The following is a 55,580-nucleotide window of genomic DNA, read 5'->3' on the forward strand; positions in this document are numbered from 1 at the left end:
CTCGGTCGGCTCTGTGCTCAGCGTTCCCTATGAACGCAGCGGGTCCGCACTCGATCTGCTTGGCGGTCTTGCCGATCGCGGCTTCGATATCTGGACGCTCTCGCCGCGTGGCGAGGTCGATATCCGCGATATCCCGGCTTCGCCGCGCATGGCGCTGGTGGCCGGAACCGAGGGGGAGGGGTTGCCGGAGGCGATCCTCTCGCGCTTCCGCAGCGCCCGGATCCCGCAGTCCGAAGGGCTGGATAGCCTGAATGTCGCGACGGCAACCGGGATCGCCCTGTTTTCCATGGCGTCGGCGGCGCGGCGGATCTGAGCCTATTTCTGTTCGGATAGAATGGTTGCCGTGCGGGCCGCGAGGTTCAACCGCTCGGCCTGTAAGCTGCCGGCACTTTCGGGTAAGAGCTTGCGAACCGGCGATGTCTCGCCCTCGTTGAGCGCTGTCAGCGCCACGACCTTGGCAGCGATCGAGGCGATTTCCTCACGCAGCGCACTGTCCTTGCCGGTGGCGGTCCTGGCTTTCAGGACGCGATCCGAGAGATCGCTGCTGCGGGCGCGCGCATCCTCGGCGAGCTGCGCTGCGGCGACTGCCGGATCCATGCCTTCGTCTTCCTCCGTTGCCGGTGCCGTATCGGGAAGCGCGTTCAGCAGCGAACCGGATATGCCAGCCTCGCGGATGACGCGGCCTGCCTTGCGCAGCTCGGAATTGGTGCCTTTCAGCTGCTCCTTGAGCTTGGCGAGCTCCTGCTGGCGGCGGGTGAGCAGCGTGTCCTTGTCGGCCGCAGCAGCAGTTTCGCGCGCCACCTTGTCTTCCAGGCGGATCACCATGTGTTCCTGCTGGGTCAGCTTCTGCTCGGCATCCTTGGCGCGCTTCTGCAGGAGGTTGACGTCCTGACGCAGCGTGTCGCGCTCGTCGCGCAGTGCATTGGCGCGGAACTTGACGCTTTCGATCTCGGTTTCGCGTGCCGCCATGTCGATCTTCAGATTGTCTGTCTGCTCGGCAAGCTTGTTCAGCCGGATGCGCAGTGCATCCAGTTCGCCTTCCTTCTGGGCGCTCGATTGCTCGGCGATATGCAGGCTGGTCTTCAGCTGGCTGATATAGTTCTCGTCCTTGCGCAGATGCGAGCGCAGCTCGGCGGCTTCGACGTTGAGATCGCTGATCTGGCCCTGGAGGGTGCTGATCTCGGCGGCCAAACGGCCGCCGTCGAGCGCCAAAGAGTCATGCCGCAATTGCAGGGAGAGGGATTTTTCACGCTCGCGGGTAAGATCCTGCGTCGTGCGCGCATTATCGGCAGCGTAGAGGGCGCGGACCATATCCTTCTGCGCCCGCACTTCCTGGGGGCTGAGCGGCATCGTCGCCCGCATCCGGTTTTCCGTGTACCAGACGACGCGCCGGTGGATGGCAGGGGACACCAGGAAAACCAGGAAGGCCGCAGTCAGGAAACCCAGCCCGAACAGAAGAGCATATTCGATCACGGCGCTGTCAATGCTTCCAGAAAGTGATTTGCGTCGCAGCAATGATTACGCACGCAATGCGCGCGGGGCAAGTGGCGGATGGGTGACGGCGGGGAAGAATCCCGCCGTCCATTCCATATCAGAAGGGGTTCCAGGTCGGGCCGGGGGTGATCTTGAGATAGCCGACATTGACGCCGAGACGGGCGCCGACGCCGGTGCGGATCGGCACGACGAGAACGTTATTGTTCTTGAGCAGCGTCATGCCGAAGCCGGCAATGACATAGGCCTGGCCGCTGACACCGCCGAAGCGGGCATAGATGCTGTCGATAGACGGCAGGTCATAGACCAGCATCATGACGCGCGAGCCCTGGCCGCCGTAGTCGATGCCGAGCGACGGACCCTGCCAGTAGAGCGGATGCTCGCCTGCGTTCTTGGTGTTCAGCTGTCCTTCGCCATAGGTGAGGCCGGCGATGAAGGCGCCGGAGCCTTCCTGTCCGAGAATGTAGCCGTTCGGCAGGCCGTATTTCTGGAAGGCGGCTTCGATCACCTTGGCAAGGCCACCGCTGGTGGAGCCGAAGAAGGAGTGTCCGGCGTCGACGATTTCCTGGACCGTGTACTGGCTGCTATTGGCCTGCTGGGCCGCAGCCTGTTGCGAAGAGAGCATAAATGCAGAGATGGTCAGCGCGACAAGCAGCCGGCAGAAGCCCATAAATCTTCCTGGGGATTGAAGGTGCATGGTGTCATCCGTTCATCATGGTCGGTTCAATGAGCCGTTTCCGGCAATTGATACATTTTGCTCCGATCGCCTTAACAATCGGTTTACCAAATATGGTGTCATTATGGCGCCGAGTACGGGCGCAAACTTCGTGCAATTTTGATCAGGCAAGATATGGCGGAATGAATTGACCGCCATTAGGAGACGATGATGTCCAAGAACCCCAATCTGACTTTGACCGGCCCGGATCTTGCCGCGCTGCTCTGCAGCCGCGTCTGCCATGACGTCATCTCGCCTGTCGGCGCAATCAACAACGGTCTGGAGCTGCTCGACGAGGGCGGTGCCGATGCCGACGCCATGGATCTGATCCGCACCAGTGCGCTGAATGCCTCTGTGCGTCTCAAGTTCGCTCGTCTCGCTTTCGGTGCTTCAGGCTCCGTCGGCGCCTCGATCGATACCGGCGAGGCAGAACGCGCCGCCAAGGATTTCGCGGCGGCTGAAAAGAAGACCGAGATCACCTGGATCGGTCCGCGCGCCATCGTCGCCAAGAACCGCGTCAAGCTGCTGCTCAATCTGCTGCTGGTCGCCTATTCCTCGATCCCGCGCGGCGGCTCGCTGGAAGTGACGCTCGAAAATCCGGAATTCGACGCGAAATTCAAGATCGTCGCCAAGGGCAAGCTGATGCGCCTGCCGCCGAAATTCGTCGAGATTGCCTCGGGCAACATCGAAGAAGCGGTCGATGCCCATTCGATCCAGCCCTATTACACCGTTCTTCTGGCCGACGAATGCGGCATGGAACTCGGCCACAGCGCAACCGGCGAAGAGATTATTTTTACAGCCGAAACCGTTGCGGCCTAAGCTTATGGTTGCATGACTGCGCATTGTCTCTTTCCGGGTAACACTTCCTTAGCCTAATCGACCTATCCTTTCGGGCTGAGGAAGCGCCACCGGGACAGAAGTGGGGCGAAGGAGCAGTGATGCAGCGTTTCATGATCACCGACAGTTCGGACGTCGTTCGCAAGGTCGGCAAGCGTATCCTTTCCGAGCTCGATTTCCTGGTAGGCGAGGCGGCAAATGCCGCCGAAGCCCTGTCTGCCTGCCAGATAGAACTTCCCGACTACCTGATCGTCGATTCCGGCATGGAAGGTGCGCTTGAGCTGATCACCACCATCCGCGCCATGGATGGTGGCAAAGAGGTCAAGATCTATTACTGCGTCATCGAAGCCGACCTGAAGAAGCTGATGGCCGGCAAGCGGGCAGGGGCAACTGACTTCCTGCTGAAGCCGTTCGACCGCAAGATCCTGACCGCCGTTTTCGGCAACCGCGCGATCGCCGCGTAGAGATCCCATCCATTTGAAGTTCCAGATGCAATGCCCGGGGCCCGTCCCGGGCATTTTCGCGCGTCTAATAAGCTAGCACTCTCCGGCACTTGGCCGGAATGATGCGGGGCGACAGGCGATCGGGAGAACAGCAGGCCGCAAACGAAAAAATCCCGCCTTGAAGGCGGGATTTTGAATTTGGCAAAAGGGGAAATGCGGTATCAGGCGCTTTCGGCGTATTCGGCACCATCCGGCTCGCGCAGCACGTAGCCACGGCCCCAGACGGTTTCGATGTAGTTGGCGCCGCCGGCAGCATTGGCGAGCTTCTTGCGCAGCTTGCAGATGAAGACGTCGATGATCTTCAGTTCCGGCTCGTCCATGCCACCATAAAGGTGGTTCAGGAACATTTCCTTGGTGAGCGTCGTGCCCTTGCGGAGCGAAAGCAGCTCCAGCATCTGGTATTCCTTGCCCGTCAGGTGAACGCGCTGGCCGCCGACTTCGACGGTCTTGGCGTCGAGATTGACGATCAGTTCGCCCGTCATGATGACCGACTGGGCATGGCCCTTCGAACGGCGGACGATGGCGTGGATGCGGGCGACGAGCTCGTCCTTGTGGAACGGCTTGGTCATGTAGTCGTCGGCGCCGAAGCCGAGACCGCGGACCTTGTCTTCGATGCCCGCCATACCCGAGAGGATGAGGATCGGTGTCTTGACCTTGGACAGGCGGAGAGTGCGCAGCACTTCATATCCGGACATGTCGGGAAGGTTCAAATCGAGAAGGATGATGTCGTAATCATACAGTTTGCCGAGGTCGACGCCTTCTTCACCGAGATCGGTGGTGTAGACGTTAAAACTTTCGGACTTGAGCATCAGTTCGATGCTCTGCGCGGTCGCGCTGTCGTCTTCAATCAGTAGTACCCGCATTATTATCCCCTTTACCGCCGCCGAAAGGTGGTCTGGCCCCCTACGCGATACCGAAATATGTCACTGCGTGATTTGGAAGCTGCCACGAAATGGTTAACAAATTCTATTCCACTCTGGCAAGAGGTAACGAATTTATTAAATATTTTGTCCATTCCGCTGTTTTCCAACGAGAATTCGCAAGACCGATTCCTTAACTTTTACATTAAGAACGGCCGCTAAGCGATTCATTCGACTCAGCAATGAAAAGGTTTCGGAAATCGCGTAGTGATGTTTACCGAGCCTTAAATCATCGGACCTATCATTAACGATGCCCGTAAACGAAAGGTTACCAGCGGTAGGTTTTTGTTAATACCGACGGAAATTTTTTGGGCAGACCGTCTCAAAGCGGTGCGCAAGGGGCAGTTTTAGTAAAGCCGGGATCTCGCATCACTGGAGTAATGCGTATGAAGTCGCGTGAGAGCCTAGTTCGCCTGAAGGAATTTCAGGTGAACGAAAAACGACGTCAGCTGCAGCAATTGCAGATGATGATGTCTGAATTCGAACGGATGACGAAGGATCTGGAGAGCCAGATCGTCGTCGAAGAGAAGAAGTCCGGCATTTCCGACCCGAATCATTTCGCCTACCCGACCTTCGCCAAGGCCGCACGTCAGCGTGCCGACAATCTTCAGGTCTCCATCAAGGAGTTGAAGATGCAGGAAGAGGCTCTGGAACAGGCGCTCGAGGAGATGCAGGCAGAATATGCCCGTGCAGCCGCCCTCGAGGAGCGCGACGGCGCGATTCGCGCCCGGGCGTAACGGTCTGGCGATGGACGCCGCCTGGCGTCCTGGGGAATCGCCGAAGAAAAAGCCACGTATGACGGGCAAGGTCCGTCATACGTGGCTTTTCGTGTTTTTTGTTTCTCAGTTCACCACGTCGCGCCATTCGTCGTGGCGCTGCGACTGTGCCTTGAAGAACGGGCAAAGCGCAAAGATCTTCCAGCCGCCCTTGCGGGCTTCCTCGACGGCGTGCAGCGCTAGCGCCTGACCGGCGCCTTTGCCGCGCAATGCGTCGGGGACGCCGGTGTGATCGATGATGATGAGCTTCGGCGAGGTGCGGGAATAGGTCATCTCGGCCTCATGCCCCTCGACATCAACGACATAACGGCCGCCCGAGGCATTTTCTTCGTTGCGGATATCCATTCTATTGTCCTCCGAAAGAGATGCGTTGCCCGAACGTGGCATGGCGGGCAGGGGCCTACAAGCCGGAGCGGGGGCGACGCAGTGTTCAACGGAGAAGGCTTGATGGTGAAATTGGCGCTGCTGAAGCCCGTGCTGCTGGTCGCGGCGCCTTTCTTTCTGGCGCTCGGGCTGGTCCTGCCGCTGATCCGCTTCGAGAAGCTCTATTTTTTCGATGAGACGCCGTCGCTGATCGGGATCGTGGGATCGCTCTGGAGCGGCGGCGACATGCTGCTTGCGGCGATCGTGGCCCTGGTCTCGATCGTTCTGCCGGTTTGCAAGATGATCGGCCTGGCGGTGGAGGCAACAGCGGCCGGTGGCGGAACCGGCAGCTGGTTTTATCGTCACGCCGTTCCTTACCTGTCCAAGTGGTCAATGATGGACGTGCTTCTGGTGGCGATCGTCATTGCTGCGGCGAAGACCACAGGGCTGGCGGATGCTTTTACGCAGCCGGGCCTCTGGTGTTATGCGGCCTCAACAATAATTTCGGGCCTTCTGCATTCCTTGAAGGGGAATGCGTCCGGCCCGAAATGAACTTGGTGCCAAAAGGCGATTAGTGACGGTACTGCTGGATACGCGTCGTGCGCAGGCCGGCCAGGCCGTGACTGCTGATCGACGACTGCCAGGACAGGAACTCTTCTACGGTAAGCGTGTAACGCTCACACGCTTCTTCCAAGCTCAACAGGCCACCGCGCACAGCCGCGACAACCTCAGCCTTGCGGCGGATAACCCAGCGCCTTGTATTCGGCGGCGGTAGATCCGCAATCGTAAGCGGGCTGCCATCGGGGCCGATGACATATTTTACTCGGGGTCGTATCATTTCGGTCATTGGGACTCTCTACACAACTCAAGACCACAAACGTCACTCTAGCCCGTCACATTTAAAAATTGCCTAAACCGGTCGTAAGAATTTGATAACAACTTTAAGTGCCGGAGCTACCCACCTCCGGCCGAACTTCCCTTACGTAAATTTGAGCCCGGTGCATGGCTCCCATGCGTAATAAATAATATCTATATTTCGCGGGAAGATTTATAAGCGCTGCAACATTACGAATGAGCGCTAGACCTCGTCTCCGTTCTTCTCGCAGCATTCAGTCATAGAATCACGCCGAAAGCTTCCGTCGACTGCGACGCGGAGCCTCGCTGTGCTCTTGCTGTTGTCCGGCGCCTTCAACGGCCTGCTGGAGCGGGGACGGACCGCAGGTCGCGATTGAGGAAAAAATCGATGACGAGACGGGAACGCGCAGTGCGTAACTGCGTAGACGATAACGCTTTTTCGCTTTCCACCACCACGCGCCAGGGCGATCTGAAGATCGAGTTCAAGCGCAGTCTTGAGCGCATGACCAAGGACGCGGGCTTCGATTTTTTCCTGCTTGCCTCGTTTCCGCGCGGCGATGCGACGGGCTTCGTTGAAAACCGGGTCGCAAGCAACTGGCCGCAGACCCTCGTCAATCTATACGAGGGCGCGGACATGTTTTACTGCAGCGAACTCGTCAATGCTCTGAAGCAGACGATCGTGCCAGTATATTGCAATGCGGGAACCTTTGGCGGCGCTGCCGCCAATCTAGAAAACCGCCGGTTGAACGCCGCCTTCCAGATGCATGGATTGCAGGCAACTTTCGGCTTTTCGCTACATGACGCTGATCTAAAACAATACATTTTTGCATTTTCCGGTTCGCGGCCCGCGCTGCAGCAGGAAGAGCAGATGGCACTTTTTTTCTCGGCGATGCAGGCGCTCGACCGCTTCAGCAGCGCCAATCGCGATGAAGTGGGCCCGGCGGAAAGCCTGACGCGGCGCGAAATCGAATGTCTGCGCTGGTCTGCGGCCGGCAAGAGCAGCGACGAGATCGCCATCATTCTCGATCTCTCCTCGCATACCGTCGTCGGCTACCTGAAGAGCGCCATGCGCAAGCTCGATTCGGTCAACCGCATGCAGGCCGTTGCCCGGGCGCTGCGTTACCGGTTGCTCTGACCTTCAGAGCAGGATGGCGCTGATCTCCGTCTTTCCGGCGCCGAATTCATATTGCGCCGTTCCTGTATGCACGATCGACAGCCAGTCTCCGGCGGTCAGCTGAGCGAGGCCGAACGCCGTCTGGCGTGCTGCCGCGGTGGTGGTGACACCGGCAACGGTTGCAAGTGCGGTGCTGCCGTTCGCTTCCAGCCGTGCGCCATAGGCCGATGAGGTCAGCGTGCTGACGGAGAGAAACAGCAGGTAGAGGCCGGAAGCCGGGACGATCAATCTGTTGCCGGTGCCGGATGGCACCGCGGCGCCCAAGGCGAACCCACCCTGCTGCGCATGGATGGCATTGAAGCCGGTGCGGGTGTTACTGGCTGGGGTCGAGGTCCCCGCAGCAAGAGAAGCGCGTACGACCGGGCGCGCCGGTGTCCTGACGATGCCGCCGGCGGCAATCGCCAGGGCCGTCTCCCATGCCGCGCCATCGCCGCTCACCTTGATCGAGAACTCGTCATCGCCTGCGAGCCCCATTTCTGCACGACCCGACCAGTTGGACTGGAAGAGAAGCGACGCCGTGTCGCCGGCCGACGCCTTGTTGACCTTTACCTGATGACCATGGCCTTCGTGATTGAAAAGGCTGGCAGGGGAGGAGATGGCGAGGCGGTTTTGCAGATCGGCTGTCGCGTTCAATCCGAGAAGCGGCAGGCTGGAGGGCGGTGGGGCAATATCGCTCCAGGTGCCATCGACCAAAATCCGGAATTTTCCGGTGGCGGCAAAATACGCCCGCCAGCCCTCGCGCGGCGCGATATAGAGCCAGGCGCCGTCCTGGCGGAAAACCAGCCTTCCCTGTTTCCCGGCCCAGATCCCTGCCGCGTCTGTTGCGATCAGATAGCAGCTGCCTTCTTCCGGCGCTTCGGGCGGTGCCGAGGCTTCGCTTGTGATCGTCAGCTGGATGACGGCATCGATAATCTGTAGCGCCTCGTTATGCGTCACATGCTTCTGTGCCTGGGAGGGTAGAATATAGGGGAGGGCAAGATTGGCGGTGATCTCGGACATGCAGCAATCTCCATTGCGCCGGGGCGTCGGGTGCTGCCGATCTTAGATCCGCTGTAGCGGCCGGGGACGAAGGCCCGCTGCCGCCGTTGATGTTCAAGCTGATTCTTGTCCTGTTATGCGCGGCGAAGCGCGCGCTTCCGGCTTCCCCAGGAAATGAAATCCGGATTGACGAAGTCAGGCTCACCCTTTCGGCCGATCTTGCCGTAGGTCAGCGGCAGCCCGTCGAGCGTCAGGGTCGTGCCGCCAGCGGCGCGCAAAACGGCATCGCCCGCCGCCGTGTCCCATTCCATCGTCCGGGTGAAGCGCGGATAGACATCCGCCTTGCCCTCGGCCAGCAGGCAGAATTTCAGCGACGAACCGATATTGGTGCATTCTGAAATGTCGTGCTTGGCCAGAAAGCTGTCGGTCGCCGGGCTGTTGTGGCACCGGCTTGCCAGCGCCAGCCGGTGTTCCGGCTCGTCGCGGACGGTGACGGTTTCGCGCCCGTCGACCGTGAAGTCTGCGCTGACATGGAGTTTTACGGCGCTGCCCGATTCGCCGGCAAAGGCGACGCCCAGCGCCGGGGCATAGACGATGCCCGCGACCGGAATGCCATTCTCGATATAGGCGATGTTGACCGTGAATTCCTTGCGCTTGTCGACGAACTCACGCGTGCCATCCAGTGGATCGACGAGGAAAAACGGCTTATCCCCGATATCAGGAATATGGCCTGCAGCCACCGATTCTTCGGCAATGACGGGAATGTCAGGATATTCCCTGGTGAGATGCGCGAGAATGATCTTTTCGGCTTCGTGGTCGGCCAGCGTTACCGGCGTCTCATCGGCCTTGGTCGAGACGTGATAGCCCGCACGGAAAATCTCGATGATCTTCCGCCCTGCTTCGAGAGCTGCATTTTCGAATGTCGGCAACATCACGTTTCAGAATCTTTCGAACCGGGAAGGGCCCCGGCGAAGCGTCGAATATAACTTTAAATATAAGATTGAGGCCAGACTTTTGCACGCCGCCGAAAACCGCTATGAAAGAAGACAGGCAGCGGAATGGTTTTCACCCAATCGTCAGCCGCGCGGTCGGAATTTGCTTCGAATTCCATTTTTGTGGAATAGCTTTCGTTGGCCGGAACCGGTGCCGGATCACAAAAGCGCGGCAATGGTTAATCCACAGGCCGTTTCTGGCTAAATTTTTGTCATATAATGCCTTTTTAGTGTGGAAATTGATCCGTAACGCGCCATTTGCGTCCGTTTGAGCAAGAATCTGATTCAGCGCAGCCTTTTTGTCTTCACATTTTCCCTGAAAGCGCTATGCATGCGGCTACGAGGTTTCGATTTAAAAGCGGAGCCCTAACCAAAAAGAGATGCAGCCATGTTGGTTCGCATCCAGGGGAAATGACATATGGAGTACTTTATCCAGCAGCTCTTCAATGGGCTGACTCTTGGATCCATCTATGGTCTGGTCGCTATTGGCTATACGATGGTTTACGGCATTGTCGGCATGATCAATTTCGCCCATGGCGATGTCTTCATGCTTGGTGGTTTCGCTGCTCTTATCGTCTTTCTCGTTCTCACATCCATTTTCGCAGGTCTTCCGGTAGCAGTTCTTCTGCTGGCGATGCTTGTTGTTGCGATGCTGATGACGAGTTTGTGGAATTGGACGATCGAGCGAGTTGCATACCGTCCGCTGCGCGGTTCGTTCCGCCTGGCGCCGCTGATCACCGCGATCGGCATGTCGATCACGCTTTCGAACTTCATCCAGGTGACGCAGGGCCCGCGCAACAAGCCGATCCCGCCGCTGGTCACTTCGGTCTACGATATTGGCGGCATCTCGGTTTCGCTCAAGCAGATCATCATCATCGTCATCACGGTCGTGCTGCTCGCGGGCTTCTGGTACCTCGTCAACCGCACGGCGCTCGGACGCGCCCAGCGCGCGACGGAGCAGGACCGCAAGATGGCCGCTCTGCTCGGCGTCAATGTCGACCAGACGATTTCCATCACCTTCATCATGGGCGCCGCACTCGCTGCCGTCGCCGGTACGATGTACCTGATGTATTACGGTGTCGCCTCGTTCACCGATGGCTTCACCCCAGGCGTCAAGGCGTTCACGGCTGCCGTTCTCGGCGGTATCGGTTCGCTGCCGGGCGCAGTGTTCGGCGGTCTGCTGATCGGTCTCATCGAGTCGCTCTGGTCCGCCTACTTCACCATCGCCTACAAGGACGTCGCGACCTTCGCGATCCTGGCTTTCGTCCTGATCTTCAAGCCGACCGGTATTCTCGGACGGCCGGAAGTCGAGAAGGTATAATCGTCATGGCAAACATTGAAACTTCCGCAGGCAAGCCCGAGGCCGGGCTTGTCCAGAAGGGTATCCGTGAAGCTTTCTTCACCGGTCTCGTCTCGCTCGGCCTGTTCGTTCTCTATGTCGGTCTCGGCACGCAGCAGAACATCAACAACGAACTGATCATCGTCCAGCGCTGGGGCCTGCTTGCGATCTTCGTCGCAATCGCCGCCATCGGCCGCTTCGTCATGGTCGTCTTCATCCAGCCGAACATCAATCGCCGCAAGCTTGCCAAGGCAAAGCAGGGCGAGCTCGATATCTCGACGGAAAAGAGCTTCTTCCACACGCACTTCCTGAAGATCGCGCTGGTTGCCCTGCTGCTTTACCCTGTTGTGATCTACGCGCTCGTCGGTGCGCAGGGCTCGCTGAAGTGGGTCGACAACTTCGGTATCCAGATCCTCATCTACGTGATGCTCGCCTGGGGTCTGAACATCGTCGTCGGCCTCGCCGGTCTTCTCGACCTCGGCTATGTCGCCTTCTACGCTGTCGGCGCCTATTCCTATGCGCTGCTCTCCAGCTATTTCGGCCTGTCTTTCTGGGTGCTGCTGCCGCTGTCTGGCATCTTTGCCGCTCTCTGGGGCATCATCCTCGGCTTCCCGGTCCTGCGTCTGCGCGGCGACTATCTTGCCATCGTGACGCTCGCTTTCGGTGAAATCATCCGTCTGGTGCTGATCAACTGGACCGATGTCACGAAGGGAACGTTCGGCATCTCCGGCATTCCGAAGGCAACGCTGTTCGGCATTCCGTTCGATGCGTCCGCCGGCGGCTTTGCCAAGCTGCTCGGCCTGCCGATGTCGTCTGCCTATTACAAGATCTTCCTGTTCTATCTGATCCTGGCACTCTGCCTGGTCACGGCTTACGTGACCATCCGGCTTCGCCGCATGCCGATCGGCCGCGCCTGGGAAGCTCTGCGCGAAGACGAAATTGCCTGCCGCTCGCTCGGCATCAACACGGTGACGACCAAGCTCACCGCCTTTGCGACAGGCGCCATGTTCGGCGGCTTCGCCGGCTCGTTCTTCGCAGCGCGCCAGGGCTTCGTCTCGCCTGAATCCTTCGTGTTCCTGGAATCGGCCGTCATCCTCGCCATCGTCGTCCTCGGCGGCATGGGCTCGCTGACGGGTATCGCGATTGCCGCGGTTGTCATGGTCGGCGGCACGGAAGTGCTGCGCGAAATGGACTTCCTGAAGGTCGTCTTCGGTCCCGATTTCACGCCGGAACTCTACCGCATGCTGCTCTTCGGCCTCGCCATGGTCGTGGTCATGCTCTTCAAGCCGCGCGGTTTCGTCGGCTCGCGTGAACCGACCGCCTTCCTCAAGGAGCGCAAGGCGGTATCCGGAAGCTTCACCAAGGAGGGCCACGGCTGATGAGCCCTGTAGAAACAATGTCCAACGATACCCTGCTCAAGGTCGAGCACCTGTCGATGAAGTTCGGTGGCCTGATGGCCATCAACGATCTGTCCTTCGAAGCCAAGCGCGGCGACATCACCGCCCTGATTGGCCCGAACGGCGCAGGCAAGACCACGGTGTTCAACTGCATCACCGGCTTCTACAAGCCGACGATGGGCATGATCACCATGAACCAGAAGAGCGGAAAGCAGTATCTGCTCGAGCGCCTTCCGGATTTCCGCATCACCAAGGAAGCCAAGGTCGCCCGTACCTTCCAGAACATTCGTCTGTTCTCGGGTCTGACGGTTCTGGAAAACCTGCTCGTCGCCCAGCACAACAAGCTGATGAAGGCGTCCGGCTACACGATCCTCGGCCTGCTCGGCATCGGCAGCTACAAGAAGGAAGCGGCTGCCTCGATCGAGCTTGCACGCTACTGGCTGGACAAGGCCGATCTGACCGATCGCGCCGACGATCCGGCAGGCGATCTGCCCTACGGCGCCCAGCGCCGCCTGGAAATCGCCCGTGCGATGTGCACCGGTCCGGAACTGCTCTGCCTCGACGAACCCGCGGCGGGTCTCAACCCGCGTGAATCGCTGGCACTCAACGAGCTGCTGCGTAGCATCCGCGCCGATACCGGAACCTCGATCCTACTCATCGAGCACGACATGTCGGTGGTCATGGAAATTTCCGACCACGTCGTCGTTCTCGAATACGGCCAGAAGATCTCCGACGGTACGCCCGATCATGTGAAGAACGACCCGAAGGTCATTGCGGCCTATCTCGGTGTCGAAGACGAAGAAGTTGAAGAGGTCATCGCGACCGTAGAAGGGGGCGCATTCTGATGGCTGGGGAACAGCTTCTTAGTGTTCAGGGTGTCGAGACCTATTACGGCAATATCCGCGCTCTCGCCGGCATCGATGTCGAAGTCAAGAAGGGTGAAATCGTCAGCCTGATCGGCGCCAACGGCGCCGGCAAGTCGACGCTGATGATGACGATCTGCGGCAGCCCGCAGGCGCGGACCGGCTCGATCATTTTCGAGGGCCGCGACATCACCAAGATGCCGACCCACGAGATCGCGCGCCTGCGTATCGCCCAGTCGCCCGAGGGACGCCGGATTTTCCCGCGCATGACCGTTCTGGAAAACCTCCAGATGGGCGCGGGTCTGGATAACCTGAAATATTTCCATGAGGACCTCGAGAAGATCTTCGTGATGTTCCCGCGCCTCAAGGAGCGCCAGACGCAGCGCGGCGGCACGCTTTCGGGCGGTGAGCAGCAGATGCTGTCGATCGGCCGCGCGCTGATGGCCCGTCCGAAGCTTCTGCTTCTCGACGAGCCGTCGCTTGGCCTGGCGCCGCTGATCGTCAAGGGAATTTTCGAGGCGATCAAGAAGCTCAACGAAACCGAAGGCCTGACGGTCTTCCTCGTCGAGCAGAACGCATTTGCTGCCCTCAAGCTTTCGCATCGCGCCTACGTGATGGTGAACGGCAAGGTGACGATGAGCGGTTCCGGCAAGGAACTGCTTGCCAATCCCGAAGTCCGTGCCGCCTATCTCGAAGGCGGGCGGCATTGATCCGGGCAGAAGGGAGACTTTGATATGCAGGGACTTTTCTTCGAACCGGACATGGGCGTCAGGACGGTTATCCGCGCGCTCGTCATGCTCATCGGTTTCTGGACCGCGTGGCGCGCCGGCAAGGCCGCGGCCGAAGGCTGGAGCGATTACCCGCTGGTGATCGCCTATACCTTCCTGCTCGCCTGGGTGATGCAGTTCCTGCATCACGCGCTGTTCAACGGCCCGATGCTGAGCGCCTTCTTCTACATCATCGATTTCGTGCTGCTGCTCGTCTTCTCGACGGCCGGCTTCCGCTTCCGCCGCACCAATCAGATGGTCAACAACTATTACTGGCTGTACGAAAAAACTTCCGCCTTCTCGTGGAAGAACAAACATTGACAGCCCGTTGAAACTAGGCATGAATTGCCTCAGCGGCGGTACCCGGAAGTCTTGGACTTAAAACGGAAATCCGCCACTGATAAGAAATCGAAGGGCATGGCTCATGGCCGGCAAGGCACAACGCCACCGGTTCATGCCCCCAGAGAGGAACAGCTTCCCGGCGCAAACGATGGTGGGTAATGCGCTGGGTCTAGGACCGGAACCCGCCCAAAAATTGGGAGTAAAAACATGAAGAAGTATCTTCTGTCAGCAGTAGCTCTTTCCGCGATGGTCGCTTTCAGCGGCGCTGCGCGGGCTGACCTGCTTGTTGGTGTTGGTGGTCCGCTGACGGGCCCGAACGCTGCGTTCGGTGCACAGCTTCAGAAGGGTGCCGAACAGGCAGCCGCTGATATCAACGCTGCTGGCGGCATCAATGGCGAGCAGATCAAGGTCGAGCTCGGCGACGACGTCTCCGACCCGAAGCAGGGCATCTCGGTAGCGAACAAGTTCGTTGCTGACGGCGTCAAGTTCGTTGTCGGTCACTTCAACTCGGGCGTTTCCATCCCGGCTTCTGAAGTTTACGCTGAAAACGGCATCCTCGAAATCACCCCGGCTGCTACGAACCCGCAGTTCACCGAGCGTGGTCTGTGGAACACGTTCCGTACTTGCGGCCGTGACGACCAGCAGGGCGCGATTGCCGGCAAGTATCTTGCCGACCACTTCAAGGACGCCAAGATCGCTGTCGTTCACGACAAGACGCCTTACGGCCAAGGTCTCGCTGACGAAACCAAGAAGGCTATGAACGCCGCTGGTATCACCGAAGTCGTGTACGAAGGCATCAATGTCGGCGACAAGGACTTCTCGGCCCTCATCGCCAAGATGAAGGAAGCCGGCGTTTCGATCATCTATTGGGGTGGTCTCCACACCGAAGCTGGTCTCATCATCCGCCAGGCAAAGGACCAGGGCCTGAAGGCAACGCTCGTATCGGGTGACGGTATCGTTTCGAACGAACTGGCTTCGATCGCTGGCGACGCTGTTGAAGGTACGCTGAACACCTTCGGCCCGGATCCGACGCTGAACCCGGCCAACAAGGACCTCGTCGAGAAGTTCAAGGCTGCCGGCTTCAACCCGGAAGCCTACACCCTCTACTCCTACGCTGCGATGCAGTCGATCGCAGGCGCTGCAAAAGCCGCTGGCTCTAACGATCCGGAAGCCGTTGCAAAGGCGATGAAGGAAAAGGGTCCGTTCCCGACCGTTCTCGGCGAAATGTCCTTCGATGAAAAGGGCGACCCGAAGCTCCCGGGCTACATCATGTACGAATGGAAGAAGGGCCCGGACGGCAAGTACAGCTACTTCCCGCAGGCTGCGAAGTAAGCATCGCTTGCACGGTTCCGACCGTTTAGAGGAAGCCCGGTTTCGACCGGGCTTCTTTGTTCTTGGCGACGGTTTCGCGGCGGAGTGACGTTTTCAATCCAGGTGTGATGGGCTAGGTCTTGAGCCTCGCCTGGATCTAGAACGGAAGCTCATCATGTCCCGACCGCGCATTCTCGTCACCCGCCGCTGGCCCGCTGCCGCCGAGGCGGCACTCGCCGAACGTTTCGAGGTTACCCTCAACGAAGCTGACGTGCCGATGACCGCCGATCAGCTGCGCCAGGCGCTGGCCGATTATGACGCGGTGCTGCCGACCGTCTCCGACAAGCTGCCGGCATCCGTCTTCGAGGGCGAGATCCGTACGAAAATCCTCGGCAATTTTGGTGTCGGCTACAATCACATCGATATCGCGTCCGCCAAGGCCAAGGGTATTGCCGTCACCAACACGCCGGGCGTTCTGACCGATTGCACCGCCGATATTGCCATGCTGCTGCTGCTCGATGTCGCCCGCCGTGGCGGCGAGGGTGATCGGCAGGTGCGCGCCAACGAATGGAAGGGCTGGTGCCCGACCCACATGATCGGCACCAAGGTCTCCGGCAAGACCGTCGGCATCATCGGCTTCGGCCGTATCGGCAAGGCCTTCGCCCAGCGCTGCCATTTCGGCTTCGGCATGGATGTGGTGTTCTACAATCGCTCCAAGGTCGATGAGGCCGAAGCCGCCCGATACGGCGCGCGCCAGCTCGCGGCCGTCGAGGACGTGCTTGCGGCCGCCGATTTCGTCTCGCTGCATTGCCCGGGTGGAGCCGAGAACCGGCACCTGATGAACGCGGCGCGCTTCGCGGCGATGAAGAAGGGTGCGTTCCTGATCAACACGGCGCGCGGCGACGTGGTGGACGAGGCGGCGCTGGTTGCGGCCTTGCGGGACGGGACGATCCGTGGGGCAGGGCTCGATGTCTACGAGGCGGAGCCGCAGGTGCCGGAGGCGCTGAAGGCGATGGAGAATGTGGTGCTGCTGCCGCATCTCGGCAGTGCTACCGAGGAGACACGCACGGCGATGGGGATGAAGGTGGTAGAGAATGTCGCCGCGTTCTTCGAGGGCCGGGAGCCGGCGGATCGGGTGGTGTGAGGGTGGTCTTTTCTACCTGAGCAAGTTCGCCCCCCTCTGCCCTGCCGGGCATCTCCCCCAAAGGTGGGGAGATTGGCTGGGGCAGCTGCTCGCATCACGCTGGCATTGACGTTGCAGCGCCAATGGCTTTCTGCAGCTAATCCACGCGCACCCTCATTCCTGTGCTTGTCACAGGAATCCAGCCACCGCGCGTCTGCGCGGTGAATGACTCATTTCTCTATTGAAGAAGTCTCCCGCGCCCCAGGACTGGGGCGCACTGGATTCCTGTGACAAGCACGGGAATGAGGGAGGTTTGGGCGGCGGCTGCGGTGTGAGGTATGAGCGAGCGGCAGCCACGAGTCATCTCCCCACCTGTGGGGGAGATGCCCGGCAGGGCAGGGGGGCGGACTTGCTCGGAGCCGCGAAGCTCAAGCCACCTCCACATCACGCCTCATGCAAAACATGCGCCGCCTTCACCGCAGCAGATGCCCGGTTCTCCACCCCAAGCTTCACATAGATCTGCTCGAGATGCTTGTTCACCGTCCGCGCCGAGAGCCCGAGAATCTCACCGATATCCCGGTTCGCCTTGCCCTTGGCGATCCAGAGCAGCACTTCCGACTCCCGCTGGGTCAGCGAAAAATGCTGGCGCAGCACAGCGTCGTCGCTGCGCTGGCTGACGGCGGTGAGGCGGAAGAGGTATTCGTCGGGACCGATGGTGCCGAGGAAGGCGAGCTGCAGCACGGGCTGGCCGGCGTGGGTGACCGAGAAGGCGGTGTCGCGGCCGCTTCCCATGCGGTCCTTCATCCAGGCGGCGATATGCGCCGTTACCACCTCCATGCCGTCGTCGCTGCCCATGGCGGCGTTGACGAGGCGGGTGGCTTGCGGGGTGGACCAGTGGATGGCGCCATTGCCCTTGACCGCCAGCAGATGGCGGCCGGCGGCGTCGAGGGCGACGCGGGCGCTCTGGGCCGAGCGGGCATTGCGCAGGTGGACGCGGATGCGGGCGCGCAGTTCGTCGATATTGATCGGCTTGGTCAGATAGTCGACGCCGCCCGATTCCAGTGCATGGACGACATGCTCGGTCTCCGTAAGCCCGGTCATGAAGATGACCGGCACCTGGCCGACTGCGGCATTCGCCTTCAATTTGCGGCAGGTCTCGAAGCCATCCATGATGGGCATGACGGCGTCGAGCAGGATGAGATCGGGGGTGATGCGCTCGACGATGTTGAGTGCCGCCGTCCCCGACGTGGCGATCAGCACGGAGAAGCCCGACTGTTCCAGCGCATCGGTCAGGAAGCCGAGCGCCTCCGGGGAATCATCGACAAGCAGGACGATATCGCGGGGATGGGCCGTGTCAGCCAATGGTCTCTACCTTTTCGTCGAAGCCGTGCAGGAAGGTCATGAAGCCGTCGAGATCGAAGGCGCCGACATAGGCTCGCAGTTCATCGGTAAATGGCTGATTTGCTTCGTCCTTGGCAAGGTCATTGAGCTTGGCTTCGATACCCCTGATGTAGCCGATTTCGCAAAGGCGCATCAGTTCCTCGATATGGGCCGCACCCGGGCTGACGAGCGGCGGCCTGGCTGGCGCTGCAGGCGGCGGGGCGCTGTCGGCATAGGTCCATTTGAGGCCGAGATGCAAAGCAAGCTTGTCGCGCAGCTGCTTGATATCGACGGGTTTGCCGATCGCGTCGTTATGGCTGTCGTCGCTTTCGGCTGTCGCCGCGGCATCGCCGATATTGGCCGAGAGCATCAGGATCGGTGACGTCTGGCCGCTTTCGCGCAGGCGCGACGCGAGCTGCCAGCCGCTCATGCCGGGCATGGAGATGTCGACCAAGAAGAGGTCCGGCTTGATACCCTCGATCAGCGTCACGCAGTCCGGCCCGCTCGCCGCCGTCAGCACCACGAAATCGAGCGGCGCCAGGATTTCCCGCATCATCTCGCGGTGATCCTCGTTGTCATCGACGACGACGATCGTGCGGCGCGGGCCGTCATAACTGACGATCTTCTTTTCCTGTGGCGGGGCGACGATTTCGCGTGTCACCGCCGAGAGCATCAGACGGACGCGGAAGGTCGAGCCCTTGTCCTTCTCGCTCTCGACCGAGATTTCGCCGCCGAGCGTGTTGGTCAGGAGCCGGGTGATGGTCAACCCGAGGCCGAGCCCCGGCATCGGCCGGATGCTTTCGGCTTCGCCGCGTTGGAACGGTTCGTAGATGCGGCTGATATCCTTCTCCGCGATGCCGCGGCCGGTATCCGACACCGTGAAGGTGGCGACCTGGCTGCGATAGCCGATGTCGAAGGTCACCGTGCCCTCGTCGGTGAACTTGATGGCGTTCGACAGCAGGTTGACGAGAATCTGGCGCAGCCGCTTCTCGTCGGTGCGCACGAATTGCGGCAGTGAGGGCGAGCGATAGTGATGGAAGGTGAGGCCTTTCGCCTGTGCCTGCGGCCGGAACATGTCGACGATCTGGTCGAGGAAATCCTGGATGTTGATCTCGTTGGAATAGACCTGCAGGCGCCCGGCCTCGATCTTGGAGATATCCAGTAGCCCGTCGATCAGGCCGGAGAGGTGCTCGGCCGAGCGGCGGATCACCTTGATCGAGGATTGGCGCGGCGCCGGGATGGTTTCGTCGCGCTCGAGGATCTGGGCATAGCCGAGAACGGCATTCAGCGGCGTGCGCAATTCGTGGCTAAGGCCCACGACATAGCGGCTCTTGGCGCGGTTTGCAGCTTCTGCGGTTTCCTTGGCATTCTGCAGTGCTGCATCGGTCTTCTTGTGGGCGGCGATTTCCTTGAGCAGCAGCGTGTTCTGGCGTGAGGATTCTTCTTCCGCGACGACGCGGCTGTCATGGGCGAGCACATAGAACCAGCAGACGACGCCGGCGATGACGGCGAAGACGAAGAAGACGATCAGGATCGTGCGGTTGACGACCTCTGATGTCTCCGGCGATGCGGAGGCCACCTGATGGGCGATCATCGCCAGGATTGCGCCGACGGCAGTCAGCGCCAGCACGACGGCGATGCCGTAACGGCCCAGGCGAGTGGTGAGCTTTTCGATCACCGTTTCGGGCAACAGCGCCTTGGCGACGGTGCCGATCTGCGCATTCAGCCGGGCGTTCGGCTTGCACATGTCGTGGCAGCGGCTGTCGAGCGAGCAGCAGAGCGAGCAGATCGGCGCGGCATAGGCCGGGCACCAGGCCATGTCCTCGGGCTCGAAGGGATGTTCGCAGACCGAGCAGGTGATGCTGGTCAGGTTCTTCCAGCTATGGCGCGGCTTGCGGGCCAGATAGTATTTGCCCTTGGTGCCCCAGGCGATCAGCGGCGAGGCGATGAGCGAAATGACCAGCGTGATATAGGGCGCCAGCGAGGCTGCGATCGCCCCGAAAGCGCCGAAATGGGCGATGAGTGCCACGGTCGCCGACAGTGTCATGGCGCCGAGGCCGACCGGGTTGATGTCGTAGAGATGGGCGCGCTTGAACTCGATGCCCGGAGGGGCAAGGCCGAGCGGCTTGTTGATGAAGAGATCGGCGGAGATGGTGCAGAGCCAGGCCATGGCGATGATCGAGAAGATGCCGAGCGTTTCCTCAAGCAGCTTGTAGATGCCGAGTTCCATCAGCAGCAGGGCGATGGCGACATTGAAGATCAGCCAGATGACGCGGCCCGGATGGCTGTGCGTCAGGCGCGAGAAGAAGTTCGACCAGGCGAGCGAGCCGGCATAGGCGTTCATCACGTTGATCTTCAGCTGCGAGACGACGACGAAGGCGGCCATCAGCAGCAGCGCGGCATTGTGCCAGGGGATCATGTAGCCGAAGGCGGTCAGATACATCTGCGCCGGATCGGCGGCTCGATCGACAGGCACGCCAGCCGTGAAGGTCAGGACGACGAGGAAGGAACCGGCCAGCAGCTTCGGCGCGCCGATGATCACCCAGCCGGGACCGGCGAGGAAGACGGCGAGGCGATGGCGCCACTTTCGCTGCCCATCCGGCGGCAGGAAGCGCAGGAAGTCGGCCTGTTCGCCGATCTGCGACATCAGCGCCAGGATGACGGCCGAGGCGGCGCCGAACTCCACGAGGTTGAAATCGGCGATGGTGCCCGGCGGTCCCGAGGCATGGCGGATGCCGGCGAAGGCGCGCCAGACATCGAACTTCTCCCAGTCGAGAAAGGCGATGAAGATGAACGGCAGAATGTTCAGCACGATCTAGAAGGGTTGGGTCACCAGCTGGAAGCGGCTGATCAGCTTGACGCCGTGTGTGACCAGCGGGATCACCATGACGGCGCTGATGATGTAGCCGATCCAGAGGGGGATACCGAGCGTCAGCTCCAGCGCGCCGGACATGATCGACGCCTCGATGGCGAAGAGCATGAAGGTGAAGCTCGCATAGATCAGCGAGGTGATGGTCGAGCCGATATAGCCGAAGCTCGCGCCGCGGGTCAGCAGATCGATATCGACGCCATGGCGGATGGCATAGCGGCTGATTGGCAGGCCGATGGCGAGCATGGCGATCGAGGCGACGATGATGGCGTAGAAGGCGTTGGTCGTGCCGTAGGACAGCGTGATCGCGCCGCCGATCGCCTCCAGCGCCAGGAAGGAGATGGCGCCGATCGCCGTCTGCGAGATGCGCTGCGAGGAGAATTGCCGGGCGCTCTTTGCGGTGAAGCGCAGCGCGTAGTCTTCCAGCGTCTGGTTGGCGACCCAGCGGTTATATTCGCGCCTGACCGGAATGATGCGTTGCCGCGCTGCCATGCGTGTGTGCCAGTCCCTTCGTTCCGTTTGTCATTCTTCCGTAACATGGATGGGCGCGACGCTTAAGGGTGCGGCGCAGCATAAGCGTGCAGATTTAGCCCCGTTGCCTACGTCATATTACGTATGTGTTTTCGCAGTGCAGCACCGGATAGTCCCTTAAGCAACAGTTAACCGCCGGTTTCGGCCTGTTGTCGAACAAGAAGAGGGGATCACAAGATGAATCTGCGATCATATGTTTCAGGTGCCGTGCTCGGCGCCGTCATGTCGGCCACGGCCGCATTCCATGGGGCAGTCGCTGCCGACGACACGATCAAGGTCGGCGTTCTGCACTCGCTCTCCGGCACCATGGCCATCTCCGAGACGACGCTCAAGGACGCCATGCTGATGCTCATCGACGAGCAGAACAAGAAGGGCGGCCTTCTCGGCAAGAAACTCGAAGCCGTCGTCGTCGATCCGGCCTCGGATTGGCCGCTGTTTGCCGAAAAGGCACGCGAGCTGATCGAAAAGGACAAGGTCGCGGCCGTGTTCGGTTGCTGGACGTCCTCGTCGCGCAAGTCGGTTCTGCCGGTTTTCGAAGAGCTGAACTCGATCCTCTTCTACCCGGTCCAGTACGAGGGTGAAGAATCCTCGCGCAACATCTTCTACACCGGTGCCGCTCCGAACCAGCAGGCGATCCCGGCCGTCGACTACCTGATGGAGAAGGAAGGCGTGAAGCGCTTCGTTCTCGAAGGTACCGACTACGTCTATCCGCGCACGACCAACAAGATCCTGGAAGCCTATCTCGAATCCAAGGGCATTCCGAAGGAAGACATCATCATCAACTACACGCCGTTCGGCTTCTCCGACTGGCAGACCGAAGTTTCCAAGATCAAGGAATTCGGTTCGGCCGGCAAGAAGACCGCGGTCGTCTCGACGATCAACGGTGACGCCAACGTTCCGTTCTACAAGGAACTCGGCAACCAGGGCATCAAGGCAACCGACATTCCCGTCGTCGCCTTCTCGGTCGGCGAAGAAGAGCTTGCCGGTCTCGACACCAAGCCGCTCGTCGGCCATCTGGCTGCCTGGAACTACTTCGAGTCGGTCGAAAGCCCGGCCAACAAGAAGTTCATCAAGGAATGGCACGCCTACACCAAGAATGACAAGCGCGTGACGAACGACCCGATGGAAGCGGCCTATATTGGCTTCAACGCCTGGGTTAAGGCTGTCGAGGCCGCCGGCACGACCGATACCGACAAGGTTCTCGACACCATCATCGGCGTCTCCGTTCCGAACCTTTCGGGCGGCACTGCGACCGTCATGCCGAACCACCACATCACCAAGCCTGTCCTCATCGGCGAAATCCAGGGCGACGGCCAGTTCGAAATCGTCCAGGAGACACCTGCCGTCGTCGGCGACGAATGGTCCGATTACCTGCCTGACTCCAAGGATCTGATCTCCGATTGGCGCAAGCCGATGAACTGCGGCAACTTCAACGTTGCGACCGGCAAGTGCGGCGGCAAGGGGTCTTGAGTTAGCCGATCCGATACCTGCCTGATGCCTTCCGTCCGGACCCCCATGTTCCGGGCGGAAGCTCCGTCCCAAACGGTTGGTGCCCCAGAGGCCAACGATAATCCAGGCGAGAAAGCCGATGTATCGCGCCATCAAGATCGTTCTTTTCACACTCCTCCTCGCGCTGCCGGTCTTCTCCTCGGCACTGAAGGCGCAAGAGGATGTCCATGCCCTCGTCAATGCGCTCGGCGCCGGTGATTTCGATGCCCGCGAGGCGGCCATCAAGGCGCTCGTTGCCTCCAAGGATCCGCATGTCGGCCAGATCCTGCAGCAGCTCAGCGACGGCCAGCTTTATGTGAATTCGGAAGAGGGCGGCCCGGTCCTGCTGCAGGGCGGCACGGATGATGAACCGACCTTCTCCGACCCGATCAGCGGCGAAGCGGTCGCCGATATCGACCCGGACTATATGTCCAAGGTCAAGATCAACAATTCTCTGCGCGGCATCATCGCCACCAGCATGAGCACGCTGACGCTGCTGAGCCCGGATCGTTCCGCGCGGCTCGCCGCCGCTCAGGGGCTGCTCAAGGATGCCGATCCCTCCAATCTCGATCTCTTGAATTCAGCGCTTGCTACTGAGAAGGACGGCGAGGTCGAGAACACGATGGAAGCCGCCCGTGCGGTGATGATGCTGAAGAGCGATGTCAGCGCCGAAGACAAGAAGGCCGCCATCGACACGATCGCCGCCCGCGGCGACCGCAACGCCATGACGATCCTGACGGCGGCGATGGAAACCGCGCCTGACGACCTGAAACCGGCGATCCAGTCGGATATCGACGGCATCAAGCGCAGCCTGGCTGTCTGGGATGTGGTGCAGAACGTCTGGTACGGCCTGTCGCTCGGCTCCGTGCTGCTGCTCGCCGCCATCGGCCTTGCCATCACCTTCGGCGTCATGGGCGTCATCAACATGGCGCATGGCGAGATGGTGATGATCGGCGCCTACACGACCTATGTGGTGCAGGAGTACATTACCTCGAATTTCCCGGGCATGGAGACCTATTCGCTGGCCTTCTCGGTGCCCGCAGCCTTCCTCTTCACCGGTTTCGTCGGCCTCGTCATCGAGCGTCTCGTCATCCGCTATCTCTATGGCCGCCCGCTGGAAACGCTGCTCGCCACTTGGGGCGTGTCGCTCATCCTGCAGCAGGCGGTACGCTCGATCTTCGGTCCGACCAACCGCGAGGTGCGCAATCCGAGCTGGATGTCCGGCGCCTTCGAATTCGGCGGTCTGTCGATCACCTGGAACCGCATGTGGATTATCGTCTTCTCGATGGCGGTGTTCGTGACGCTGCTGATGCTGCTGAAACGCTCGGCTTTCGGCCTGCAGATGCGCGCCGTCACCCAGAACCGCCGCATGGCGTCCTCGATGGGCATTCGCACCGGCTGGGTTGATGCCTTTACCTTCGGGCTCGGGTCCGGGATCGCCGGGATCGCCGGGGTGGCGCTCAGCCAGATCGACAACGTCTCGCCGAACCTCGGACAGAGCTACATCATCGACAGTTTCATGGTCGTGGTCTTCGGCGGCGTCGGCAATCTCTGGGGCACGCTGGTCGGCGCCTTGTCGCTCGGCGTCGTCAACAAATTCCTGGAACCCTTCGCCGGCGCGGTGCTCGGCAAGATCCTGGTGCTCGTCCTCATCATTCTCTTCATCCAGAAGCGTCCCCGCGGGCTCTTCGCACTCAAAGGAAGGGCGGTGGAAGCATGATTACGGCTTTCCTTTTCCGGTCTCTCGATCGCAAGATCTCGATAGCCATCGCCGTCCTGCTTCTGGTCGCGATCCTAGTTCCGGTGCTCAATCTGCTCACCGGCCCGGACAATCCGCTGCATATCCCGACCTATATCATGGCGCTGTTCGGCAAGTATCTGACCTATGCGCTGCTGGCGCTGGCGCTCGATCTCGTCTGGGGCTTCTGCGGCATCCTATCGCTCGGCCACGGCGCCTTCTTCGCGCTCGGCGGCTATGCGATGGGCATGTATCTGATGCGCCAGATCGGCTCGCGCGGCGTCTATGGCGATCCCATCCTGCCTGACTTCATGGTGTTCCTGAACTGGAAGGAACTGCCCTGGTTCTGGTACGGCTTCGATCACTTCTGGTTCGCGGCGATCATGGTCGTCGCCGTGCCCGGGCTGCTCGCCTTCATCTTCGGCTGGTTCGCCTTTCGCTCACGCGTCAACGGCGTTTATCTGTCGATCATCACCCAGGCGATGACCTACGCCCTGCTGCTTGCCTTCTTTCGCAACGACATGGGCTTCGGCGGCAATAACGGCATGACCGATTTCAAGGAAATTATCGGCTACAACGTTCAGGCCGACGGCACCCGCGCCAGCCTGTTTGCTGCCACGGCGATCTTCCTGGCGCTGTCGCTCATCATTGCGTCGGCGATCGTCCGCTCGAAATTCGGCAAGGTGCTGGTCGGCGTGCGCGATGCCGAAAGCCGCACCCGCTTCCTCGGCTACCGTGTCGAGCATTTCAAGCTGTTCACCTTCGTTGTCTCGGCGATGATGGCGGGCATCGCCGGCGCTCTCTACGTGCCGCAGGTCGGCATCATCAATCCGGGCGAATTTGCGCCTGCCAACTCGATCGAAGTCGTCATCTGGACGGCGGTCGGCGGCCGGGCGACGCTGATCGGCCCGATCATCGGTGCCATCCTCGTCAATGGCGGTAAGACCATCTTCACCGGTCTCTTCCCCGAGTTCTGGCTGTTTGCGCTCGGCGGTCTCTTCGTTGCCGTCACGCTGTTCCTGCCGAAGGGCATTGTCGGCACGGCCGCGCAGTATATCGGCAGGCGCAAGCCGCGGACGGAAGCGTCACCTCCCTCGCTGGAGGACGGCGTCGATGCAAAAATCCAGGCAGCGGAGTAGGCGCGGATGATCCCCGATATCAAACCTAACAGCGTGCTCTATCTGAACGGCGTCTCGGTTTCGTTCGATGGCTTCAAGGCGCTGAATTCGCTGTCGATCGTCATCGAGCCCGGTGAACTCCGCGCCATCATCGGCCCGAACGGTGCCGGCAAGACGACGATGATGGACATCATCACCGGCAAGACCCGGCCCGACGAAGGCGAGGTGTTCTTCAACGGCCAGACGGACCTGACGAAACTCGACGAAGCCGATATCGCCCAGCTCGGCATCGGCCGCAAGTTCCAGAAGCCGACGGTCTTCGAAAGCCATACCGTCTGGGACAATCTGGAACTGGCGCTGAACCGCAAGCGCGGCGTCTTCCCGACGCTGTTCTACCGTCTCTCCGGCGACGACAAGGCGCGCATCGATGAAATCCTCGAGACCGTGCGCCTGACGCATCGCCGCGATGAGTTCGCGGCCAATCTCAGCCACGGCCAGAAGCAGTGGCTGGAGATCGGCATGCTGCTCGCCCAGGAACCGAAGCTGCTGCTCGTCGACGAACCTGTGGCCGGCATGACCGATGCCGAGACAGCGGAGACGGCGATCCTGCTGAAGGAGATCGCCAAGACCCGCTCGGTCGTCGTCGTCGAACACGACATGGGTTTCATCCGCGATCTCGGGGTCAAGGTGACGTGCCTCGCCGAAGGCTCGGTGCTGGCCGAAGGGTCGATCGATTTTGTCAGTGCCGATCCGAAGGTGATCGAGAATTATCTGGGGCGGTGAGGATGGGTGTGATGCGCGAAATACCCGCCTCTCTCCTGCAACGCCGGTGCCTGGATCCTCGGGTCAAGCCCGAGGATGACGGGAGGGATGTGGGCAAGGACTACGAGAGGGATGTGGGCATCGCAGACGAAAGCGACCATCGCATGCGCGCGGTGTTTCCGTCGGATTGCCTTGGCAAAACCTTTCCTCCGTCATCCTCGGGCTTGACCCGAGGATCCACCGCCTCAACCGAATTCTTCATAGAGGTCGCGCCAGCCGGGATTGAGTTCCTCTATCAGGGTAATTTTCCAAGCGCGATACCATCGCTTCAGCGACTTCTCCCGTTGGATCGCGGTGCCGATGGAGAGGTGTTCTTCATACCAGACCAAACGAGTGCACCCATATTGGCTGGTAAATCCTTTGGTCAGGCCTTCCCTATGTTCGTAGACGCGCCGTTCGAGATCGGACGTCACGCCGATATAGAGTGTGCCGTTCTTCCTGCTGGCCATGATGTAGACGTAGCCGCTCATGACAATCGTCGAATGATGGATCCTCGGGTCAAGCCCGAGGATGACCCAAGGGGCTGTTGCATGCGCAGCTTCACAGCACGCATCGAGCGAGTAAAGCCTTACAAATCTATGGAAGTGGCATCATGCTGACAGTCGAAAACGCAAACCTCCACTACGGCGCGGCCCAGGCCCTGCGCGGCATCTCGATCAAGGCCGAGATGGGCAAGATCACCTGCGTGCTCGGCCGCAACGGCGTCGGCAAGAGCTCTCTTCTGCGCGCCGTCACCGGCCAGCACCCGCTCTCGGCCGGAAGCGTCACCTTCAACGATACCGCGCTCAACGGTCTGCCGCCCTTTGCCCGCGCCAAGCAGGGCATCGGTTACGTGCCGCAGGGGCGTGAAATCTTTCCGCTGCTGACGGTGAAGGAAAACCTCGAGACCGGCTTTGCTCCGCTTGGCCGCCGCGACCGCAACATCCCTGACGACATCTTCAGCCTCTTCCCGGTGTTGAAGTCGATGTTGTCCCGTCGCGGCGGCGATCTTTCCGGCGGGCAGCAGCAGCAGCTGGCGATCGGCCGGGCGATGGTGACAAGGCCGAAGATCCTGGTGCTCGACGAGCCAACGGAAGGCATCCAGCCGTCGATCATCAAGGATATCGGCCGGGCGATCCGCTATCTCCGGGATTCCACCGGCATGGCGATCCTGCTGGTTGAGCAATATCTCGATTTCTGCCGCGAGCTTGCCGATTACGTTTACATCATGGACCGCGGCGAGATCGTGCATGAAGGGCTGGCGGAAACGCTGGATACGCCTGAGGCCCGCCGTCACCTGACCGTCTGAGCGGCAATTGCCGCTTTCTTCGGCAGTCTGCTTTTCTGGTCGAGCCGTCCGGCTTTGCGGCGAAGGCGATCGCGGGCGGCACGGGAATTGCTTGCTTTCACTTGTTTAGCGCATTGAATGAGAACAGCCGGATGAACGGCGGATGTTCAAGGGGATGGAATGACGATCGCTGCGGCAAGCACCAGACCGCAAAGAGCCGAGGGACGCGGGCATCTGGCCGCCAAGGCCCTGGATGGGCGCACGCGGCTTCGCGAGCTCTATCAGGAAGGTGCTGCCAAGATCCGGCTGCCTGACACGTTCGATGCCTCGATGGAAGCCGTCATCATCAACACCGCCGGCGGACTCACGGGCGGCGACCGGATGAACTGGAGCGTCGTCGCCGGTCCCGGCACGCGCATCGACGTCACCACCCAGGCCTGCGAGAAGATCTACAAGGCATCGGCAGGCACTGCCGAGGTCAATACCGTGATCAGCGCCGGTGCCGGATCGCGTGTCGACTGGCTGCCGCAGGAAACCATTCTTTTCGACCGCGCCTCGTTGTTTCGCCGCCTCGACGTCGATCTCGACGAGACCGCCGAGTTTCTGGCCGTCGAAGCCATCCTGCTCGGCCGCAAGGCGATGGGCGAGGCGATGGTCACAGGTCTCTTCCGCGACCGCTGGCGCATCCGCCGTGCCGGGAACCTCATTCATTCCGAGGAGCTCCGGCTCGATGGCGCAGTCGGCGCGCTGACGGCGCTGCAGCCGGTTCTCGGCGGGCGGGTGGCGTTTGTGACGATGCTCTATGCCGGTCCGCTGGCCGACAGCTATCTCGCCAAGGTGCGCCCGCTGCTCGAAGGGCATATGGCCGGCGCCAGCGCGTGGAATGGCAAGCTTGTCGTGCGTGCTGCGGCAGCGGATGGTTTCGCGCTCAGAAAAATCCTGATTCCGGTCATATCCGCCTTGCGCAACGGCGCGCCGGTGCCGAAAGTCTGGAACCTGTAATTCAGCTGGAATGGATGAACGATGAACCTCACTCCGAGAGAAAAAGACAAGCTGTTGATCTCCATGGCGGCAATGGTGGCGCGCCGCAGGCTGGAGCGCGGCGTCAAGCTTAACCATCCGGAAGCGATCGCGTTGATCACCGATTTCGTGGTCGAAGGCGCGCGTGACGGGCGGTCCGTCGCCGATCTGATGGAGGCTGGCGCCCACGTCGTCGGCCGCGACCAGGTGATGGAAGGTGTCGCCGAGATGATCCACGACGTGCAGGTCGAGGCGACATTTCCTGACGGTACCAAACTCGTCACCGTCCACGAACCGATCCGCTGAGGAGGCCGCGATGCTGGAACTGCGCCCGAACTGCGAATGCTGCGACAAGGACCTGCCGCCCGAAAGCCTGGAAGCGATGATCTGCAGCTTCGAATGCACCTTCTGTGCTGCTTGCGCCGAAGATGTGCTCGGCGGCAAGTGCCCGAACTGTGGCGGCGAATTTACGCGCCGCCCGGTCCGCCCGGCCGGGAAGCTCGCCAACAATCCGGCGTCGACCAAACGTGTATTGAAGGCCGAAGGCTGCGCGCCCCAGAAGGCTGCGTGAGGAGAAAGACATGATCCCAGGCGAAATCATTGCCGCAAGCGGCGACATCGAACTCAATGCCGGCGCACCGACCCTGACGATCGTGGTGTCGAACACCGGTGATCGCCCGGTGCAGGTTGGCAGCCATTATCATTTTGCCGAAACCAATGCGGGGCTCTCCTTCGAACGCGAGAAGGCGCATGGCATGCGGCTGGACATTCCCGCCGGCACCGCCGTCCGTTTCGAGCCGGGCCAGACGCGCGAGGTGACGCTGATCCCGCTGTCGGGCAAGCGCGAGGTCTATGGCTTCCGCCAGCTCGTCATGGGCAAGCTTTGAAGCACAAAAAATAACAGAAGACGGGAGGAAATGATGCGTTTGGTGATCGGTCTGCTTGCATTGGCGGGCGGCGTAATAATGGCTTCGGGCGCATTCGCGCAGGAGGAGACCGACTGCAAGAACCCTGAGACGCAGGCGGAGATGACGAGCTGCGAACAGGATCGCTATGGCGAGGCAGACAAGGCGCTGAACGCCCAGTGGAAGGAAACGCGCACCGCGGCGGCTGCGACCGACGAGGATCTGGACGAGAACGATCGCGGTGCCGAGAAGGCGCTGCTCACAGCGCAGCGCGCCTGGATCTCCTATCGCGACGCGCAATGCGAGGCCGAAGGCTTTCAGGCCCGCGGCGGGACGATGGAGCCGATGCTGGTGGCCGGGTGCCTCGCCAATCTCAGCGATACCAGAACCAAGGAACTGAAGGCGCTTGCCGACGCATTGGGCGGCAACTGACGTGGGACAGAAGATCATGATCGTCGGCAACGGTGAGGTGGGAGACGAGGGGCGCGCGGCGATCGCTGCGGCCGATTTCGTCGTCCGCTTCAACGAGTGCCGATCCTATGCCGCGAGCCCCGGCCGCACCGATGCCGTTGCCGTTTGCAATACCGGCCGCCCGGGCAAGGCGATGACCGGCGACACCGGCTGGCGGACACTAGCCGGCGTGATCGAAGCGTCCGAGATCTGGTGCGTGCGCGACCCGGAAAAGTTTGCGGAGATGCGGGCGCCGCTCGCCCTCTCGCATCCGGAACTCGACGATTTCTGCGACGATTACACGAGTCAGTTCAAGGCCTTCTGCAAGGAAGCTGGCAAACGGCATGTGGTCGTTGAGAAAGTGATTCATGAGGCGGTGGACGACGCGCTCGCCGCCTTTCACCCCGAGCCTTACGTCGTGCCAAGCACCGGACTGATCGCGATAGCCGAAGCCTTCCGCCGGTTCCCCGGCGCCGATATCGGGCTTGCGGGGTTCGGTCATGCAGGCTGGGACGGCCACCCATTTGCTGCCGAGCGGCAGCTTGTCGATGGATATATCGCTGCCGGGCGGCTGAAACGATACGCCGCCGAACCACCTCATTCTTCCTCCCAAGGAGCCTGACATATGCCCCACAAGATCTCCCGCGCCGCCTATGCCAGCATGTTCGGACCGACCGTCGGCGATAAGGTCCGACTGGCCGATACCGAGCTGTTCATCGAGATTGAAAAGGACTTCACGACCTATGGCGAGGAAGTGAAGTTCGGCGGCGGCAAGGTAATCCGCGACGGCATGGGGCAGAGCCAGGCGACACGCGCGCAGGGCGCGGTCGATACCGTGATTACCAATGCGGTGATCATCGATCACACGGGGATCGTGAAAGCCGATATCGGGCTGAAGGACGGGCGCATCGTGGCGATCGGCAAGGCGGGCAATCCCGACACGCAGCCGGGCGTCAACATCATCGTCGGCCCATCGACGGAAGCGATCGCGGGCGAGGGCAAGATCGTCACGGCCGGCGGCATGGATGCGCATATCCATTACATCTGCCCGCAGCAGATCGAGGAGGCGTTGATGTCCGGCATCACCTGCATGCTGGGCGGCGGCTCCGGCCCGGCGCATGGCACGCTTGCAACGACCTGCACCGGTGCCTGGCATATCGAGCGGATGATCGAGAGCTTCGACGGCTTTCCGATGAACCTGGCGCTGGCGGGGAAGGGCAACGCGTCTCTTCCCGCGGCACTCGAAGAAATGGTGCTGGCCGGGGCCTCGTCGCTGAAGCTGCATGAGGATTGGGGTACGACGCCGGCGGCGATCGACTGCTGCCTTTCGGTGGCCGACGAATACGACATCCAGGTGATGATCCACACCGATACGCTGAACGAGAGCGGCTTCGTGGAAGACACGATCGGGGCGCTCAAGGGTCGCACCATCCATGCCTTCCATACCGAGGGTGCCGGCGGCGGGCACGCGCCCGATATTATCAAGATCTGCGGCCAGTCGAACGTCATCCCGTCATCCACCAACCCGACGCGGCCTTATACGGTCAACACGATCTCCGAGCATCTCGATATGCTGATGGTCTGCCATCATCTGTCGCCGTCGATCCCCGAAGATATCGCCTTCGCCGAAAGCCGGATCCGCAAGGAGACGATCGCCGCCGAAGATATCCTCCATGATATCGGCGCCTTCTCGATCATCTCCTCAGACAGCCAGGCCATGGGCCGGGTCGGCGAGGTGGCGATCCGCACCTGGCAGACGGCCGACAAGATGAAGCGCCAGCGCGGCCGCCTGCCGGAAGAAAAGGGTGAGAACGACAATTTCCGCGTCCGCCGGTATATCGCGAAATACACGATCAATCCGGCAATCGCTCAGGGCCTCAGCCACGAGATCGGCTCGGTGGAGGTCGGCAAGCGCGCCGACCTGGTTCTGTGGAACCCCGCCTTCTTCGGCGTCAAGCCGGAGATGGTGCTGCTCGGCGGCTCGATCGCGGCGGCGCCCATGGGGGATCCGAACGCCTCGATCCCGACCCCGCAGCCGATGCATTACCGGCCGATGTTTGCCGCCTATGGCAAGCTGCGCACCACCTCGTCGGTCACCTTCGTGTCGCAGGCGTCGCTGGATGCAGGCCTCAAGGGACGGCTCGGTGTTGCCAAGAATCTCGTCGCCGTGAAGAACACGCGCGGCGGAATTTCCAAGGCGTCGATGATCCACAACAGCCTGACGCCGCATATCGAGGTCGATCCAGAGACCTATGAAGTCAGGGCCGATGGCGAGTTGTTGACCTGCGAACCGGCGACCGTTCTCCCGATGGCACAGCGCTACTTCCTGTTCTGAGGCACGGAGGGCTGCCGAAAGCGTTTCGTTAACGGCATTCTCCGGGTGGTTGCAGAAATTCCGGGAAATCTTCGTGCTCGAAACGTGGCTTTCATCAGCGCATCGGTGTGGACTGAAATGCGCGTGATATCAGAGATTTAATCAGGCGTTCAGCAGTTCTGATTCAGGTTGAGGGCGGGTGCGGCCTGCCCGTGAAAATGCAACTTCATTAATTCGGCCGAACTCGCTCAAATCTTAACGATCGGCTTAAGAACCCGGCAGCAAATGCATTCTAATCAAATGCCATGGGGTGCCGGGGCTGGAGGTCGATTCGCATGAAAAACTGGATGATGCTCCAGATGGGGCTCGGCAATTTTCAGCATCGCGGCACCATTTTCAGCTTCGCGCTGAAGATGAGCTTTTCCGCCATCATCCTCTCCGCCGTCATCATGCTGATCGTGCTGCCGCCGCTTTCCTTCTTCGATTTGCTGCCGCTGTCGCTTGCCCATTCGCTGAGCCTCGGGATCGTGTTTTCATGGCTGTTCGGCGGGGCGGCCTGTGGTCTCCTGTCGTTGATCGCGGGCTTTGCGCTGCATCACCTGACGATCTCGCGGGCGGAATTCGAAAAGCTCAGCCGCACCGACATGCTCTCAGGCCTGCTGAACCGCCGCGCCTTCACCGAGGCGTTGGCAACGGTGGAAGCCGATGCCTCGCTGGTCATCTTCGACGTCGATCGCTTCAAGGCTATCAACGACCGCTTCGGCCATGCCTGCGGCGATGCCGTGATCATCGCCATCTCGGCAATCCTGGCGACGGCCTTCAACGACAGCTCGGTGGTCGCGCGCCTCGGTGGAGAGGAATTCGGCGTCATCGTCACCGGTTTTCCGCTGGCGGCGCGGCTCGAGCGCGTGGAGCAGGTGAAAACGCAGATCGCCTGCCAGCCGATCACCGCCGACGGCTGCACCGTGCCGATCACCATCTCGGCCGGTATCGCCGATCTCGAGCCGGGACGGAACAAGGAGGCGGTCTATGCCTCGGCCGACAAGGCGCTCTATCTCGCCAAGGCGCTCGGGCGAAACCGCGTCGTCCACGAGAGCGAAGGTCTGCACCACGCCTGGCACAGCCGCCTGGTGGAGAACGGTCTTGCCGTTCAGGGCGACGACGATGCCGGCTATGACGGCGCACAGCGCGCCTACGGCATTTAGCCACTCCCCCGGCGGGATTGGCGCTTGCGCCGCCGCCCGCTATTTTGCAAGGTCACGGTCTCTGCAAAATGGATAAATCCCATGCAACGCGTCACATCCTATCTTCCCGCCGGTACGCCGAACTCCCACCCGATCGAGCAGGTGAAGCTGCCGCATGATCTGCGCCACCTGCGCCGCAAGCTGCTGCATCTGGAAAGCGGTGGCATGGTGATGCTCGACCTCAAGGATCCGGTGCTGTTCGCCAATGGCGACCTGCTGGTGCGCGACGACGGCGAGTTGATCGAAATCCTGGCGGCGGATGAGAAGCTGTTCGAAATCCGCGGCAAGAACGGCGTCCACCTGATCGAGCTTGCCTGGCATCTCGGCAACCGGCATCTGGCGGCGCAGATCGAGGACGATCGCATCCTGATCCTCCGCGACCACGTGATCCGCACCATGCTGCAGGGTCTCGGCGCGCTGGTTCTCGAAGTCACCGAGCCCTTCCAGCCTGCCCGGGGCGCCTATCACAGCCATGGCCACGATCACCACGCGCATGATCATCACGATCATGACGGCCATGGGCATGACCACCACGGGCACGACCATCATGATCATGATCATGACCACAAGCATCACGACCACGGTGACGGACATCGTCATTTGCACGATTGACCGGCGATGACCGGGAACGATGATCTGCAGGCGCTGCTGCGCCTGATGGCATGGCTCTCGCCGGCCTTTCCCGTCGGTTCCTTCGCCTATTCGGGCGGATTGGAGCGCGCCGTCCATGATGGCCTGGTCGCCGATGCGGCCGGGCTGGAGACCTGGATCTCGACGCTGCTGACGCATGGCAATGTCTGGAACGACGCGGTGATCTTTGCCGCGGCGTGGCGCGGGCAGGGTGATGCCACTGAGCTGGCCGAGTTCGCTGCGCTCGCCGAAGCGCTGGCCGGTTCGCGCGAACGGCATCAGGAGACGATGCTCCTGGGCGAAGCATTCCTGACTGCTGCCCGCGCATGGCCGGATGCGGTCTTCGACCGGCTGCCGCAGCAGGCCGCCTATCCGGTCGCGGTCGGCGCCGTTTCCGGCGCCCATGCCATTGCGTTGGACAAGGCGCTGGCAGCGTTTCTGCATGCCTATGTCTCGCAGGCCGTTTCGGCCGGTATCCGCCTCGGCGTGACCGGGCAGAAGGATGGCGTTGCCATTCTCGCAAGGCTGGAGCAGGTCATCTCCGCTGTTGCCGGAAAGGCCTTGGTCTCGGGCGTCGACGATCTCGGCGCCGCGGCCGTTCAGGCCGATATCACGACGCTGCGGCACGAGACCCAGAGCACCAGACTTTTCCGCTCGTAAGGCAGGCATCTGCGTCATTTGCCGGTGGCGGCCGACATGCGCGGCGGCTATCATCGGACGAATTGGAGTGACATCTATGAAATCGAGAAACGGACCTCTCCGCGTCGGCATCGGCGGGCCTGTCGGCTCCGGCAAGACGGCGCTGACGGAGAAGCTCTGCAAGGCGATGCGTGACGATTATTCCGTCGCCGTCGTCACCAACGACATCTACACGACCGAGGATGCCGAAGCGCTGATGCGCATGCAGGCGCTGCCGTCGGACCGCATCGTCGGCGTCGAGACCGGCGGCTGCCCGCATACGGCCATCCGCGAGGATGCAACGATCAATCTGCAGGCGATTGCCGGGCTGAACCAGCGCATCCCCGATCTCGACGTCGTCTTCATCGAGTCGGGCGGCGACAATCTGGCGGCGACCTTTTCGCCTGATCTCGCCGATATCACCATCTATGTGATCTCCGTTTGCCAAGGCGAGGAAATCCCCCGCAAGGGCGGGCCGGGGATCACCAAGTCGGACCTTCTCGTCATCAACAAGAAGGATCTGGCACCCTATGTCGGCGCCGATCTGGAGGTGATGGACCGGGACGCGACGCGCATGCGGGCAACCCGTCCCTATGTGTTCTCCGACATGAAGCGCGGCGATGGTATCGGCTCGATCGTCAGCTTCCTCAAGGAGCATGGCGGGCTCTGACGCGGAAGCGTCAGGGGCCGTGCTCGCCGAGGCTTCCGGTGAAGCGTTCTGCCCAGTTTTCCCGCCGCGAGGCTTCGAGAACGAAATCGATGAAGACGCGGGTCTTCAGCGGCAGAAGTTTCCTGCCCGAATAGTAGATCGAGACCGGTCCGGCATCGACATACCATTGCGGGACAACACGGATGAGGTCACCACGTTCCAGATGCGGCAGCGCGTCCGGCTTGGCGATCATCGCCACGCCGATGCCCATCAGCGCGGCCTCGCGCATGGCTGCCGGATCATCGACCACGACCCGCTCTCTGGGCGCCGCCGCCTGCTCGTCGCCGGCGACATTGCGCATCTGCCACAGGCGGATCTTGCCGGTGCGGTTGGCACGCATGACGATGCCGTCGAGACTGGCCATGTCCGACGGTTCCTCGGGTGGTGATCTCCCACGCATGTAGGCGGGGGAGGCGACGGCGATGATGTGGGCGGGCGCAAGGGTGCGGGCGATCACACCCGGCGCCAGCTCGAAGCCGCCGCCGATCGCCGCATCATAGCCCTCGGCGATCAGGTCGACCTGCCTGTTCTCGAACATCCATTCCGGCCGGATCAGCGGATAGCGCGCCAGGAAATCCGGCAGCAATGGCAGGATATAACCGATGCCGAGCGTCGGGCTCATGCTCACTCTCAACGTGCCCGAAGGCGCCGCTTCGTCTGATGCCGCCGAAGCGATGGCGTTCTGCAGGCCGGAGAGATTGTCGCCGATCGCCTGCAGAAAGCGCTCGCCCGCTTCGGTCAGCGTCAGGCTGCGGGTGCTGCGCTGGAAGAGCCGGATGCCGAGATTTGCCTCGAGCACGGCGACGTTGCGGCTGACGGCAGCAGGCGTCACCGCCAGCCGTCGCGCCGCGGCGGAAAAGCTGCCGAGCTCCGCCGTCCTGACGAAGGATTCCAGGTTGATCAGAGATTCCATCTCTTCACTTTCAACGATTGTTTGAAATTTATTAAATCCATTACCCGCTAATCGCAATGGAATAGACTGGCCATATTCCGCTCCATCGAAACAAAACTGGAGTTCAGGAAATGACCGATCTATCGAAACCCCTGTCAGGCAAGGCAGCACTCGTCACCGGTGGCTCGCGCTCGATCGGCGCTGCCATCGCCAGACGGCTGGCGGCGGATGGGGCGGCGGTTGCCATCACCTACCATGCGTCGCCCGACCGCGCCGCGCTTGTCGTCAAGGATATCGAGGCTGGTGGCGGACGTGCCATCGCAATCCAGGCCGATGCCGGCGATCCCGCTGCGGTGCGGGCCGCGGTGTCAAAGACCGGGGAAGCCTTCGGCGCGATCGACATTCTCGTCAACAATGCCGGCATCGCGCTCGGCGGCGCCATTGAGGAGACGACATTTTCGGATTACGAGCGAATGATTGCCGTCAACGTCACCGGCATGTTCGTGGCGACACAGGAAGCTGTGCGCCGGATGAAGCACGGCGGCCGCATCATTCATATCGGCTCGTCGATGGTGCGCTACGCGGCCTTTCCGACCGCGTCGCTCTACACGCTGACCAAGGGCGCCGTCGCCGGGTTCAATCGCAGCCTGGTTCGCGATCTCGGGCCGAAGGGGATCACCGTCAACACCGTCCATCCCGGCCCGACCGATACCGACATGAACCCGGATGGCGGACCGATTTCGCAGATCGTCGGTCCCGGCATCGCGGTTGGCCGCTACGGCAAGGATCACGAGATCGCCAGCGTCGTTGCCTATCTCGCAAGCCCTGGCGCCGCTTTCGTCACCGGCGCCGAGATTATCGCCGATGGCGGGCTTTCGGCCTGATGCGTTCCGGCAGGTGATGTGGACGCTGTGGCCAGACGCAGCCACAGCGATGCAAAATGACGCGGCGTGAGCCTGTTGCATCTCCGGCCTGCCGCGATTAGCCTGTTCGCGATGGGGATGGAGTGCCCCCGATAACCGCCGTGATGGCTGATGACTCCTACCGCGATTTCAATCGACGGTGGGAGTGTGTCTACTGCCCGCCGATATAGTGAGGCGTGCATGTCACTCTATACCTGCTTGATCATCATGGCTGGCGGCGCTCTCGGCACCCTGGCGCGATATCTGATCTCGGTCCTGGCGGCGCCGATCAGCGGCAACCTGCCCTGGGGTACGATCATCATCAACATCACCGGCTCCTTCATCATCGGCCTGTTCGGCACGCTGACGCTGGCACATGGCCGGTTTCCCGTTTCAGAGAACATGCGGCTCTTCGTGATGATCGGCCTCTGCGGCGGCTACACCACCTTCTCGTCCTTCAGCCTGCAGACGCTCGATCTGATCCGTTCGGGCGCCATGACGCGGGCAGGGGCGAATATCGCCGTCTCGGTGGTGCTTTGCGTCGCTGCCGTTTCGGCGGGGCATTTGATTGCGTCTTATTTCAACGGCGGGGAGAAGCAGGTGGCGCAGTTGAGGGTGGAGGAAGAGGTGTGAGGGGCAGCAACCAAAATGCCCTCATTCCTGTGCTTGTCACAGGAATCCAGTCGCCGCGCGTCTGCGTGGCGGGAAGAGTCTTTTTCGGCCCAAGGACTTGGGCCGGCTGGATCCCTGTGACGAGCACAGGGATGAGGGAAACGCGGTGGTCTGTGCGCCATCCCGCAAACAAGAAGGCCGAGCATTGAGCCCGGCCTTCTTGTAAGAGACGTCCCCGTTACTCCGCCGCGAAGGGCGGCAGCCTCAGCACGTTCTTGCCGTTGCTGTTGGCGTTCTTCTGCTTGGCTTCCGGGTTTTCGATCGCGCTCACCCGGTCCTTCAGCGAGCCGACGGCTTCCGTCAGTTCTTCGCGGGACAAGGTGGGCTCTTCCACATCCTTCTTGCCGACGAGGCGGCCGAACATCCAGCCGAGCAGGCGGGAGAGATCGTCCATGATCAGGAAGAAGGAGGGAACGACGACGAGCGACAGCACCGTCGAGACGATGATGCCGCCGATCACGGCGATGGCCATCGGCGCGCGGAACGAGCCGCCTTCGCCGACACCCATGGCCGACGGCAGCATGCCGGCCGACATGGCGATCGAGGTCATGATGATCGGGCGGGCACGCTTGCGGCCGGCCTCCACCATGGCTTCGACACGCGACAGGCCGTGACGGCGCATCTCAATGGCGAAATCGACGAGCAGGATGGCGTTCTTGGTGACGATGCCCATCAGCATCAGGATGCCGATCAGAACCGGCATCGACAGCGGATTGTTGGTGACCAGTAGACCGACCGCCACGCCGCCGATTGCCAGCGGCAGCGAGAACAGGATGGTGAAGGGCTGGATCACGTTCTTGAAGAGCAGGATCAGCACCGCAAGTACCAGCATCAGGCCCATCAACATGGCGTTGACGAAGCTCTGCTGCATTTCCTTCTGCACCTTGGTGTCGCCGCTTTCGACGAGCTGCACCGTTGACGGGATCTTGGTATCCCTGACGATCTCAAGGAAGCGGGCCGAGGCCGTATCCAGCGCCACGCCCTGCGGCAGGTCGGAGCCGATCGCCACGACGCGGTAACGGTTGTTGCGCTTGATCGAGCTGACACCTTCCGAATAGTCGATGTCGGCGACCGTCGAGAGCGGAACGCTGCCGCCGCTGGCGGTCTGGATCTTCAGGGCACGAATGGCCTGGAGATCGCGGCGCATGTCGAGCGATGCCTGGACGCGGATCGGGATCTGCCGGTCGTCGAGCGAAATCTTGGCGAGTGCGGCATCGACGTCGCCGATGGTGGCGACGCGGATGGTCTCGGAGATCTGCTGCGGCGTGATGCCGAGGCGGGCGGCCTGATCCTTGCGCGGGCGGACCTGCAGTTCCGGACGGGGCAGGGCGCCGTCGGCGCTGACATTGGCGAGCAGCGGATCGGCGCGCAGCTTCGATTCCAGAAGACCGACGGCCTCGTTGAGGTCCTGATCGTTCTTGGAGAGGAAGTTGAACGACAGGTCGCGTTCGCCGCGGTCGTTGAGCTTCAGGATGCGGACGTCAGGAATGTCCTTCACCTTGGCGAAGACTTCCTTTTCGATATCCCACTGCGGGCGCACGCGGCCATGAACCTCGACCTTCGGCAGATGCGGACCGATGACCGGGATGGAGCCGAGCACGTCGTTGACCAGCTTCTTGACCAGCGATTGATCGAGCTTGTGGAGCGACAGGGTGATCGTCGCGCGGCGCAGCTCGAGATCGCCCTTCGGCGAAGCGCCGCCGAGCACGAAGACGCTTTCGACGCCGTCGATATCCTTGACGCGTTCATAGATGGCGTTGCTGGTCTTGTCGGTGTCATCGAGTGTCGCATTCGGCGGCAGCTCGACCGAGAGCACGATGCGCGAGGCGTCTTCCGGCGGCAGGAAGCTGCCCGGAACCTGCGACAGCAGGAAGACCGATCCGATGAGGAAGCCGATGGCGGCGATCAGCGTCGCATAACGGCTCCACCAGTGACCGGTGGTGGCGCGGATCAGCCGGGTATAGCCGCGGAAGAAGGCGCCATCGTTATCGTGATGATCTTCCTGGCCGTCTTCGGCGCGCATCAGATAGGCTGCCATCATCGGCGTGATCAGACGCGCGACGACAAGGGAGAAGAACACCGAGAAGGCGACGGTCAGGCCGAACTGGATGAAGTACTGGCCCGGAATGCCCGGCATGAACGACACCGGCACGAAGACGGCGATGATCGTAAACGTCGTGGCGATGACGGCGAGACCGATTTCGTCGGCCGCCTCGATCGCCGCCCTATAGGGCGTCTTGCCCATCTTGATATGGCGGGCGATGTTTTCGATTTCGACGATCGCATCGTCGACGAGAATACCCGTCGCCAGCGTCAAGGCCAGGAAGCTGACGAGGTTCAGCGAGAAACCCATCAGGTCCATGATCCAGAAGGTCGGGATCGCCGACAGCGGCAGCGCGATCGCCGAGATCAGCGTTGCGCGCCAGTTCCGCAGGAACAGGAAGACGACGATGACGGCCAGCAGCGCGCCTTCGAGCAGCGTGTGGATGGCGGCTTCGTAGTTGCCATAGGTGAAATAGACGGAATCGTTGATCAGCTCGATGCCGACATTCGGATTTTCCGCCCGCACCTTGTCGAGGCTCTGCGCCACCGTCTCGGCGACGCTGACTTCGCTGGCGCCCTTGGAGCGGAAGACGCCGAAGGTGACGACGGGCGTATCGTCGAAGCGCGAGAAGGATTTCGGCTCCTGATAGGTGTCCTTGATGGCGCCGAGATCGGTCAGCTTGACGAAGCGGCCGTTCGGTAGTGCGATTGTGGTGTTGGCAAGTTCGGCGACATTGCGGGCGTCGCCGAGAACGCGGATCGCCTGCTCGCTGCCTGCCACCTGGCCGCGGCCGGAGCCGAGGTCGACATTGGTGCCGCGCAGCTGCTGGTTCACGCTGGCCGCGGTGATGCCATAGGCGTTCAGCTTGTCGGGGTTGAGCTCGATGCGCACTTCGCGCTCGGCGCCGCCGTAACGGTCGACGCGGCCGATGCCACTCTGGCCCTGCAGCGAGCGCTTGATCGTGTCGTCGACGAACCAGGAGAGCTCCTCGAGCGTCATGTCGGGAGAGGAGACGGCAAAGGTCTGGATCGCCTGTCCCTCGACATCGACCTTGGAGACGATCGGCTCTTCGACATTGGCCGGAAGATCGCTGCGGATGCGGTCGATCGCGTCCTTGGTGTCCTGCACGGCCTGTTCGGTCGGCACTTCCATGCGGAACATCACGACGGTCTGCGACTGGCCGTCCGTCACCGTCGACTGGATTTCATCGATGCCGGTGATCGAGGCGACCGCGTCTTCGATCTCTTTGGTCACCTGCATTTCGAGTTCGGCGGGCGAAGCGCCGCTCTGCGTCACGACTATCGAGACCAGCGGTACGTCGATATTCGGGAAGCGCGTGATCGGCAGCTTGTTGAAGGACTGGATGCCGACAAAAAGCAGCAGGCCGAAGAGCAGCAGCGGCGCTACGGGGTTTCGGATGGACCAGGCTGAAAAGTTCATCGGGCCGTCTCTCAGTTGGAAGCAGCAGGCTGTTCGCGGACAGGGGTGATGTGATCACCGTCGCGAACATAGGCACCGGCCTTGGCAACGACTTCCTCGCCGTCCTTCAGGCCCTTCGTAATCTCGACAAAGGCACCGTCCTGGATGCCGGTCTCGACGGCGGCGAATTTCACCACGCCGTTCTCGACCTTGCGGGCGGACGAGCCCTCGTTCGTCGTCAGCACCGCTGACAGTGGCAGCGCCACGTTCTCAGCCGTGTTGACGATGATTTCGGCGCTGCCATACATGCCAGAGCGCGCCTTGTTGTCGTCGTCGATCAGGATATGCACCAGGCCGAGGCGGGTGGTCGGATCGACGGTCGGGGAGACCAGGCGCACAGAGCCTGCGAGCTTCTCGCGGCTGCCGGCAAGCGAAATCGTCGCCTTCTGGCCGTGCTGGATCTTCATGATGTCGTTTTCGCCGACTTCGGCGACGAGCTCGATATCGTTGTCACGGATGATGGTGAACATCGGATCGCCGGTGCCGGATGCGATGGCGCCGACATTGGCGTTCTTGGCCGCCACCGTGCCTGCAACCGGCGTCTTCACGTCGGTGCGAGCGAGCTTCAGGTCGGCATCGGCGATCTGGCTGTCGGTGACCTTCAGATCGGCCTGGGCGACCTCGATTGCCTGCTCCGCGGAGCTGACGCGGGCATTGGCGGAGGCGGCAGCCGCATCGGCCTGTTCGACCGTTGCAGTCGAGACGGTGCCTTTCTTGACCATTTCCTGGGCGCGGTCCTGCTGCTGACGGGCCTGGGAGGCATTGGCCTGGGCTTCGACCAGCTGGGCGCGAAGCTGAGCAAGCGATGCCTCGCCCTTGGCCTTGGTCGCCTGCATCTGGCTCTTCTGCAACAGCAGGGAATCGGGGTTCAGCGTGGCGATCGTGCTGTCGGCAGCGACCTTGTCGCCGACATCGACATTCAGCGAGCTGATCGACAGGCCCTCGACCTGCGGCTGGATATAGACTTCCTCGACGGCCTTGACGGTGCCCGTCGCGACGACGCGATCGACGAGCGCGCGGGTCTTCGCCGTGGTGACGACGATGGCCGGGAGGTTCTGCTTCGGCTTCGTGGTGGCCGTTTCGGCCTCCTGGGCAAAGACCGGCGATACCGCCATGATGGCGATCAAAAGGGTGGAGGCGCGTAGTATTTCAAGCGTGCGTGCCATGCGTCGTCATCCAATTATGTCAAAATGTCCGGCCAAAATCGGCGCAGCGATGCTGCAGCTTGCGAACAGGCCATTCCCGTCTCTGTCTAACTACTCAGAGGTATTCCCGCATTTGCCGTCTCTCATACAGAGAAGTCCCCGGTCCGGCAAATCTGGTTTTGTACGTGGTATCGGTTTGCGCGACGTACAAGACCGCTAGAAAACAATTCCCCATGAGTGGCACATTAATTACCGTTTACGTATAGATCAATCACCGTCAGGTTATGTTTGCATTCCGATGATTGATCGCAGCGTATAATCTGAAGACGATCGAGGCATGGCAGATGCGACATGCGCACGCCAAATAATTTCAATCGGCGTTAAAAAAGCAGAAAACGCGCGGATTTCTCCGCGCGTTCTCCGCGATGTCGCCTATTCCGCTTACTTGGAAGCGGCGTCGGTGATGTCGTGCGTCCAAGCGCCGGATGGCTCCTTGGTGATGATCTTCTGGTCGAGAAGAGCCTTGGCGGTGCGCTCGTAGAGCGTCGTGTCGAGCTTGCCGCTGCCGTCGCCGATCAGCTTGGCGACTTCGCCCATCATCCGCTTCTGGTGGTTTTCGTCCTGGCCGCCGGCATCGACGACGATGCCTGCTGCTTCATCCGGGTTTTCGGTCGCGTATTTCCAGCCCTTCATCGAGGCCTTGACGAACTTGACCATCTTTTCCTTGAAAGCCGGGTCCTTCAGCTTGTCCTCATTGGCGTAGAGGCCGTCTTCCAGGAGGTCGTTGCCCATGGCGCTGTAGTTGAAGACGATCAGATCTTCAGGCTTCAGACCGGCATCGATTGCCTGCCAGTATTCATTGTAGGTCATGACGGAAATGCAGTCGGCCTGCTTCTGCAGCAGCGGCTGGACGTCGAAGCTTTGCTTCAGCACGGTCACGCCATCGGCGCCGCCTTCCGTCTTCAGGCCGAGCTTGTTCATCCAGGCGAAGAACGGATATTCGTTGCCGAAGAACCAGACGCCGAGCGTATGGCCCTTGAAATCGGCTTCGGTCTTGATCGGGCCGTCCTTGCGGCAGATCATTTCCATACCCGACTTCTGGTAGGGCTGGGCGATGTTGACGAGCGGAACGCCCTTTTCGCGGGCCACCAGCGCGCCGCCCATCCAGTCGACGATGACATCGGCGCCACCGCCGGCGATCACCTGTTCCGGGGCGATGTCAGGACCGCCCGGCTTGATATCGACGTCGAGGCCTTCTTCTTCGTAATAGCCCTTGTCCTTGGCGACGTAATAGCCGGCGAACTGGCTCTGCGCGACCCACTTCAGCTGCAGCGTCACCTTGTCGGCCGCCATCGCGTTAGCGGCGGCGAGCGACATGGCGCTCGCCATCATTGCAACCATCAACTTCTTCATTTTGTTTTTTCCCTCTGAAGTTATGCCCCAATCCCATTTGCGGGAACAAAGCGACGCCTAGCCACCACGGATAGACGGATGCCAGAAAGTCACCGCCCGTTCGGCAAGGGCGACGACGCCGTAGAAAACCGAGCCAGCCACCGCCGCGACGGCGATCTCGGCCCAGACCATGTCGACATTCATGCGGCCGATCTCTGTGGAGATGCGGAAGCCCATGCCGACGATAGGGGTTCCGAAGAATTCCGCAACGATGGCACCGATCAGAGCCAGCGTCGAGTTGATCTTCAGGGCGTTGAAAATGAACGGCATGGCCGCCGGAAGCCTGAGCTTCAGCAGCGTCTGCCAGTAGTCGGATGCGTAGGTGCGCATCAGGTCCCGCTCCATGGCGCCGGAGGCGGAAAGGCCCGCCACCGTGTTCACCAGCATAGGGAAGAAGGTCATGATGATGACGACGGCGGCCTTCGACGGCCAGTCGAAGCCGAACCACATGACCATGATCGGCGCCACGCCGATGATCGGCAGTGCCGAGACCATGTTGCCGATCGGCAGCAGGCCGCGGCGCAGGAAGGCGACGCGGTCAGCGAGGATCGCGACGATGAAGCCGGAGGCGCAGCCGACGACATAGCCGAACAGCACGGCCTTGAAGATCGTCTGGCGCACGTCCTCGCCGAGGATCGGCAGAGAATTGGCGATCCGCACACCAATGGTGCTCGGCGGCGGCAGGATGACGAAGGGGATGCCGCCGCCGCGCGTTGCCGCCTCCCAGAGGATCAGGATCCAGGCGCCGAAGATCGCCGGGATCAACAGCCGCAGAAAGGATTTGCCGGTGTTTGATAGTGGCTTCAGATCCGACAGCAGCGTGACGCAGCGCCAGGCGAGCAGCCAGGCGGCAGCGATCAGCAGGAAGAACGCTTTCGTCGCCATGCCCTCGTTGCCGGTGATGCCCGACAGGAGCAGCCAAGCGGCATCGAAGGAGGCCAGCAGCAGTACGGTTGCCGAATAGAGCGGCGGCAGCGCCGTCAACGAAATCAGCGCCGCGGCGGCGATGATGATGACGACAAGCGTCGTGGTCTGGCTGCTGAACGGGGCGGGGGCGCCGTCCGCCAGCAGCGGCAGCGAGGCCAGCGCACCGAGACAGAAGAGCAGCGCCAGCGCGCTTTGCCAGGAGAGCGTCAGATATTTCATGCCGGTCTCCCGCCCATGGCGCGATCGACGATCTTGGCGGCGAGCCCGACGATCGCGACGAGCAGTGCTGCCAGCACGGAACCCGCCACCAGCGCCGCCCAAATATCGATGGTCTGGCTGTAATAGGAACCGGCGAGCAGCTTCGAGCCGATCCCGGCGACGGCACCGGTCGGCAATTCGCCGACGATGGCGCCAACGAGGCTGGCGGCGATCGCCACCTTCATCGAAGTGAAGAGGAAGGGAACCGAGGCCGGCACCCGCAGCTTCCAGAAGGTCTGCGCAGCACTGGCATTATAGGTGCGCATCAGATCGAGATACATCACCTCGGGCGAACGCAGCCCCTTCACCATGCCGACGGCAACCGGGAAGAAGGACAGGTAGGTCGAGATCAGCGCTTTCGGGATCAGCCCGGTGATATTGATCGATCCGAGCACGACGATGACCATCGGCGCGATCGCCAGGATCGGCACCGTCTGCGAGGCGATGATCCACGGCATCAGGCTGCGGTCCAGCGCCCTGATATGGACGATGCCGACCGCGATCAGGATGCCGAGCATGGTGCCGAGCGCAAAACCGAGCGCCGTCGAGGAGAGCGTCACGCCGGCGTGATAGACGAGGCTGCGGTTGCTCGAGAGCTTTCTGAGGAAGGTGTTCTCGAAGACGTTCTGCGCCACCTGATGCGGGGCGGGCAGGATCGGCTTCGGCTGGGAGAGCGTGGCGGAGATGAATTCGGATGTCGTCGGCGTGATGTTGTTTCGCTGGTCCATGTCGCGCTGGAACGGCGCGTTCATGAAGACGGCGGCGATATACCAGATGACGACGAGGGCGGCGAGGATGGTCAGGACCGGGACGATCTTGTCCTTGAGGGTGTCGGGTTTCATGCGGATACCCTCTGAGTTAAGAGGGTGGGGTTACCCCCCTCTGTCCTGCCGGACATCTCCCCCTCAAGGGGGGAGATTAGCTGGGCGCACCCGCTCGCTCCAACGGTGATGCTTGGCGCGAAGTCTGCCACGAGTCGATCTCCCCACCTGTGGGGGAGATGCCCGGCAGGGCAGAGGGGGGTAACCACGGCCTCAAACATCAGCTCACTCATAACTATGCCCCGCTCTCAAACCCTCGCGCACCCGGTGCGCAATCTCCAGAAACTCCGGCGTCTCGCGGATGCCGAGCGGGCGTTCCTTCGGCAGCGTCGAGTCGATGATATCGGTGACGCGGCCGGGGCGGGGGGACATGACGACGATCTTGGTGGAGAGGTAGACCGCCTCTGGAATGGAGTGGGTGACGAAGCAGATCGTCTTGTTGGTGCGGGCCCAGAGCTTCAACAGAGCGGCGTTCAGATGGTCGCGGACGATTTCGTCCAGCGCGCCGAAGGGTTCGTCCATCAGCAGCAGGTCGGCGTCGAAGGCGAGTGCGCGGGCGATCGAGGCGCGCTGCTGCATGCCGCCTGACAGCTGCCAGGGGAATTTCTTGTCGAAGCCGGCAAGCTCGACGAGCTCGAGAGCCTCAGAGATGCGCTTCTTCTGGTCGGCCTTTGAGTAGCCCATGATTTCAAGGGGAAGGGCGATGTTCTTCTCGATCGTCCGCCAGGGATAGAGAGCAGCGGCCTGGAAGACGTAGCCGTAGGCGCGGGCCTTGCGGGCTTCTTCCGGCGTCATGCCGTTGACGCTGATCTCGCCTGATGTCGTCTTCTCCAGGTCGGCGATGACGCGCAGGAACGTCGTCTTGCCACAGCCGGATGGGCCGATGAAGGAGACGAAGTCACCCTTGTTGACGTCGAGATTGACATTGCTCAGCGCATGCACCGGCCCGTCATTCGTCTGGAAGGTGAGACAGAGATCCTTGGCGGATACGACGGAGGCTGCTTGCATCGAGATGTTACCAGTCCTGTTTTCCCCGCGCCTGCGCGGTTTGCATGTTATGCTGCCGCCCGGTTTCACACGCCGCGGCAAAGTCCATGGAGAATGAGAATGGACGCTAAGTCAAAGCCCACCTGCCACATTGTTCGCCCCAGCCACGCCTATGACGGCAAGCAGGGGCTCAGCTATTTCGAAGGCATTGCCGCGGAAACGGTCGGCGCCAAGGGCATCTGCATGCATCTCCTGACGATCCCGCCCGGCGTGCGCGCCAAGGCGCATCTGCACGAGGCGCACGAGACGGCGATCTACATGCTCTCCGGCGAGGCGCATACCTGGTATGGCGACAATCTCGAGAACCACGTCATCGTCCATGCCGGCGAGCTCTTCTATATCCCGGCGGGCGTTCCGCATCTGCCCGCCAATTTGAGCAGCACGCCCTGCACGGCGATCATCGCGCGGACAGATCCCAACGAGCAGGAGAGCGTCGTGCTCTTGCCCGCGCTCGACAGTATCGTGCCGGATTGAGGCTACTTGCATAGCGGCAGCGGCCCCCACTTGATGGCGGCGTCCGAGGTGAAGCCGATCGTGTAGCCCTTGGGGCCGGAGGTGATCTTCGCCGTGTCCTCGATCTCGCCTTCCTCGCCCTCGGCCTGGCAGGAGACCGTGGCCGTAAAATTCTTGCCCTCGGTCTTCACGAGCTTCTTGATCTCACAATAGGAGGCGGCCGTGGTGATCGCTTCCGAGGTCAGCAGGAAGAAGTTGTCGGAGCCGGTGCTTTCGCCCGATTTGGCGTAGGCGCAGCCGTCCTTGTTGCCGTAGCTGCCCTTGATCGGCAGCGTATCGGCGAAAGCCGCGGTGGAGAGCGCGGCCAATGAAACAATCGTCAGAATGACTTGGCCGCGCATATGGATCACACCCCGCTTGCCGGGATTCCGGTGCGTTCCACCTTGCGGGGAGCGGTCAGCTCCTTCCAGGTGGAGAGCGCCTTGTTGACGGCCTGGAAGGGTTCGCGCCTGACGAACTGGCCGTGGCCTTCCTGCGTCTTGATGGTCGACTCCTCGATGGCGACGACGCCGCGGGTCAGCGTGTAGCGCGGCAGGCCGGTGACTTCCTTGCCTTCGAAGACGTTGTAATCGATGGCCGACTGCTGGCTCTTGGCCGAGATGGTCTTGGAGCGCTTCGGATCCCAGACGACGATATCGGCATCGGCGCCGACGAGGATCGCGCCCTTCTTCGGGTAGACGTTGAGGATCTTGGCGATATTGGTCGAGGTGACCGCGACGAACTCGTTCATGGTGATACGGCCGGTCGCGACGCCATAGGTCCAGAGCATCGGCATGCGGTCTTCAAGGCCGCCGGTGCCGTTCGGGATCTTGCGGAAGTCGCCGAGGCCGGTGCGCTTCTGGTCGGTGGTGAAGGCGCAGTGGTCGGTCGCGACGACCTGCAGCGAACCGGCGGAAAGGCCGGCCCAGAGACTGTCCTGATGCTGCTTGTTGCGGAAGGGCGGGGACATGACGCGGCGGGCGGAGTGATCCCAGTCGCGGTTGAAATATTCGGTCTCGTCGAGCGTCAGGTGCTGGATCAGCGGCTCGCCATAGACGCGCATGCCGTTCTGGCGGGCGCGGCGGATCGCTTCGTGGGCCTGTTCGCAGGAGGTGTGGACGACATAGAGCGGCACGCCCGCCATGTCGGCGATGATGATGGCGCGGTTGGTGGCTTCGCCTTCGACCGAGGCCGGGCGCGAATAGGCGTGTCCCTCAGGACCATTATTGCCTTCGTCCATCAGCTTCTGCTGCATGGCGGCGACGACATCGCCGTTTTCGGCGTGGACGAGGGGGAGCGCGCCGAGTTCAGCGCAGCGCGAGAACGAGGCGAACATCTCGTCGTCGTTGACCATCAGCGCGCCCTTGTAGGCCATGAAGTGCTTGAAGGTGTTGATGCCCTTTTCCTGCACGATGGTCTTCATGTCGTTGAAGACCTGCTCGCCCCACCAGGTGACGGACATGTGGAAGGAATAGTCGCAATTGGCGCGGGTCGATTTGTTGTCCCAGCGCTTCAGCGCATCGAGAAGAGACTGTCCGGGATCGGGCAGGCAGAAATCGACGACCATCGTCGTGCCGCCGGCAAGAGCAGCGCGCGTGCCGCTCTCGAAATCGTCGGAGGAATAGGTGCCCATGAAGGGCATTTCGAGATGCACATGCGGATCGATGCCGCCGGGCATGACGTAACAGCCCGTGGCGTCCAGCACCTCGTTGCCCGAAAGATTCGGCCCGATCTCGACGATCTTGCCACCTTCGATCTTCACGTCGGCCTTGTAGGTCAGATCGGCGGTGACGATGGTTCCATTCTTGATGACTGTGGTCATGGCTGTTCCCTGTTCTTATTGAGTCAGGTGACCGATCGCATCCCCTAGTGGAGAGGTTGCGTGCGAAGCAGTCGGGTGATGTTCGGTAAATGCTCGAGGGGGCTATGCCTCGACGAGATCAAGCCGCTTTTCGATCCGCAAGACGCGTTCATCGATGCGGTCGAGCCGTGTCGAAATGGTCGCATATTGATGTTCGAGTATGCCGAGACGCTGCTTGACGACCTGCATGTCGTCGGCGAGCCGTTCGACGGTGCCCCGGATGGCACGCAAGTGCTCAAGTATGAGGTTGTCGGTTGACATTCACCGGCCTCCGTTGGCGGCAATTCTCCTTCGGAATATAGGCGCAATTGTTTCACACCACAATCTCCGCCGTCTCGACCACCGCGTGGAACAGCACATCGGCACCCGCTGTTGCCCATTCCTTGGAGATCTCTTCCGCCTCGTTGTGGCTGAGGCCGCCGACGCAGGGGCACATGACCATGGTGGAGGGCGCCACCTTGGCGGCCCAGCAGGCGTCGTGGCCGGCGCCGGAGATGACGTTCATGTGGGAGTAACCCAGCTTTTCAGCGGCATCGCGGACGCGGCCGACGAGGACGGGGTCGAAGGTGACGGGGTCGAAATGGCCGACGGCCTCGATCGAGCAGCCGACGCCGAGAGCCTCGCAGATCGCGGCGGCTTCGGCCTCGATCCTGGCGCGCATGCGATCGAGCTTGGCCTGATCGGGCGTGCGGATGTCGACGGTGAAGACGACCTTGCCGGGCAGTACGTTGCGTGAATTCGGCGAGAAGAACACCTGACCGACACCGCCGACGGCGCCGGGCTGTTCACCCATCGCAACACCCTGGACCATCTCGATGATCCGCGACATGGCGAGACCGGCATTGACGCGCATGTTCATCGGCGTCGAGCCGGTATGGGCCTCGCGACCGGTGAGCGTGAATTCCAGCCACCACAGGCCCTGACAGTGGGTCACGACGCCGATCTGCTTGTTTTCGGCTTCGAGGATCGGGCCCTGCTCGATGTGATATTCGAAATAGGCGTGCATCTTGCGGGCGCCGACTTCCTCGTCGCCCAGCCAGCCGATGCGCTTCAGCTCGTCGCCATAGGTCTTGCCCTCGGGGTCCTTGCGGCCATAGGCGTAGTCGATGCTGTGCACGCCGGCGAAGACGCCGGAAGCGAGCATGGCGGGCGCGAAACGCGCGCCTTCCTCATTGGCCCAGTTGGTGACGACGATCGGGTGCTTGGTCTTTAGGCCGAGATCGTTCATGGTGCGCACGACTTCAAGCGCGGCGAGCACGCCGAGGACGCCGTCATATTTGCCGCCGGTCGGCTGAGTGTCCAGGTGAGAGCCGACGTAAACCGGCAGGGCGTCAGGATCGGTGCCGGGGCGGGTTGCGAACATCGTGCCCATCTTGTCGACGCCCATGGTCATGCCGGCGGCATCGCACCAGGTCTTGAAGAGGCTGCGGCCCTCGCCATCGGCATCGGTCAGCGTCTGGCGATTGTTGCCGCCGGCGATACCGGGGCCGATCTTTGCCATGTCCATGAGACTGTCCCACAGACGGTCGCCGTTGACGCGCATGTTTTCGCCTGGTGCTGCCACCATATCTGAAGTCCTCGCCTGTTTTCATCAGTCATGCCGTGAGCATGTCCGGTCTGTTCCCTTGGTCAATTCCCGGCGCGATTGTTTGTTTTCTTTGCGCTGGAAAATCCGCCGTTGCCTTTATTTTGCATCTGACGGATAATTTGACCGATTGGTAAACATTACAGCTTCCGGCGCCGGGCTCAAGACGTAAAACAGCAAAAATACTGACAAATTTGCGAGCCGGAAACTGCTTCTGAAAACTTGAGTGAAGCAGTTGAATTTGTGAGGGAAACGAGAGCCATATGGCCATTCCGAGAGCAGCGAGGACCCAGCGGCGGACCCGCATCCAGGAGGAGAAGGAAGAGCAGATCCTCGAAGCGGCGCTGGATGTGTTTTCGGTCAGCGGCTTCCGCGGCTCGACCATCGACCAGATCGCTGCCGCCGCGGGCATGTCGAAGCCCAATCTGCTCTATTATTTCCGCACCAAGGAAGCGATGCACCGGGCGCTGATCGACAGGGTACTCTTCACCTGGCTGGAGCCGCTCAGGGCCTTTAATGCCGAAGGCAATCCGGAATCCGAAATCCGCAGCTATATCCGGCGCAAGCTGGAGATGGCGCGCGATTTCCCGCGAGAAAGCCGGTTGTTCGCAAACGAGGTTCTGCAGGGAGCGCCGCATATCGAGGATGAGCTGAAGGGGCCGCTGAAGAGCCTGGTGGACGAGAAGGCGGAGGTGATCCGCGTCTGGGCCAAGGCCGGCAAGATTGCCAAATGCGATCCCTATCACCTGATCTTCTCGATCTGGTCGACGACCCAGCATTACGCCGACTTCGATGTGCAGGTGCGGGCGGTGCTCGGCCAGGAGCATTCCGGCGCCGGGCGATTCGAGGATGCCGCGCGGTTTCTGGAGCAGCTCTTCGTCGGCGGGCTAATGGTTCATCCCGCCTGAAGACTCAGCCCTTGCGGACCGGCATCATCTTGTCGAGTGCCGCCGCCACGCTTTCGATCGTATAGGGCTTCTGCAGGATGTTGGCCCCGCTGAAGTTCTTGGCGACCGCTTCGCCGTAACCCGTTGCAAAGACAAGCGGCGTGCCTGCCTGCACCAGTTTCTCGGCCACTGGGAAACTGGTCTCGTCGCCGAGATTGACGTCGAGGACGGCGAGATCGAAATGCTTCTCCGCCACATATTCGAGAGCCTGATAGACGCTCGGCGCCAGCGTCACATCCTTGGCGCCAAGCTGCAGGAAGATATCCTCGCCGTCCATGGCGATGATCAAATTGTCTTCGACCAGCAGGATGCTGCAGCCCTGCAGCGGCTTTTCCGAAATGATCGTCGCGGTCTTGGCCGCCGGTTGCTGGCGCACTTCCGGGACAATCGAGACCGGTCCGTCGGCGAAGGTGACATATTTCGCCGGGATGGTGAAATCCGCATGCAGCCCTTTGGGCTCATAGCGCACCTCGGCCTTGCCGCCGAGATCGTACGGTATCGAGTGGCGGATGATGGTGGTTCCGAAGCCCTGCCGTTTCGGCGCCTTTACCGGCGGACCGTCGCTCTCGCGCCATTCGACCAGCAGATTGCCCGTGTCGTCCTCGGTCCAGGCGACGCTGACCGTTCCGCTATCGCAGAGGCTGCCGTATTTGGCACTGTTGGTAACGAGTTCGTGGAAGACAAGGGCCGCCGTCGAGAAGGCCTGTGGGCCGAGCAGCACTTCTTCGCCGCGCATGACCACGCGCGCAGCATTCTTGCCGAGATAGGCGGCGGCTTCTGCCTGCAGCAGCGAGCGCAGCGAAGCCGGGGCCCAATGATCCCGGGTGATCTGGTCGTGAGCGCGTGACAGCGCCTGAACGCGACCTTCCAGCTGGCCGACATATTCGCCGATATCGCCATCGCTGGTGCGCGACTGGCGGATTAGGCCGCTAATCAGGCTGAGGATATTGCGGACACGGTGGTTCAGCTCGGCGATCAGGATTTCCTGGCGCTCGTTTGCCTGCTGGCGCACCGCACTCGCCTCGTCGGCAAGGCGCAGGATGACCTCGATCAGTGTGACGCGGATCGTATCGGCCACACGTTTTTCAGCCGGGGTGAAGGGGTGCGAGCGTCCCCGGACGAGTTCCGACCAGCTTTCGAAGCTCTTGCGCGGTGTCAGGCGCGGGCCGTTCGGGCCGTATTCGACCGGCTTGTGCGGGTCGCCCGCCCAGCGGACGGTGCGGACGATCTCCTGGCGGAACAGGATCACATAGTCACGCGGCGAGCGCGAGATCGGGATCGCCATCAATCCGGCGACAGTGCCGTCGATATCGCTGTCCGGCCAGAGTTCCTGCAGATGGTCGGTGGTGAAGACACGGCCGGACGAGGTGCGGTTCAGCACCTTTACCAGGCCGGAAAACTGCTCCTGCGTCGGCGAAAGCCCGGTCAGCGCCGAGCGGCCGTTGATCCAGACGCCGATGCCATCGGCGGGGATTGCGTCCGAGAGCGCATCGATCAGCCAGGTCGGGTCGTCGAGCAGGCTCGCATTGTCGGCGACCGAGGTCAGCAGCCTGTCGGCGATCTGGCGGGCCTTTGTTTCGAATTCCAGCGCCAGCCGCCGCTCGCGGCTTTCGAGGCGCGAGGCAAACATCTGGCCGAAAAGCTCGGAGGTCGAACGCCGCTCGAAAGAGGGCAGGCGGGCGGAATAATGATGGCAGGCAAACAGGCCCCAGAGCTTGCCGTCAACGATGATCGAGATCGACAGCGAGGCGCCGACGCCCATGTTTTTCAGGTACTCGATATGGATCGGCGAGACCGAGCGCAGGATCGACATCGACAGATCCAGCGGGCGGCTGTGCTCGTCGAGCTCCGGATGAATGGCGACAGGCGTGGCATCGATATCGGCGATGACGCGGAAGAGGTTGCGGACATAGAGCGCGCGGGCCTGAACCGGGATGTCGGAGGCCGGATAGTGCAGGCCGAGGAACGAGCCTATGCCGGGGCGGGCCGCTTCGGCGACGACTTCGCCAGATCCCTTTTCGTCGAAACGATAGACCATGACGCGGTCGAAACCGGTCAGCGCGCGGGCCTGGCGGGCGCCTTCGCGGTAGAAGGCTTCCAGCGTCTGCGCCTGGTCGAGACGGGCCATCATGCTGCGGATCGACATGGTCGCGCCGCCCTGGGCACCGTCCTGCGAGGGCTCGGCCTCGATGATGACCTGACCGTCGCTGATGTGGAGCGCCACGTCGAAGGCAGGACCGTTCTCGGAAAGCTGCACGCCGAAAAGCCGTTCGACGATATCCGGCCCCCTGATGACGGCGAGGCGGTTTCGAAGCGTATGCAGCGTCTGCGGCATGATCACTTCGGACAGTGGGCGGCCGAGCACGTCCTTGTAGCTGATGCCGATGAACTGTTCGAGATTTTCCGAGGCGCGGGCAACCAGCCAGTCGGCGGAGGAAACGAGCAGGAAGCCGAACGGCTGGATGGCGCCGAGGCGGTGGATCGGTTCGCGGTCGCAATTCGTCAGGTCGACGCGGTCGAAGGTTTCGCTCACGAGGCGGCCATCTCCAGTTCCATCTCGGCAGCCTTGCGGAAGAGTGCAAAGACGGCGCGGGCAGCCTCGACGGCACCCGCTTCATCGGCGCCTGCATTATCGAGCATATCCATGAAGGCCTTCATGCCGCCCTTGGGGCCGAAGGGGCTGAGATAGGCGGATGGCAGCCCTTTGCCGACGGCCTTGGCCAGCATCGCGCCGCCGAGCTTCGAGCCTTCAAGCACATAAACGGCGCCGAGAAGCGCTGCATCGTCTTGCATCGGAGGCGCATCGAGGGCGGGCGGTAGCGGAACATTCATGGCCGCGAGGTCGTCGAGCAACAGATCACGGCGGCGGCGCTCCGCCCAGTCGGGGATCAGCCGCTCGATGCCGGCTTTTTCCAGCGCTATCTCAACGGCCGGAACGGCGCGGGTGTGGGCGGAGAGGAAGGCTCCATAATCTGCTTCACGTCCGAGATCGAACCGGCCGAAAATTTGATCAACATCAGCGTGGCAATCGCTGGTGCCGGCGCGCAGCGCAGTTCGAAGTGACATGGTTATTGCAAATCCGGTTGATGGTGGCCGATGCACCGCCCCGTACGGCGCATCATCATGGCGATATACGGCAGCATTTCA

55 protein-coding genes, 1 pseudogene and 1 riboswitch (1 of these 57 only partly in view) are annotated in these 55,580 nt (G+C 61.5%); of the genes and pseudogenes, 33 read left to right on the forward strand and 23 right to left on the reverse strand.

The window, feature by feature from the left end:
• Window positions 1–313, forward strand: the 3' portion of a protein-coding gene (locus J2X43_RS11035) for an RNA methyltransferase (RefSeq protein ID WP_310293950.1). It extends 506 nt beyond the left edge of the window; the window shows 313 of its 819 coding nt (coding positions 507–819); its start codon lies off the left edge, out of view; the stop codon is at window positions 311–313.
• Window positions 314–315: 2 nt separating this feature from the next.
• Here J2X43_RS11035 and J2X43_RS11040 read toward each other — a convergent pair whose 3' ends face one another.
• On the reverse strand, window positions 316–1,473 hold the full coding sequence (locus J2X43_RS11040; RefSeq protein ID WP_310293952.1) for a hypothetical protein: 1,158 nt from the start codon (window positions 1,471–1,473) through the stop codon (window positions 316–318).
• A 118-nt stretch (window positions 1,474–1,591) separates the two neighbouring features.
• Window positions 1,592–2,188 carry a DUF1134 domain-containing protein gene (locus J2X43_RS11045; RefSeq protein ID WP_112516328.1) on the reverse strand — a complete coding sequence of 199 codons (597 nt, stop codon included), beginning with the start codon at window positions 2,186–2,188 and terminating at the stop codon, window positions 1,592–1,594.
• A gap of 189 nt (window positions 2,189–2,377) precedes the next feature.
• On the opposite strand from J2X43_RS11045, the gene chpT reads away from it, so the two are divergent.
• Together chpT and J2X43_RS11055 are read left to right on the forward strand one after the other, a co-directional pair.
• Window positions 2,378–3,025, forward strand: a complete 648-nt coding sequence (gene chpT, locus J2X43_RS11050) for a histidine phosphotransferase ChpT (protein ID WP_112445871.1) — start codon at window positions 2,378–2,380, stop codon at window positions 3,023–3,025.
• Between the two features lie 119 nt (window positions 3,026–3,144).
• Window positions 3,145–3,507 carry a response regulator gene (locus J2X43_RS11055; protein ID WP_112390400.1) on the forward strand — a complete coding sequence of 121 codons (363 nt, stop codon included), beginning with the start codon at window positions 3,145–3,147 and terminating at the stop codon, window positions 3,505–3,507.
• 200 nt (window positions 3,508–3,707) lie between these two features.
• Here J2X43_RS11055 and ctrA read toward each other — a convergent pair whose 3' ends face one another.
• Window positions 3,708–4,409: a response regulator transcription factor CtrA gene (gene ctrA / locus J2X43_RS11060; protein ID WP_112390401.1), complete on the reverse strand. Its 702-nt coding sequence runs from the start codon at window positions 4,407–4,409 to the stop codon at window positions 3,708–3,710.
• A 443-nt stretch (window positions 4,410–4,852) separates the two neighbouring features.
• Here ctrA and J2X43_RS11065 point away from each other — a divergent pair, with 443 nt between their 5' ends.
• Window positions 4,853–5,203, forward strand: a complete 351-nt coding sequence (locus J2X43_RS11065; protein ID WP_112390402.1) for a flagellar export protein FliJ — start codon at window positions 4,853–4,855, stop codon at window positions 5,201–5,203.
• A 105-nt stretch (window positions 5,204–5,308) separates the two neighbouring features.
• On the opposite strand, the gene J2X43_RS11070 is transcribed toward J2X43_RS11065, so the two are convergent.
• Entirely contained in the window at window positions 5,309–5,587 is a 279-nt protein-coding gene (locus tag J2X43_RS11070) for a GNAT family N-acetyltransferase (RefSeq protein ID WP_310293958.1), read from the reverse strand.
• A 102-nt stretch (window positions 5,588–5,689) separates the two neighbouring features.
• Between J2X43_RS11070 and J2X43_RS11075 the strand changes: the two genes are divergently transcribed.
• Window positions 5,690–6,157 carry a paraquat-inducible protein A gene (locus tag J2X43_RS11075; RefSeq protein ID WP_112516332.1) on the forward strand — a complete coding sequence of 156 codons (468 nt, stop codon included), beginning with the start codon at window positions 5,690–5,692 and terminating at the stop codon, window positions 6,155–6,157.
• A 19-nt stretch (window positions 6,158–6,176) separates the two neighbouring features.
• On the opposite strand, the gene J2X43_RS11080 is transcribed toward J2X43_RS11075, so the two are convergent.
• Complete coding sequence (locus J2X43_RS11080; RefSeq protein WP_034476390.1) at window positions 6,177–6,452, reverse strand: DUF1153 domain-containing protein; 276 nt, start codon at window positions 6,450–6,452, stop codon at window positions 6,177–6,179.
• 396 nt (window positions 6,453–6,848) lie between these two features.
• On the opposite strand from J2X43_RS11080, the gene J2X43_RS11085 reads away from it, so the two are divergent.
• Entirely contained in the window at window positions 6,849–7,595 is a 747-nt protein-coding gene (locus J2X43_RS11085) for a LuxR C-terminal-related transcriptional regulator (RefSeq protein WP_310293961.1), read from the forward strand.
• A 3-nt stretch (window positions 7,596–7,598) separates the two neighbouring features.
• Here J2X43_RS11085 and J2X43_RS11090 read toward each other — a convergent pair whose 3' ends face one another.
• Entirely contained in the window at window positions 7,599–8,633 is a 1,035-nt protein-coding gene (locus J2X43_RS11090; protein ID WP_310293963.1) for a DUF2793 domain-containing protein, read from the reverse strand.
• A gap of 113 nt (window positions 8,634–8,746) precedes the next feature.
• Window positions 8,747–9,544, reverse strand: a complete 798-nt coding sequence (gene cysQ, locus J2X43_RS11095; RefSeq protein WP_310293965.1) for a 3'(2'),5'-bisphosphate nucleotidase CysQ — start codon at window positions 9,542–9,544, stop codon at window positions 8,747–8,749.
• A 478-nt stretch (window positions 9,545–10,022) separates the two neighbouring features.
• Here cysQ and J2X43_RS11100 point away from each other — a divergent pair, with 478 nt between their 5' ends.
• The 7 genes from J2X43_RS11100 to J2X43_RS11130 all read left to right on the forward strand — a co-directional run bounded on the left by J2X43_RS11100 (window position 10,023) and on the right by J2X43_RS11130 (window position 16,767).
• Window positions 10,023–10,925, forward strand: a complete 903-nt coding sequence (locus J2X43_RS11100; RefSeq protein ID WP_112390410.1) for a branched-chain amino acid ABC transporter permease — start codon at window positions 10,023–10,025, stop codon at window positions 10,923–10,925.
• Window positions 10,926–10,930: 5 nt separating this feature from the next.
• On the forward strand, window positions 10,931–12,322 hold the full coding sequence (gene livM, locus J2X43_RS11105) for a high-affinity branched-chain amino acid ABC transporter permease LivM (RefSeq protein ID WP_112516336.1): 1,392 nt from the start codon (window positions 10,931–10,933) through the stop codon (window positions 12,320–12,322).
• Window positions 12,322–13,185 carry an ABC transporter ATP-binding protein gene (locus J2X43_RS11110; protein ID WP_112390412.1) on the forward strand — a complete coding sequence of 288 codons (864 nt, stop codon included), beginning with the start codon at window positions 12,322–12,324 and terminating at the stop codon, window positions 13,183–13,185. The genes livM and J2X43_RS11110 overlap by 1 nt, the downstream gene beginning before the upstream one ends.
• Window positions 13,185–13,913: an ABC transporter ATP-binding protein gene (locus tag J2X43_RS11115; protein WP_112390413.1), complete on the forward strand. Its 729-nt coding sequence runs from the start codon at window positions 13,185–13,187 to the stop codon at window positions 13,911–13,913. The genes J2X43_RS11110 and J2X43_RS11115 overlap by 1 nt, the downstream gene beginning before the upstream one ends.
• A gap of 24 nt (window positions 13,914–13,937) precedes the next feature.
• Complete coding sequence (locus tag J2X43_RS11120) at window positions 13,938–14,291, forward strand: DUF6867 family protein (RefSeq protein WP_112390414.1); 354 nt, start codon at window positions 13,938–13,940, stop codon at window positions 14,289–14,291.
• Between the two features lie 228 nt (window positions 14,292–14,519).
• Entirely contained in the window at window positions 14,520–15,644 is a 1,125-nt protein-coding gene (locus J2X43_RS11125) for a branched-chain amino acid ABC transporter substrate-binding protein (protein ID WP_112390415.1), read from the forward strand.
• Window positions 15,645–15,798: 154 nt separating this feature from the next.
• Window positions 15,799–16,767 carry a D-glycerate dehydrogenase gene (locus J2X43_RS11130; RefSeq protein ID WP_310293968.1) on the forward strand — a complete coding sequence of 323 codons (969 nt, stop codon included), beginning with the start codon at window positions 15,799–15,801 and terminating at the stop codon, window positions 16,765–16,767.
• Between the two features lie 423 nt (window positions 16,768–17,190).
• On the opposite strand, the gene J2X43_RS11135 is transcribed toward J2X43_RS11130, so the two are convergent.
• Together J2X43_RS11135 and J2X43_RS11140 are read right to left on the reverse strand one after the other, a co-directional pair.
• Complete coding sequence (locus J2X43_RS11135; protein ID WP_310293970.1) at window positions 17,191–18,108, reverse strand: response regulator transcription factor; 918 nt, start codon at window positions 18,106–18,108, stop codon at window positions 17,191–17,193.
• Window positions 18,101–21,487: pseudogene (locus J2X43_RS11140) on the reverse strand (ATP-binding protein). The gene J2X43_RS11135 and the pseudogene J2X43_RS11140 overlap by 8 nt, the downstream one beginning before the upstream one ends.
• 216 nt (window positions 21,488–21,703) lie before the next feature.
• Between J2X43_RS11140 and urtA the strand changes: the two are divergent.
• From urtA to urtD, 4 genes are all read left to right on the forward strand, one after another.
• On the forward strand, window positions 21,704–22,996 hold the full coding sequence (gene urtA / locus J2X43_RS11145; RefSeq protein WP_310293972.1) for an urea ABC transporter substrate-binding protein: 1,293 nt from the start codon (window positions 21,704–21,706) through the stop codon (window positions 22,994–22,996).
• Window positions 22,997–23,114: 118 nt separating this feature from the next.
• Window positions 23,115–24,734, forward strand: coding sequence for an urea ABC transporter permease subunit UrtB (urtB, locus tag J2X43_RS11150; protein ID WP_310293973.1), 1,620 nt, complete (start codon window positions 23,115–23,117; stop codon window positions 24,732–24,734).
• The gene (urtC, locus tag J2X43_RS11155) at window positions 24,731–25,891 is read left to right on the forward strand and encodes an urea ABC transporter permease subunit UrtC (RefSeq protein WP_310293974.1); all 1,161 of its coding nucleotides are present in this window, start codon (window positions 24,731–24,733) and stop codon (window positions 25,889–25,891) included. Before urtB ends, urtC begins: the two co-directional genes overlap by 4 nt.
• A gap of 6 nt (window positions 25,892–25,897) precedes the next feature.
• A complete protein-coding gene (gene urtD / locus J2X43_RS11160; protein ID WP_310293976.1) occupies window positions 25,898–26,653 on the forward strand; it encodes an urea ABC transporter ATP-binding protein UrtD in 756 nt (251 codons plus the stop codon).
• 224 nt (window positions 26,654–26,877) lie between these two features.
• Here the strand turns inward: urtD and J2X43_RS11165 are convergent, their stop codons facing one another.
• A complete protein-coding gene (locus J2X43_RS11165; RefSeq protein ID WP_310293977.1) occupies window positions 26,878–27,162 on the reverse strand; it encodes a GIY-YIG nuclease family protein in 285 nt (94 codons plus the stop codon).
• Window positions 27,163–27,284: 122 nt separating this feature from the next.
• Between J2X43_RS11165 and urtE the strand changes: the two genes are divergently transcribed.
• The 12 genes from urtE (at window position 27,285) to ureG (ending at window position 35,870) form a co-directional block, all read left to right on the forward strand.
• Window positions 27,285–27,980 carry an urea ABC transporter ATP-binding subunit UrtE gene (urtE, locus tag J2X43_RS11170; RefSeq protein WP_112390422.1) on the forward strand — a complete coding sequence of 232 codons (696 nt, stop codon included), beginning with the start codon at window positions 27,285–27,287 and terminating at the stop codon, window positions 27,978–27,980.
• 159 nt (window positions 27,981–28,139) lie between these two features.
• A complete protein-coding gene (locus J2X43_RS11175; protein ID WP_310293980.1) occupies window positions 28,140–28,961 on the forward strand; it encodes an urease accessory protein UreD in 822 nt (273 codons plus the stop codon).
• A gap of 21 nt (window positions 28,962–28,982) precedes the next feature.
• Window positions 28,983–29,285, forward strand: a complete 303-nt coding sequence (locus tag J2X43_RS11180) for an urease subunit gamma (protein ID WP_310293982.1) — start codon at window positions 28,983–28,985, stop codon at window positions 29,283–29,285.
• Window positions 29,286–29,295: 10 nt separating this feature from the next.
• Window positions 29,296–29,550: a DUF1272 domain-containing protein gene (locus J2X43_RS11185; protein WP_310293984.1), complete on the forward strand. Its 255-nt coding sequence runs from the start codon at window positions 29,296–29,298 to the stop codon at window positions 29,548–29,550.
• Window positions 29,551–29,560: 10 nt separating this feature from the next.
• Window positions 29,561–29,866, forward strand: a complete 306-nt coding sequence (locus J2X43_RS11190) for an urease subunit beta (RefSeq protein ID WP_310293986.1) — start codon at window positions 29,561–29,563, stop codon at window positions 29,864–29,866.
• A gap of 33 nt (window positions 29,867–29,899) precedes the next feature.
• A complete protein-coding gene (locus tag J2X43_RS11195) occupies window positions 29,900–30,316 on the forward strand; it encodes a lysozyme inhibitor LprI family protein (protein WP_112390427.1) in 417 nt (138 codons plus the stop codon).
• A 16-nt stretch (window positions 30,317–30,332) separates the two neighbouring features.
• On the forward strand, window positions 30,333–30,956 hold the full coding sequence (locus tag J2X43_RS11200) for a Urease operon accessory protein (RefSeq protein ID WP_310294886.1): 624 nt from the start codon (window positions 30,333–30,335) through the stop codon (window positions 30,954–30,956).
• A 3-nt stretch (window positions 30,957–30,959) separates the two neighbouring features.
• Window positions 30,960–32,669, forward strand: a complete 1,710-nt coding sequence (gene ureC, locus J2X43_RS11205; protein WP_310293988.1) for an urease subunit alpha — start codon at window positions 30,960–30,962, stop codon at window positions 32,667–32,669.
• A gap of 314 nt (window positions 32,670–32,983) precedes the next feature.
• On the forward strand, window positions 32,984–33,853 hold the full coding sequence (locus J2X43_RS11210) for a GGDEF domain-containing protein (protein ID WP_112390429.1): 870 nt from the start codon (window positions 32,984–32,986) through the stop codon (window positions 33,851–33,853).
• Window positions 33,854–33,934: 81 nt separating this feature from the next.
• Window positions 33,935–34,504, forward strand: a complete 570-nt coding sequence (locus tag J2X43_RS11215) for an urease accessory protein UreE (protein WP_310293990.1) — start codon at window positions 33,935–33,937, stop codon at window positions 34,502–34,504.
• Between the two features lie 6 nt (window positions 34,505–34,510).
• Window positions 34,511–35,182 carry an urease accessory protein UreF gene (locus tag J2X43_RS11220; protein WP_310293992.1) on the forward strand — a complete coding sequence of 224 codons (672 nt, stop codon included), beginning with the start codon at window positions 34,511–34,513 and terminating at the stop codon, window positions 35,180–35,182.
• A gap of 76 nt (window positions 35,183–35,258) precedes the next feature.
• Window positions 35,259–35,870, forward strand: a complete 612-nt coding sequence (gene ureG, locus J2X43_RS11225; protein WP_310293994.1) for an urease accessory protein UreG — start codon at window positions 35,259–35,261, stop codon at window positions 35,868–35,870.
• 10 nt (window positions 35,871–35,880) lie between these two features.
• Here ureG and J2X43_RS11230 read toward each other — a convergent pair whose 3' ends face one another.
• On the reverse strand, window positions 35,881–36,822 hold the full coding sequence (locus J2X43_RS11230; protein WP_310293995.1) for a LysR family transcriptional regulator: 942 nt from the start codon (window positions 36,820–36,822) through the stop codon (window positions 35,881–35,883).
• Window positions 36,823–36,932: 110 nt separating this feature from the next.
• Here J2X43_RS11230 and J2X43_RS11235 point away from each other — a divergent pair, with 110 nt between their 5' ends.
• Both J2X43_RS11235 and crcB read left to right on the forward strand, forming a co-directional pair.
• Window positions 36,933–37,685 carry an SDR family oxidoreductase gene (locus J2X43_RS11235; protein ID WP_310293996.1) on the forward strand — a complete coding sequence of 251 codons (753 nt, stop codon included), beginning with the start codon at window positions 36,933–36,935 and terminating at the stop codon, window positions 37,683–37,685.
• 104 nt (window positions 37,686–37,789) lie between these two features.
• A riboswitch (Fluoride riboswitch) is annotated at window positions 37,790–37,852 on the forward strand.
• Window positions 37,853–37,904: 52 nt separating this feature from the next.
• Window positions 37,905–38,336 (forward strand): fluoride efflux transporter CrcB, encoded by a 432-nt coding sequence (gene crcB / locus J2X43_RS11240; protein ID WP_310293998.1) that lies wholly within the window; start codon window positions 37,905–37,907, stop codon window positions 38,334–38,336.
• A gap of 217 nt (window positions 38,337–38,553) precedes the next feature.
• On the opposite strand, the gene J2X43_RS11245 is transcribed toward crcB, so the two are convergent.
• The 6 genes from J2X43_RS11245 to J2X43_RS11270 form a co-directional block, all read right to left on the reverse strand.
• On the reverse strand, window positions 38,554–41,859 hold the full coding sequence (locus J2X43_RS11245; RefSeq protein WP_310294000.1) for an efflux RND transporter permease subunit: 3,306 nt from the start codon (window positions 41,857–41,859) through the stop codon (window positions 38,554–38,556).
• A gap of 11 nt (window positions 41,860–41,870) precedes the next feature.
• Window positions 41,871–43,064: an efflux RND transporter periplasmic adaptor subunit gene (locus tag J2X43_RS11250; RefSeq protein ID WP_112390437.1), complete on the reverse strand. Its 1,194-nt coding sequence runs from the start codon at window positions 43,062–43,064 to the stop codon at window positions 41,871–41,873.
• A 420-nt stretch (window positions 43,065–43,484) separates the two neighbouring features.
• On the reverse strand, window positions 43,485–44,456 hold the full coding sequence (locus tag J2X43_RS11255) for an ABC transporter substrate-binding protein (RefSeq protein ID WP_310294003.1): 972 nt from the start codon (window positions 44,454–44,456) through the stop codon (window positions 43,485–43,487).
• Window positions 44,457–44,513: 57 nt separating this feature from the next.
• The gene (locus tag J2X43_RS11260; protein WP_310294004.1) at window positions 44,514–45,641 is read right to left on the reverse strand and encodes an ABC transporter permease; all 1,128 of its coding nucleotides are present in this window, start codon (window positions 45,639–45,641) and stop codon (window positions 44,514–44,516) included.
• Window positions 45,638–46,522 carry an ABC transporter permease gene (locus tag J2X43_RS11265; protein WP_112516356.1) on the reverse strand — a complete coding sequence of 295 codons (885 nt, stop codon included), beginning with the start codon at window positions 46,520–46,522 and terminating at the stop codon, window positions 45,638–45,640. Before J2X43_RS11265 ends, J2X43_RS11260 begins: the two co-directional genes overlap by 4 nt.
• Before the next feature lie 204 nt (window positions 46,523–46,726).
• Window positions 46,727–47,509 (reverse strand): ABC transporter ATP-binding protein, encoded by a 783-nt coding sequence (locus J2X43_RS11270; protein ID WP_310294008.1) that lies wholly within the window; start codon window positions 47,507–47,509, stop codon window positions 46,727–46,729.
• A gap of 99 nt (window positions 47,510–47,608) precedes the next feature.
• Here J2X43_RS11270 and J2X43_RS11275 point away from each other — a divergent pair, with 99 nt between their 5' ends.
• Window positions 47,609–48,022, forward strand: coding sequence for a cupin domain-containing protein (locus J2X43_RS11275; RefSeq protein WP_112516359.1), 414 nt, complete (start codon window positions 47,609–47,611; stop codon window positions 48,020–48,022).
• Window positions 48,023–48,024: 2 nt separating this feature from the next.
• Here the strand turns inward: J2X43_RS11275 and J2X43_RS11280 are convergent, their stop codons facing one another.
• The 4 genes from J2X43_RS11280 to J2X43_RS11295 form a co-directional block, all read right to left on the reverse strand.
• Window positions 48,025–48,402 carry a hypothetical protein gene (locus tag J2X43_RS11280; protein ID WP_310294010.1) on the reverse strand — a complete coding sequence of 126 codons (378 nt, stop codon included), beginning with the start codon at window positions 48,400–48,402 and terminating at the stop codon, window positions 48,025–48,027.
• A 5-nt stretch (window positions 48,403–48,407) separates the two neighbouring features.
• A complete protein-coding gene (hydA, locus tag J2X43_RS11285; protein ID WP_310294012.1) occupies window positions 48,408–49,862 on the reverse strand; it encodes a dihydropyrimidinase in 1,455 nt (484 codons plus the stop codon).
• A gap of 102 nt (window positions 49,863–49,964) precedes the next feature.
• The gene (locus tag J2X43_RS11290) at window positions 49,965–50,162 is read right to left on the reverse strand and encodes a hypothetical protein (RefSeq protein WP_112390444.1); all 198 of its coding nucleotides are present in this window, start codon (window positions 50,160–50,162) and stop codon (window positions 49,965–49,967) included.
• Between the two features lie 52 nt (window positions 50,163–50,214).
• On the reverse strand, window positions 50,215–51,468 hold the full coding sequence (locus tag J2X43_RS11295) for a Zn-dependent hydrolase (RefSeq protein WP_310294015.1): 1,254 nt from the start codon (window positions 51,466–51,468) through the stop codon (window positions 50,215–50,217).
• Window positions 51,469–51,749: 281 nt separating this feature from the next.
• Between J2X43_RS11295 and J2X43_RS11300 the strand changes: the two genes are divergently transcribed.
• On the forward strand, window positions 51,750–52,394 hold the full coding sequence (locus tag J2X43_RS11300; RefSeq protein ID WP_310294017.1) for a TetR family transcriptional regulator C-terminal domain-containing protein: 645 nt from the start codon (window positions 51,750–51,752) through the stop codon (window positions 52,392–52,394).
• 4 nt (window positions 52,395–52,398) lie between these two features.
• Here the strand turns inward: J2X43_RS11300 and J2X43_RS11305 are convergent, their stop codons facing one another.
• Window positions 52,399–54,966 carry an HWE histidine kinase domain-containing protein gene (locus J2X43_RS11305; RefSeq protein ID WP_310294019.1) on the reverse strand — a complete coding sequence of 856 codons (2,568 nt, stop codon included), beginning with the start codon at window positions 54,964–54,966 and terminating at the stop codon, window positions 52,399–52,401.
• Window positions 54,963–55,499: a biliverdin-producing heme oxygenase gene (locus tag J2X43_RS11310; RefSeq protein WP_310294021.1), complete on the reverse strand. Its 537-nt coding sequence runs from the start codon at window positions 55,497–55,499 to the stop codon at window positions 54,963–54,965. Before J2X43_RS11310 ends, J2X43_RS11305 begins: the two co-directional genes overlap by 4 nt.
• Between the last annotated feature and the right edge of the window lie 81 nt (window positions 55,500–55,580).

This window comes from Rhizobium sp. BE258 (genome assembly GCF_031457345.1).
GTDB lineage: Bacteria > Pseudomonadota > Alphaproteobacteria > Rhizobiales > Rhizobiaceae > Rhizobium.

Excerpts from the sequence above, each read along its gene's own strand:
- J2X43_RS11195 (WP_112390427.1), top strand. The coding sequence starts at position 29,900 with ATGCGTTTGGTGATCGGTCTGCTTGCATTGGCGGGCGGCGTAATAATG.
- J2X43_RS11260 (WP_310294004.1), bottom strand. The coding sequence starts at position 45,641 with ATGAAATATCTGACGCTCTCCTGGCAAAGCGCGCTGGCGCTGCTCTTC.
- J2X43_RS11235 (WP_310293996.1), top strand. The coding sequence starts at position 36,933 with ATGACCGATCTATCGAAACCCCTGTCAGGCAAGGCAGCACTCGTCACC.
- J2X43_RS11310 (WP_310294021.1), bottom strand. The coding sequence starts at position 55,499 with ATGTCACTTCGAACTGCGCTGCGCGCCGGCACCAGCGATTGCCACGCT.
- J2X43_RS11255 (WP_310294003.1), bottom strand. The coding sequence starts at position 44,456 with ATGAAGAAGTTGATGGTTGCAATGATGGCGAGCGCCATGTCGCTCGCC.
- J2X43_RS11200 (WP_310294886.1), top strand. The coding sequence starts at position 30,333 with ATGATCGTCGGCAACGGTGAGGTGGGAGACGAGGGGCGCGCGGCGATC.
- J2X43_RS11245 (WP_310294000.1), bottom strand. The coding sequence starts at position 41,859 with ATGAACTTTTCAGCCTGGTCCATCCGAAACCCCGTAGCGCCGCTGCTG.
- J2X43_RS11220 (WP_310293992.1), top strand. The coding sequence starts at position 34,511 with ATGACCGGGAACGATGATCTGCAGGCGCTGCTGCGCCTGATGGCATGG.
- J2X43_RS11115 (WP_112390413.1), top strand. The coding sequence starts at position 13,185 with ATGGCTGGGGAACAGCTTCTTAGTGTTCAGGGTGTCGAGACCTATTAC.
- J2X43_RS11100 (WP_112390410.1), top strand. The coding sequence starts at position 10,023 with ATGGAGTACTTTATCCAGCAGCTCTTCAATGGGCTGACTCTTGGATCC.
- J2X43_RS11300 (WP_310294017.1), top strand. The coding sequence starts at position 51,750 with ATGGCCATTCCGAGAGCAGCGAGGACCCAGCGGCGGACCCGCATCCAG.
- J2X43_RS11295 (WP_310294015.1), bottom strand. The coding sequence starts at position 51,468 with ATGGTGGCAGCACCAGGCGAAAACATGCGCGTCAACGGCGACCGTCTG.
- chpT (WP_112445871.1), top strand. The coding sequence starts at position 2,378 with ATGTCCAAGAACCCCAATCTGACTTTGACCGGCCCGGATCTTGCCGCG.
- J2X43_RS11065 (WP_112390402.1), top strand. The coding sequence starts at position 4,853 with ATGAAGTCGCGTGAGAGCCTAGTTCGCCTGAAGGAATTTCAGGTGAAC.
- J2X43_RS11085 (WP_310293961.1), top strand. The coding sequence starts at position 6,849 with ATGACGAGACGGGAACGCGCAGTGCGTAACTGCGTAGACGATAACGCT.
- urtA (WP_310293972.1), top strand. The coding sequence starts at position 21,704 with ATGAATCTGCGATCATATGTTTCAGGTGCCGTGCTCGGCGCCGTCATG.
- J2X43_RS11045 (WP_112516328.1), bottom strand. The coding sequence starts at position 2,188 with ATGCACCTTCAATCCCCAGGAAGATTTATGGGCTTCTGCCGGCTGCTT.
- ctrA (WP_112390401.1), bottom strand. The coding sequence starts at position 4,409 with ATGCGGGTACTACTGATTGAAGACGACAGCGCGACCGCGCAGAGCATC.
- J2X43_RS11070 (WP_310293958.1), bottom strand. The coding sequence starts at position 5,587 with ATGGATATCCGCAACGAAGAAAATGCCTCGGGCGGCCGTTATGTCGTT.
- ureG (WP_310293994.1), top strand. The coding sequence starts at position 35,259 with ATGAAATCGAGAAACGGACCTCTCCGCGTCGGCATCGGCGGGCCTGTC.
- J2X43_RS11280 (WP_310294010.1), bottom strand. The coding sequence starts at position 48,402 with ATGCGCGGCCAAGTCATTCTGACGATTGTTTCATTGGCCGCGCTCTCC.
- J2X43_RS11230 (WP_310293995.1), bottom strand. The coding sequence starts at position 36,822 with ATGGAATCTCTGATCAACCTGGAATCCTTCGTCAGGACGGCGGAGCTC.
- crcB (WP_310293998.1), top strand. The coding sequence starts at position 37,905 with ATGTCACTCTATACCTGCTTGATCATCATGGCTGGCGGCGCTCTCGGC.
- J2X43_RS11165 (WP_310293977.1), bottom strand. The coding sequence starts at position 27,162 with ATGAGCGGCTACGTCTACATCATGGCCAGCAGGAAGAACGGCACACTC.
- J2X43_RS11175 (WP_310293980.1), top strand. The coding sequence starts at position 28,140 with ATGACGATCGCTGCGGCAAGCACCAGACCGCAAAGAGCCGAGGGACGC.
- J2X43_RS11055 (WP_112390400.1), top strand. The coding sequence starts at position 3,145 with ATGCAGCGTTTCATGATCACCGACAGTTCGGACGTCGTTCGCAAGGTC.
- cysQ (WP_310293965.1), bottom strand. The coding sequence starts at position 9,544 with ATGTTGCCGACATTCGAAAATGCAGCTCTCGAAGCAGGGCGGAAGATC.
- J2X43_RS11215 (WP_310293990.1), top strand. The coding sequence starts at position 33,935 with ATGCAACGCGTCACATCCTATCTTCCCGCCGGTACGCCGAACTCCCAC.
- urtC (WP_310293974.1), top strand. The coding sequence starts at position 24,731 with ATGATTACGGCTTTCCTTTTCCGGTCTCTCGATCGCAAGATCTCGATA.
- ureC (WP_310293988.1), top strand. The coding sequence starts at position 30,960 with ATGCCCCACAAGATCTCCCGCGCCGCCTATGCCAGCATGTTCGGACCG.
- J2X43_RS11190 (WP_310293986.1), top strand. The coding sequence starts at position 29,561 with ATGATCCCAGGCGAAATCATTGCCGCAAGCGGCGACATCGAACTCAAT.
- J2X43_RS11270 (WP_310294008.1), bottom strand. The coding sequence starts at position 47,509 with ATGCAAGCAGCCTCCGTCGTATCCGCCAAGGATCTCTGTCTCACCTTC.
- urtE (WP_112390422.1), top strand. The coding sequence starts at position 27,285 with ATGCTGACAGTCGAAAACGCAAACCTCCACTACGGCGCGGCCCAGGCC.
- urtB (WP_310293973.1), top strand. The coding sequence starts at position 23,115 with ATGTATCGCGCCATCAAGATCGTTCTTTTCACACTCCTCCTCGCGCTG.
- J2X43_RS11090 (WP_310293963.1), bottom strand. The coding sequence starts at position 8,633 with ATGTCCGAGATCACCGCCAATCTTGCCCTCCCCTATATTCTACCCTCC.
- livM (WP_112516336.1), top strand. The coding sequence starts at position 10,931 with ATGGCAAACATTGAAACTTCCGCAGGCAAGCCCGAGGCCGGGCTTGTC.
- J2X43_RS11185 (WP_310293984.1), top strand. The coding sequence starts at position 29,296 with ATGCTGGAACTGCGCCCGAACTGCGAATGCTGCGACAAGGACCTGCCG.
- J2X43_RS11290 (WP_112390444.1), bottom strand. The coding sequence starts at position 50,162 with ATGTCAACCGACAACCTCATACTTGAGCACTTGCGTGCCATCCGGGGC.
- J2X43_RS11275 (WP_112516359.1), top strand. The coding sequence starts at position 47,609 with ATGGACGCTAAGTCAAAGCCCACCTGCCACATTGTTCGCCCCAGCCAC.
- J2X43_RS11120 (WP_112390414.1), top strand. The coding sequence starts at position 13,938 with ATGCAGGGACTTTTCTTCGAACCGGACATGGGCGTCAGGACGGTTATC.
- J2X43_RS11250 (WP_112390437.1), bottom strand. The coding sequence starts at position 43,064 with ATGGCACGCACGCTTGAAATACTACGCGCCTCCACCCTTTTGATCGCC.
- J2X43_RS11210 (WP_112390429.1), top strand. The coding sequence starts at position 32,984 with ATGAAAAACTGGATGATGCTCCAGATGGGGCTCGGCAATTTTCAGCAT.
- J2X43_RS11265 (WP_112516356.1), bottom strand. The coding sequence starts at position 46,522 with ATGAAACCCGACACCCTCAAGGACAAGATCGTCCCGGTCCTGACCATC.
- J2X43_RS11180 (WP_310293982.1), top strand. The coding sequence starts at position 28,983 with ATGAACCTCACTCCGAGAGAAAAAGACAAGCTGTTGATCTCCATGGCG.
- J2X43_RS11130 (WP_310293968.1), top strand. The coding sequence starts at position 15,799 with ATGTCCCGACCGCGCATTCTCGTCACCCGCCGCTGGCCCGCTGCCGCC.
- J2X43_RS11110 (WP_112390412.1), top strand. The coding sequence starts at position 12,322 with ATGAGCCCTGTAGAAACAATGTCCAACGATACCCTGCTCAAGGTCGAG.
- J2X43_RS11125 (WP_112390415.1), top strand. The coding sequence starts at position 14,520 with ATGAAGAAGTATCTTCTGTCAGCAGTAGCTCTTTCCGCGATGGTCGCT.
- J2X43_RS11075 (WP_112516332.1), top strand. The coding sequence starts at position 5,690 with ATGGTGAAATTGGCGCTGCTGAAGCCCGTGCTGCTGGTCGCGGCGCCT.
- hydA (WP_310294012.1), bottom strand. The coding sequence starts at position 49,862 with ATGACCACAGTCATCAAGAATGGAACCATCGTCACCGCCGATCTGACC.
- J2X43_RS11080 (WP_034476390.1), bottom strand. The coding sequence starts at position 6,452 with ATGACCGAAATGATACGACCCCGAGTAAAATATGTCATCGGCCCCGAT.
- urtD (WP_310293976.1), top strand. The coding sequence starts at position 25,898 with ATGATCCCCGATATCAAACCTAACAGCGTGCTCTATCTGAACGGCGTC.